Here is a 57,671-nt window from a genome sequence, read left to right on the forward strand (position 1 = left end):
TGAAGGTAACGACCTTTACCACGAAATGACTGACTCTGGCGTTATCAAGCAAACAGCGATGGTATTCGGACAGATGAACGAGCCGCCAGGAGCACGTATGCGTGTTGCCCTGACTGGTTTGACAATGGCTGAATATTTCCGTGATGAGCAAGGACAGGACGTTCTTTTCTTCATGGATAACATCTTCCGTTTCACGCAAGCAGGTTCTGAGGTTTCCGCGCTACTTGGCCGTATGCCATCTGCGGTAGGTTACCAGCCGACTCTTGCAACTGAAATGGGTAAATTGCAGGAACGTATCACATCTACTAACGTAGGTTCTGTAACTTCCATCCAGGCGATTTATGTACCAGCCGATGACTACACTGACCCGGCTCCGGCTACAACATTCGCTCACTTGGATGCAACAACTAACCTTGAGCGTAAGCTTTCTGAGATGGGTATCTACCCTGCGGTGGATCCACTTGCTTCAACTTCACGTGCTTTGACACCGGAAATCGTTGGAGAAGATCACTATTCAGTAGCTCGTCGTGTACAGCAAACATTGCAGCGTTACAGAGAACTTCAGGACATCATCGCGATCCTTGGTATGGATGAGCTTTCTGACGAAGATAAGCTAATCGTACACCGCGCTCGCCGCGTCCAGTTCTACCTATCACAAAACTTCCACGTAGCCGAGCAGTTCACAGGACAGCCAGGTTCTTACGTGCCAGTTAAAGAAACAGTTAAAGGGTTCACAGAAATCCTTGACGGCAAATATGACCACCTTCCAGAAGATGCATTCCGCCTAGTTGGCCGAATCGAAGAAGTTATCGAGAATGCAAAACGTATGGGTGTAGAGGTCTAATAACGGACCAGGAGGGTAAAAAATGAAGACGATTAAAGTCAGTGTTGTTACTCCCGATGGGCCGGTGTATGAATCAGATGTTGAAATGGTAAGCACAAAAGCGAGCACAGGCGAGCTTGGAATCTTGCCAGGCCACATTCCTATGGTTGCACCGCTACAAATTGGCGCTGTCCGTTTGAAAAATGGCAGCAATAACGAGTTCATTGCAGTCAGCGGCGGCTTCCTCGAGGTCCGTCCTGAGCAGGTAACCATCCTTGCTCAATCTGCTGAACAATCATCTGAAATCGATCTTGAACGTGCACTAAAAGCAAAAGAACGCGCTGAGCAGCGCCTGCGTGAAAGACAGCAGGAGAACATTGACTTCAAGCGTGCTGAACTTGCCCTGCAGCGTGCGATCAACCGTATTTCAGTTGCAGAACGCAGAATTTAATGATGACCAACACCCTCCGGGACGCCGGAGGGTGTTTTTATTATGAGGAGTAACGAATTAGCTATCCAATGGATTATTGCGAAGAATGGTGAAACTGATGGCCAATAGTTTTTTGAATAGAGAATGGCAATCCTACTATCCAATTAATTTGCATATATGGGAGCAGATGCCACTTCGCCAATAAAGTTGTGAACTTCGCCAATATAATTGAAATTTCGCCAATAAAATTAGTTTTTCGCCAATAAATCGAGATTATCGCCAATAAAATTGTGAAAACCGCCAATAAAACGAAATACCCACCAATTCACTCTCCGCTTTTCAGAAGAACTTCTCATCCAATCAACACTTTTGGGTAAAAGCAAAAGAATTCCTCATCCAATCCTACACTTTTTAAGCGAAATCAGAAGGATTCTTCATCCAATCCTACATTTCTTAAGTCAAAACAGAAGAATTCAGCTTTCGATCACTACTCTTTACAAGATTTTCGCATACTTTCCCCACTTTTCAGAAAAAGTTCCCACTCGATCCCAACTACCCAGGCAAAAACACGAAGATGAAGGCTAAAAAACAATACAAAATCACTCTTTCAAAACAGATTGCAAGAAATGTTGACAAACGTCACTGACAACTTAATCCAAATTGTATTTAATATAGAATGTAACCGATTGTCCGCTGCGTTTTACCGTTAAAAGCGCATGTTCCGGAGGCTGCACCCTCACGATAGGCAGGCGCTCGAAAAAGAATGAGAAAGCCTGAGCAAAAGAGTAAGAATATATTGACTTCAAAGCAACTAAGTATGAAAGGGGACCTCCTTTCCGCCAGTCCAAACAAACCTAAATCAGATACTATTTTTCTATTGAAAAAGGCATGGAAGAAGGTTGCCAGATTGTTCAAAGGCTTGTCGACACACTATTGTAACAATGGTATAATTGTTATCGGTTACAAGTTTAAAAAGTATGAAAATTTTACAACATTGGAGGGATGGGCATGGAACAGTTGAATCTATATCAAAATAACTATTTGATAGTCTTTGTGTTCCTATGTCTCGGGGTACTGCTTCCAATCGTAGCCTTGTTTGCGGCTAAGCTTCTGCGGCCGAAATACAAGCAGGACGAGCGGAAATATACCACCTACGAGAGCGGAATGGAACCGTTCAGCGATGCGCGGGTCCAGTTTAATGTCCGTTATTATGTGTTTGCCCTTATGTTCGTTATTTTTGATGTAGAAACAGCGTTTTTGTATCCATGGGCTGTCGCCTATGAAAAACTGGGAATCTTCGCATTGATCGAAATGCTGATTTTCGTCGTGATGCTTCTCATCGGACTCATCTACGCATGGAAAAAGAAGGTGCTAAAATGGATTTAAAATTGGATGATTTCTCACCTGAAGAAGTGGCAGAACTCCAAAGAAACGTATTCGTGACAACTCTTGAACAGGTTAAAGGCTGGGCCCGAAGCAACTCGATGTGGCCAATGACATTCGGTCTTGCGTGCTGCGCGATTGAAATGATGGCATCCAGCTCGGCTCACTATGACCTGGATCGTTTCGGGACATTCTACCGGAACTCACCTCGTCAGTCTGATGTCATGATTGTTTCAGGTACCGTAACGAAGAAAATGGCTCCGACTGTCCGCAGGCTGTACGATCAGCTGGCAGAACCAAAATGGGTAATCGCGATGGGTTCATGCGCGACAGCAGGCGGTCCATATGTAAAATCATACTCAGTTGTAAAAGGTGTCGATCAAATTGTGCCGGTCGATGTTTACATACCGGGTTGCCCGCCGAATCCAGCAGCATTGATTTACGGGATTAATAAATTGAAAGAGAAAATCCGTTATGAGGCGAAAACCGGGAAGAAGGTGATCTAACCGATGAGCGGGGAAAAGGATTTAGAGCAGATAAAGAGAGAAGCAGCCGAAAAGGCAAAGGAGCTTGCGAAGCAGCGCCAGGCCGCTAAACAAGCTGGGGAAGGAAACGACCCGAAAGAGGTTGCCGACCAAGTCGCAGAACCTGAAGTGAAGCAAACTGAGGCTAAAGCAGCATCACCTGCGGGTGACGACGCTGAGCTGGCGAAAAAGAAAGCCGCAGCAGCAGCGAAGGCAAAAGCAGCTGCACTGGCGAAAATGAAAGCGAACGCTCAGTCAGATGAAGCATCGGAAGCCAAAGAAGAAGAATCGGCTCCGGTAGAAGGCCAAGACGCTGAACTCGCTAAGAAAAAAGCAGCAGCCGCGGCAAAAGCGAAAGCAGCCGCTCTTGCAAAAATGAAAGCAACAGGCCAGGTGGAGGAAAACGTTGAAGCAGAATCTCCAGCAGGCGACGACGATGACCTGGCGAAAAAGAAAGCCGCAGCCGTAGCGAAAGCAAAGGCAGCAGCGGCAGCGAAAAGGAAAGCTCAGGAGGCAGGCGGAGGAGCAGACGCTTCAACGGACGATGATGATCTTGCGAAAAAGAAAGCCGCAGCTGTAGCCAAAGCTAAGGCGGCAGCAGCAGCGAAAGCAAAAGCCGCAGCCGGCGGAGGGTCCGCTGACGATGAAAAGGCGAAAGCGATTGCCGCAGCAAAGGCAAAAGCAGCCGCAGCAGCGAAGGCTAAATCAGCAGCTGGCGCGAAAGCAGGAGCAGAAGAAACTGTTGAAGAGAAGAAACCATCTCCAAACCAGCCTTACTTAGATAAATATGTAAAAGCAATTACCGACAATCTTGGTGATAACATTTTGGAAGATTCCTATATTAACCCTCTTTCAAAGGATGTCCCAACACTAGTCGCGAAGAAGGAATCATATTATCGACTGGCTGAATTCCTGAAGTACAATGAACTATTAGGCTTCGATTACCTTTCAGAGCTTCACGGCACTGATTTCCAGACACATATGGAAGTGTATGTTCACTTGTACTCATACAAAAACAGGCAGTCAGTTGCGTTAAAGGTCAAGCTTGACCGCGATAACCCTGTTACCGAGTCCGTACAGCCACTTTGGGCAGGAGCTGATTGGCCAGAGTGTGAAACGTATGACTTGCTTGGCATCAAATTCGAAGGCCATCCAAACCTCCATCGCATCATGCTAGGTGAAGACTGGGTCGGCCACCCATTAAGAAAAGACTATGAACCGTATGATGTGGAGGTGTAGCCCGTGATACGCACAGAAGAAATGCTCTTGAACGTGGGCCCGCAGCACCCTAGTACACACGGTGTATTCCGCCTCGTTCTAAAAATTGACGGTGAGATTATCGTTGAAGCAAAGCCGGTCATCGGTTATTTGCACCGCGGGACTGAAAAGCTTGCCGAAGACCTGCAATATACACAAATCATTCCGTATACAGACCGGATGGACTACGTATCAGCGATGACGAATAACTATGTAATCGTCCATGCAGTCGAAACAATGATGGGCATACAGGTGCCAGAACGCGCCGAGTATTTAAGGATACTGGCGATGGAACTGAACAGGGTTGCCAGCCATTTGCTGTGGTGGGGAACCTTCATCCTCGACTTCGGTGCGACAAGCCCATTGCTTTATGCATTCCGTGACCGGGAGATGATCCTGAACCTGTTGAATGAACTGTCTGGTGCTCGTCTAACGTTCAACTACATGCGTGTAGGCGGCGTAAAGTGGGATGCTCCGGAAGGCTGGATTGAAAAGGTGGCGGATTTTGTCCCTTACCTGAGAGGCCAGTTGAAGGGCTACCACCAGCTAGTATCTGGAAACGAAATCTTCCTTAACCGTACAAAGAATATTGGTACATATACAAAGGAGGATGCAATCAATTACTCACTGAGCGGCCCGAACCTGCGCTCTACTGGCGTGAAATGGGATTTGCGCAAGGATGAGCCGTATTCAATCTATGACCGCTTCGACTTTGACGTTGTTACTCGCGAAGAAGGAGATGCTCTTGCCCGTTACCATGTAAGGATGGGTGAAATCGAAGAGTCTCTTAAAATCATCGAACAGGCTGTGCAGCAATTCCCGAAAGACGGAGAAATCATAGCCAAGGTTCCAAAAATCATCAAGGCTCCAAAAGGGGAAGCGTTTGTCCGGATCGAAGGCTCCCGAGGTGAGATCGGATGCTACATATCCAGCGATGGCAAAAAAGAGCCATACCGTCTCAAGTTCAGAAGACCGAGCTTCTACAATCTGCAAATCCTTCCTAAACTGCTCGAAGGAGAAAGTATCTCAAATCTGATTGCAATTTTAGGAGCGGTTGATATCGTTCTTGGGGAGGTAGACGGATAATGGTTCAGGAGCTACTCGAATCAAGCGCAGGCATTATGAACTTCAGTATCTTCTTCGCCCTTGCTGTCGTCCTGCTGTTCGTAATCCTTGGATTCGTAACAATGGCGATTCTGGCAGAGCGGAAAGTGCTCGGTTTCATGCAGGGCCGTTACGGTCCATCCCATGTCGGCGGAAAATGGGGACTTTTGCAATCCGTAGCCGACGTCGTAAAGCTTCTTGTAAAAGAAGACTTAATACCAAAAGCAGCGGATAAGCCGCTGTTCATTATCGCACCGGTCATCGCGTTCGCGCCGTCCTTCATGGTCATGGCGACGATTCCATTGACAGACAAACTGCAGTTTGCTGACTTGAATGTCGGATTCCTGTATTACATCGCCATTTCAGGGCTGACAATCGTCGGCATGCTGATGGCAGGCTGGGCATCCAACAACAAATACTCATTGCTTGGCGGTATGCGTGCCGCGGCACAGATGATTTCCTATGAAATCCCGCTTGTCATGAGCGTGCTTGGAATCGTCCTGCTGACAGGCAGCCTTAATCTAAATGAGATTGTTGCAGCACAAGGTGACAATGGCTGGTTCATCCTATGGCAGCCAATCGCGTTCATCGTGTTCTTCATCGCTGCTACTGCCGAACTGAACAGGGTTCCATTTGACCTTGCAGAAGCGGAAAACGAGCTTGTTGCCGGTTTCCACACAGAGTACTCTGGCTTCCGCTGGGCAATGTTCATGCTTGCTGAGTATGTGTATATGTTCGCAATGTCTGCGTTGATCACTGTATTATTCCTTGGAGGCTGGCTGCCGCTGCCGTTCCTCGGCTTCATTCCAGGAGCTGTTTGGTTCGCGCTCAAGTTCAGCTTAGTGGTCTATATCCTCATTTGGTTCCGTGCTACGTTCCCGCGTATCCGCGCTGACCAATTGATGGAGTTCGCATGGAAAGTGCTTTTGCCGGTAGCGCTGGCAAACATCTTCCTAACTGCTTTGATTAAAGAATTTCTTCTAAAATAGGAACGGAAGCAGCATTGCTTCCTGCATTAAAGGGGTGAATTACGTGCTAGGATGGACTAAAGGATTAGCTTATACCCTTAAACAATTGACTCGCGAAAAGCTGACTTACGATTATCCAAACGAACCGATTCCGCTTCCTGACAGGTTCCGCGGGATCCAAAAGTTTTATCCTGAAAAATGCATCGTCTGCAACCAGTGTGCCAATATTTGCCCGACAGATTGCATTAACTTGACTGGTAAAAAGCATCCTGATCCAACGAAAAAAGGCAAAATCATTGATACGTATGATATCAACTTCGAACTATGCATCCTCTGTGACCTGTGCACAGAAGTTTGCCCGACTGAAGCGATCATCATGACGAACAACTTTGAGCTTGCTGAATACAGCCGGGATGATTTATTTAAGAACCTGGAATGGCTTGACGAAAATGATGAGAATATACGGAAGGTGAATAAAGCATGACGTTAACAGGCGAATTTTTTGCGTTTATGTCACTTGCTTTAGTGGCGGTAATCGGCGGCGTGCTTTTATTGAACCTCACCAAGGTCATCCACATGGTCGTAGCGCTCGTCTTTACATTCGTCAGTATTGCAGGTATTTATGTGTTGCTGTCCGCTGAATTCTTGGCGGTCATCCAAGTAATGATCTATTCCGGCGCCATCACGATTATGATGCTGTTCGGAATCATGCTTACCCGCCACCATGGAGACGAAGAGGAGCCAAAAGGCGGGATGCTGCGCAAGCTTGCACTGCTGCTTGGCGTACTTGGTTTTGGCGCAGCTGTATACTACGGAATTTACGATTTGAATTTCGAAGCAGTACCAAATACACTGCATGAAAATAATACAGAACAAATCGGGATATCGTTGTTCTCGCAATACATCATCCCGTTTGAACTGACATCCGTGATCCTGCTTGCTGCACTAGTCGGCGCAATCGTACTGGCGCGCAAGGATGACGAAAAGGAGGGTGATCAGGAATGAGTTCTGTTCCGGTTTCAGCCTATCTGGCTCTTGCACTTATTCTTTTTTGCATCGGTCTTTACGGTGCGCTGACAAAAAAGAACACGGTTATTGTGTTGATTTCTATTGAACTGATGCTAAATGCGGTCAATATCAATCTGGTAACCTTCAGTAAATACGGAGTGAATCCTTCGATCACTGGCCAGGTTTTCGCGCTGTTCTCCATTGCGGTGGCAGCAGCTGAAGTAGCGGTAGGACTGGCGATTTTGATTTCGCTTTACCGCAACCGCAGAACGGTCAATATTGATGAGATGAATCAATTGAAAAATTAGGATTGATGGATTTTTCATAGGCGGTAATTTGCCGCTAAAATCAGAAGATTTCTTGTAGCTGGACTGCCCCGTGAAAGACGGGCCTCAATCTGACGGGCGTATATATGATAGATAGCGCACGTTCAAAAAAGGGGATTGTGATATTAATGGAGAATGCTTGGCTCATTCCGCTGTTCCCGCTTGTATCCTTTCTATTCCTTCTGCTGTTCGGTAAAAAGCTTAAAGAAGCGAGCGCATTCGTTGGGATCCTTGCGACGCTTGCCTCTCTTGTATACTCCATCCTTGTGCTGATCGAGCGCTTTTCGGAGTCTACATTCAAAGCTGAAGCCGTATGGCTGACAATAGGGAATCTGGAACTAACTGCGGGCTTTGAAGTAAATCAATTAAACGCATTGATGCTGGTGATCGTGTCTCTTGTCAGCTTCCTTGTGCATACCTATTCAAAAGGCTATATGCATGGTGATGAGCGGTTCCCGGTTTTCTATGCTTATCTGGGACTATTTACTTTTGCAATGCTTGGTCTTGTAATCTCGCCGAATCTTTTACAGACATATATTTTCTGGGAATTAGTCGGTGTAGGTTCATTCCTGTTGATTGGATTCTATTTTTACAAAGAAAGCGCCAAAGCGGCTGCAAAGAAAGCCTTCATCATGACCCGTATCGGGGATGTCGGGCTGCTGATCGGGATGATCTTATTATTCTGGCAAACTGGCAGCTTCGAATATGATGAAATTTTCGCGGCTGTTGAAGAAGGCGCGATTTCCGGAACGATGATTACCCTGACTGCAATCCTGATCTTCATCGGCGCGGTTGGTAAATCAGGTCAGTTCCCGCTTCACACATGGCTTCCAGACGCGATGGAAGGTCCTACCCCAGTTTCTGCGTTAATCCACGCAGCGACAATGGTTGCGGCAGGTGTTTACTTGGTCGCATCGCTGTTCCCGCTATTCAATGCGAGTGAAACAGCCATGCTGACTGTAGCGATTATCGGTGCCTTCACAGCGATTTTTGCGGCAACAATTGGCCTTGTCCAGACTGACATCAAGCGTGTTCTTGCATTCTCGACTGTCAGCCAGCTTGGCTACATGATGCTTGCATTAGGATCTGCCGGTTATGTTGCCGGAGTGTTCCACTTGATGACCCACGCTTTCTTTAAAGCGTTGTTATTCCTTGCAGCAGGTAGCGTCATCCATGCTGTACATACTCAGGATATTGAAAAAATGGGCGGGCTTTGGAAGAAGCTTACTTTCACTGGACCGTTGTTCCTGATCGGAACGCTGGCTATCAGCGGTGTCCCATTGTTCTCAGGCTTTTTCAGTAAAGATGAAATTTTGATTGCTGCATGGGCTCATGGCAATTACACTTTGTTCTGGCTTGCAGTGATCGCGGCGTTCTTCACAGCATTCTACATGTTCCGCCTGTTCTTCATGGTATTCACGGGTGAAGCACGCAGCGAAATGAAGAACGTCCATGAATCGCCATCCGTCATGACCATGCCGATGGTTGTACTGGCTGTGCTGGCTGTTGTAGCTGGTTATGTCAATACACCATGGTTCGGCACATTCCTTGGTGACTGGCTCGTTGATGGCAACGAAGCGCTTGGCCATGGACATATCGAAGGTCCTGGCTGGATCATGATTGTCGCTACAGTTGTATCCTTGCTCGGCATCCTGCTTGCATGGATGATGTACAGTAAAAAGTCGATTTCTCGCGACTGGCTTTCTAGCAGGGCACCAATTGCCTATGGCGTCGTGAAAAATAAGTATTATATCGATGAAATTTACAATCAGAGCATCGTGTTTGGAGCGAAAGCGGTCAGCCTGTTCCTGCGCTTCATTGAGGTCTTCCTCGTTGAAGGATTGGTGAAACTGACAACTGCTGCCGTCCAGACACTTGGTAAAACGGGTGCGAAAATCCAGAACGGCCAGGTACAGACATACGGTACAATCGCGTTTGTCGGCCTTGCAGTCTTGATTGTCATCTATGCGTTAACAGGGGGGTATTTATAATGGATTTCAACTATTTTCTTACCTTGCTGGTATTCTCCCCTTTACTAGGAATCCTGCTGCTGGCATTCATGCCAAAGGCGAATGAATCAGGCATCAAAATGCTAGGTGTGCTGGCAACACTGCCGTCATTGATCCTTGCGCTGATCGCTTACTTTTCGTATCGCGGCGGCCATGACCTGGCCAATTTTTCTGAAAAATTCCGCTGGATTCAATTCGGCGGCCAGGGTGCCGAGCAGCAGGGCATGTTCACAGTGAACTACGAACTCGGCATCGATGGATTCGGTTTAATCATGGTGGTTCTCACAGCAGTGATCGCGACGCTTGCGGCGATCGCATCTTTCCATATTAAAAAAGAATGGAAAGGCTACTACATGCTGTTCTTGCTTCTTGAGATCGGTATGCTGGGAGTATTTACATCAGAAAACTTGATCCTGTTCTTCCTTTTCTTCGAGATTACATTGATCCCAATGTTCTTCCTGATTGGAAAATGGGGCTATTACGATAAAGAAAAGGCAGCATACAGCTTCTTGATTTATAACGGCCTTGGATCAGCAATCTTGCTGATCGTCATCATGGTTTTATTTTCAAGAACTGGCACTTCAAATATCGAAATGCTGTCAGTCATGATGAACACAGAAAACGCGCCATTGTTCGCACCAGTTTCTGAGTCATTGAAAATGGGATTATTGATCGCATTGCTTGTCGCTTTCGGTGTTAAGCTGCCGATCTTCCCGCTGCACAGCTGGATGCTTCGCGTTCACGTTGAAGCGCCGCCATCCATCGTCATGATCCACTCAGGGATCTTGCTTAAGATCGGTGCATTCGGTTTAATTCGCTTCGGGATGGGGATTTTCCCTGAACAATTCGCAGAATTAGCAGTATTGCTTGCGGTATTGGGTGTCATTAACCTGCTATACGGAGCGTTCCTTGCTTTTATCCAGACAGATTTCAAAATGGTCCTTGCTTACTCTTCTATTTCCCATATGGGAATCGTTTTAATCGGACTTGGCGCATTAAATGAAGCAGGAATTCAAGGTGCTATTTTTCAAGTCGTGTCACACGGTTTGATTTCAGCATTACTATTCTTCCTTGTCGGTGTGTTGTATGAACGCACTCACACGACAACGCTTGCCAACCTGGGCGGCATGGCAAAAGGAATGCCGCTTGCATCAGGCTTCTTGCTTGCAGGTGCGATGGCATCACTTGGATTGCCAGGCATGTCAGGATTCGTCAGTGAATTCATGGCATTCCTTGGACTATTCGAAGAAATGCCAGTTCTTGCAGCGGTTGGTACAATCGGCATCATCATGACAGCCGTTTACCTGCTGCGTGCAGTCCTAGGCATCACGTATGGCAATGCAGAACGAGAATTTGACGGAGTGACAGACATCCGTTCATTTGAATGGGCTCCAGTGTTAGTGCTGATTGGCTTGATTGTTCTGATCGGTGTATATCCAGCTGTTCTTAGTGAACCGCTTCAGGCAACATTAGAGACTATCATGATGGGAATAGGGGGGTGATGAAGGATGGATCTAGATACACTTCTATCATTTGAATGGGGGACGATGACTCCGGAATTCATCATCCTTGGTATTATTGCACTTTTATCAGTCGCTGATCTATTCATGCCTAAGCATGTCGACCGGAAAATCCTTGGCTGGGTCGGTTTTGCTGGTGTGGTACTAGCGTTAATTTCACTGGTTTCACTGATTGGTACCGAAACCACTTCGATTTTATACGATACATTCAGATTGGATTCTTTCGCGATAGCGTTCAAGCTCATCCTCCTTCTTGGAGCGGCGCTGGTCATGCTGTTGGCGATAGACTACAGGACGAATGAAGGACTTGAGGAATATAAGGGAGAATTCTTCTACCTGTTCCTCACTGCATTGCTTGGTACGATGTTCATGGCATCAAGCGGCGACTTGATCACATTGTTCGTCGGCCTTGAACTGCTGTCCATTCCGTCTTACGTCCTTGCAGGTATGCGCAAGCGCAACCTGAAATCGAATGAATCGGCTATGAAATACGTCCTGAACGGTGGGATTTCCACTGCGATTACATTGTTCGGTATGAGCTATGTTTACGGAATCGCCGGAACAACAAATTTAAAAGGAATCGCACAAGTCTTTGGAGGACTGAGTGACCCTCAGCACATTTACATCCTTGGACTGGCATTCTTCATGATTTTCGTCGGCCTATCATTCAAGCTGGCATCCGCTCCATTCCATATGTGGGCACCTGATGTATACGAAGGAGCACCAACTCCAGTGACTGCGTTCCTGAGCGTCGTCTCTAAAACAGCTGGATTTGTGATCATCCTCCGTATCTTATTATCCATTTTTGGATATATTCCTGTCGCACAAGAAGATGGACAGCCAATTCCGCTGCTGTTCGCAGTTCAGGATTACATTGCATTCCTGGCGGGAGCAACAATGATCATTGGTAACGTCGTCGCCTTAAGACAGCGCAACATCAAGCGCATGTTCGCATACTCAAGTATCGCGCATGCAGGTTACATCCTTGTCGCTTTGACAGCCATGTCATTCGTGACCTTCGATGCAATCTGGTTCTACATGCTCGCATACGTATTGATGAATCTTGGCGCATTCGCCATCATTCAGCTGATCACAATGAAAACTGGCTCAGAAGATATCAGCCACTTCGCCGGCCTCTACCGCCGATCGCCATTATTGGCAGTCGGAATGGGAATCTTCATCCTGTCACTCGCAGGAATCCCGGGTACAGCAGGCTTCATCGGCAAGCTGAACATCTTCATGGGAGCATTGATGGTCGACCAGGCACACTACGTACTGGTATCGATCATGATTGCGACAACAGTCGTATCCTATTTCTACTACTTCGGAGTCATGACGCAAATGTTCTTCCGTCCGGCAGCAAGCGACGAAAAAATTCAGCTGCCAGCAGGAACAACAGCCGTCATCCTGATCACAGTAATCGGAACGATCCTGTTCGGAGTCATGCCAAACCTGGCAATCGACTTCATGCATACGAACTTTAACCAGTTCGTTGACTTTATGAGATAGGCTTGTTACTTTTCTATTTTGGATGTAAGAACAAGTTCGAAAAGTAAAAATCATGTTTGGGTTTTGGGGAAAATCGATTCATGGAAACAAAGGGGTAAATTCAGCTGGCCTTGCTTTTAATAGCGGGCCAGTTTTTCTTTGGATTGAAATATAGTTTCGACCATATGCCCGAAAAGAAAAGGGGGAGGCAATTTCGGTAACAAGAGGGGCCGACATGTGCCCGAAAAGAAAAGGGGGAGGCAATTTCGGTAACAAGAGGGGCCGACATGTGCCCGAAAAGAAAAGGGGGAGGCAATTTCGGTAACAAGAAAGGCCAACATATGCCCGAAAAGGAAGAGGAGAGGGAGTTTCGGTAACAAGAAGGGTCAACATGTGCCCGAAAAGGAAGAGGAGAGGGAGTTTCGGTAACAAGAAGGGTCAACATGTGCCCGAAAAGGATGGGGAGAGGGAGTTTCGGTAAAAAAAGGGGCCGACATGTGCCCGAAAAGAAAAGGGGGAGGCAATTTCGGTAACAAGAAAGGCCAACATATGCCCGAAAAGGAAGAGGGGAGGGAGTTTCGGTAAAAAAAGGGGCCAACATGTGTCCGAAAAGGAAAAGGAGAGCGAATTTCGGTAACAAGAGGGGCCGACATGTACCCGAAAAGGAATAAGAGAACGGGTTTCGGTCACAAGAGAGAAGCACATGTGTCCTTAAAGAGACGGAAATAATAATCATTCTATGTCATGAAACTTTCCTGTTGCTGAAACGTCTAAAATAACAGATAACCATCAAGTTTATGTTAAAATAAACATGATAAGGGGGGACAGTTTATGCTAACAGGTTTTGGCGGCTTTGCGCTGACCAGCATCCTAACACATCTTGTTTTTATCGCTATTTCATGGTGGGCTCTTCAAGCACTCCAATTTGATAAGCTGCTACGGGCAAACCATGTTCTTCAAGCCCGAGTTTTATATATCCTTGCTTCCATCGCACTGGGATCCACAGTAAGTAATTTCTTCCTTGATTACCTCCAATGGTCACAGCAGCTTCCGATGATTTTTCAGTAAGGCTCTATTCGTAAACTTTATTGCTTTCTCAACAAAATTAACAACCGATACTTGGTTTTTACGAGTTCTAAGCCTTACCAATACAAAAGGCTCCTCGAAAAGAGCCCAGCAGGTGTTTAGGACTTTTTGGCTCACCTGCTGTAAAGTCTAAACAAATTGGTAAAAAATTAGGTCTTCATACATGTTTCCAAAACGCTAGGTTTTGAGTACAATTCTCTTTGTGCTTGTTTTTTGAAGCATTATGTTATTTTTTTCACATGCAATGAACACCCGGATAAGTTGGTACATAGAATGATGTCAAAAAGTGACGAGAATTCCCAAGTATGCGATTCGCTCTCCTGGTAAGAATGGTAATAAGGGGAGAGTGAGAGACATATGAAGAAGATTCCATTTATTTTATCAATTTTTGGCATTATTGGTTTTATTGTGCTTCAAGCTGGGAATAAGACGACTGTAGCTGACGCTGATCATGAAATAAAAACTCTGGCCTCAGTTTTGCAGGACGAAAATATTTTGATCACTGGTTGGTCTATATATGCAAGGGAAACATTGGAAGAAGAAAATGTCGAAGGTTTGGTAAAAGAATTAAAAGTCCAGCTTCCGGATTGGACATGGAATCACCAGAATGGAGAACTAACAGCTGTTTCGAATTCTTCTGAGATTCAGGAAAAAATTAAAATTGTTTCTACCGACACAAACGGGCCGATACATACGTATGTGATGTATGAGGTCAGAAGTCAGTACTGGAATAAAAATACAGAAACTTTTTTAAACAAAAAATTACCAGGCAGAATATTTGACATTTTTCGAGGAAACGCCACAACTTTCTCTTGTATTGAAGGCGAAATCAATGATAAGATAAAATCGGCTTTACCTGTTTATAAAGCTAAATTGCTCAAGGCTTTTCAAGCCGAGGAGGTCGAAGGGTTGGAAGAAGCATCATTTATTTCCACATCCGCCGTTTCGCCTTTGTTCGACAACTCTTTGAGCAATGACCATGAGATGAATATGCAGCTTGGATTACGGAAAACTGATCGATTGGGCGCAAAGACTACCCTCGTAGTTGGCACACCCATCATAACGATTGAATATTAATATAGAGAAATTGGACGCGGAGGGGAATACACTTGGAAAAAATCATCGTCCGCGGCGGACAAAGGCTAAGCGGTTCTGTAAAGGTTGAAGGAGCTAAGAATGCCGTCTTGCCTGTTATCGCTGCAACATTATTAGCAAGTGACGGAAAAAGCGTAATTCGTGATGTGCCAACTCTCTCCGATGTATATACCATCAACGAAGTATTACGTTCTTTAAACGCCGTAGTGGAGTTTGAAAATAACACAATTACAGTAGATGCATCCAGAGAGTTAAAAATAGAAGCACCTTTTGAGTATGTTCGTAAAATGCGTGCTTCTGTATTAGTAATGGGATCCCTGCTTGCCAGGAATGGCCGTGCCCGTGTAGCGCTGCCAGGCGGCTGCGCAATCGGTTCCCGTCCTATCGACCAGCACCTTAAAGGCTTTGAAGCAATGGGTGCGACTGTCAAGGTAGGAAACGGTTTTATCGAAGCCGAAGCAGTCAATGGTTTGCACGGAGCAAAAATATACCTTGATTTCCCTAGCGTAGGAGCTACGGAAAACATCATGATGGCGGCTGTCCTTGCAAAAGGCACAACCATCATCGAAAACGTCGCAAAAGAACCTGAAATCGTTGACCTTGCCAACTTCCTGAATAAAATGGGAGCGAAGGTAAGAGGAGCCGGCACTGGCACAATCAAGATCGAAGGTGTGGAAGTACTGTTTGGTGCTGATCACAACATCATTCCTGACCGAATCGAAGCAGGAACATTCATGGTTGCGTCTGCCATCACTGGCGGAAACGTCCTTGTAAAAGGCGCTGTTCCAGAACATCTTTCTTCATTGGTAGCGAAGATGGAAGAAATGGGCGTTACCATCATTGAAGAAGAAGAAGGCTTGCGTGTTATCGGGCCTGAAAAATTGAAAGCAGTCGACATCAAGACGATGCCGCACCCTGGTTTCCCGACAGATATGCAATCCCAGATGATGGCATTGCTATTGCGTGCTCAGGGCACAAGCATGATCACGGAAACTGTTTTCGAAAACCGCTTCATGCACGTGGAAGAATTCCGCCGTATGAACGCAAACATCAAAATCGATGGACGTTCTGTCATCATGAACGGGCCATCTAACCTTCAGGGAGCAGAAGTGGCAGCAACTGACCTGCGTGCCGCAGCATCACTGATCCTGACTGGTCTTGTAGCTGATGGTATTACTCGCGTAACAGAGCTTTACCACCTGGATCGCGGCTATGTGAACTTCCATCAAAAACTCGCAGCACTTGGTGCAGACATTGAACGCGTCAGCGAAGTAGAAGAACAGCCAGCAACAGATAAATTAGTCTCAGACATGAACGCATAAATAATACTACTCAATGAACCGGAGAATTGTGCTTTTACGTATAGTTCTGCGGTTTTTTGATTTTTGTAATTGGGGTTAATTTAAAAAAAATGTCCAATTTCGATCGACTTAGTATGAACATTTTAAAAGAAAATATACAAATGCCGAGCTTTTTCAAATTTTGTCATAAAAGCTTGTCCGCCTCCATATGAATGGAATGAGACGGTTAATAACCGTGAAATTTCATAATGGAGGCTTTTTCTATGTTAAAATTCAAACCAATCATCGTACTAGCTGCTATCCTTTTCGCTGTCACTCTCCTGATCCCATCCTTGCTCGTCCTCCCTTTTATGGAAGAAAAAGCGGGCGGAAAGCTTGGGGAAGAATTACAAAGCGAGGCTAAGGATGTTGCTGCGGTCCCTACAGCAGATTCGGCTGTCGAGGTAGCCGTTTACCGGACAGCGTTGTCCAAGACAGAGAAGCTTCCGCTTGATGAATACTTGATTGGCGTCGTTGCGGCTGAAATGCCCGCTGAGTTCGAGCTAGAGGCATTGAAGGCACAGGCATTGTCGGCAAGGACTTATTATGTAAAACAAATGCTGAGCCCAAATAAAGTAGGCGTACCCGAAGGCGCTCAGTTGAATGATACTGAAATACACCAGGTATTTAAAAATAAAGAAGAATTGAAAAAGCAATGGGGCGTTGACTATAAATGGAAGATGAAGAAAATCGCTGAGGCAGTAAAAGCAACCGACGGACAGGTGCTTACCTTTGATGGAGCGCCGATTGACGCCACTTTCTTTTCGACATCGAACGGTTTCACTGAGAACTCAGAGGAATACTGGTCAAATTCCCTGCCGTATTTGAGGAGTGTAGAAAGTCCATGGGATCTGCAATCTCCGAAATTCCGCAACCAAACTGTCATGACGGTATCTGAAGTAGAATCAAAGCTTGGCGTCAAGCTGCCGAACTCTCCGGAGATAGGTAAAGTCATCTCCAGGACCACTGGCAATCGGGTCGCTAAAATAGATATCGGAGGTAAGGTCCTGACGGGAAAAGAAGTGCGTGATAAACTCGGCCTCCGCTCAAGCGACTTCACCTGGGAGCTAAAAGGCTCTAACGTCGTCATCACCACCGAAGGCTTCGGCCACGGTGTCGGCATGAGCCAATACGGAGCCAACGGCATGGCCACCGAAGGGAAGAACTATCAAGAAATCGTCAAACACTACTACAAAGGCGTTGAGATCAGTGAAGCAGATAGCATGCTTACGAAGGTGACTGCTAAGAAATAAAATCATTATTGCCACTGCTGAGCTAATAAACCGAATAATGACATGGCCAGGGCAAACAGCGCCCTGGCTTTTTAGCGCGATCTGGATTTGGTTTGGTTTAATATAATTTTTTCGCGGAATTGAAGAACGTTTCGATGTCAGGAGGCATGTGGTAGATGCGGCCTTTTTTGGTGCCGGTGTGGGGGAGGTTCATGGAAAACAATAAGTCACTGGCAGTCTTGGGTGATATTCCGGTACAAAACTCCCTGCATGTTTGACTTTTCATGGTTTGTTGCATCAGAAGGAAAATCTCTTTTACTGTTTTGTAATGCGCAGTTTTGGACTTATGGCCGCACACGGGACAGCGCCACACCCATTTTTCCCGATACATGCCATAAGAAAAACAAGAGGGGCATTGAATACCTTTTTGAAGGTCGTCTAGTGTAAGGGAATATTGTTTCATAATATCAGGGTTGTAGGGAGTATGATTCTTTATTAGTAACTTCGATAATTTCCTTGCCTCTTTCTCGGTGAATACTGTGTTTGAGTTGTACCCATCGATTTGGAGTACTCTGCTTAACAAAATATCCCCTTTCACTATCAAATTGTTTAGGGACCGGTCACTCACCTTAATAATAGTAGAAGGGTTGCTGATAGCAACAAGATGGTATATGTGAGGGACATTAAATTTATGGCTCTGCAGCCATCTTTTCAAATGCCAGGCTTGCATCCGAACCTGGTTAATAGGATTATCATAAGATTTTTCTTGGCCATCTTTTGTTTGGATGATTTGCTCGGAGTCTTTGTCAAAGAAGAGAGTTCCTGCATAGTTTTTGGTTTCAATAAGGAGGATGTAGCGAAGAGTAAAAAGGAGAGTATCTATCTGAAAGTGCCAGTCATCATCTTGAAGGCGTAAATCCCGAAAGATGTGGTAACCTTTTTCAGGTAAAAAGCTTAAACGGTAATCAGTTTGCAGCTCACCCTTGTATCCTGCACGCCAAGCTTTGTAATCTTGTTCAATTAATGAAATTTTAGGATGGTTTGGTACGATTCTTTCCATTAAAGCTTCATATTTTAAAAGTCGAATTGGATATGTCCTTTCTTTTTCAATCAAATCTGTCACTCCTTAATAGTTTTGAATACAAAATTCTTCGTCTTAATGCAATATACCTACAGATTTACTCGTTTAATTATGAAATAATTATGTCCAAGGATGGATTAATGGGTTTATTTACGGTTAGAAGAAATATATTACCGGTTGTTGATGATTTATTTACGGTTGGAGGATTTTTAATTACGGTTGTCGAGTTTTTATTTACGGTTGAAATTTTAAGATAGATTGTTGTGGTAGAAATGGCTGGATAAGTTTATCTGAAAAACAAAAGCCAGCCCAATTGACTAGGCCAGCCCCTTAAAAACCGTAACTAATAACTATTTTAAAAATAAACCCAGCTAAAATACCCGAACTCTCTCCTCAATCCCACGCAAAACCCTCCTCAGCCGCGTGAACTTCCCGCTGAAGTAGGCATGGTGAATGAAGTGTGATGCCGCTAAAACCCCAATTACGTCTTTTATAAAATCAATCACGGTTGCCGATCGGTATGGGACGAAGCTTTGATGGACCTCGTCGAGCAGGCCGTACAGGATTGCTGCGCCCATGAAAGCAAAGCTCATCACTGGTGTGAAGCGCCCGGTCGTCAATGCAGCCACAACGAGCAGCACATACAGGATTCCGAATTCAACGAGATGGAGCGATTCTTTTATAAAGCGGTCGAGCCCCTGATTCGGCAGCTCGACCAAGGCGTCTGCAGGATTGCTGGACAAAATCCAGATAGCGGTCATATAGGCGAGCGGAAGAATTCGTAAAAACCATACTAATAACTTTTTCATCGTTAAACCTCACTTTATAGTAGTAACCTGATCAAGGGTGGTAAATGTAACGCTTAGCAATAACCCAAACGGGAATGGCAAATGTAACGCTCAGCAATAACCCAAACGGGAATGGTAAATGTAACGCTCAGCAGTAACCCAAACGGGAATGGTAATTATAACGCTCAGCAGTAACCAAAATATGAATGGCAAATGTAACGCTCAGCAATAACCCTAATGAAGTGCCAAGCATATAAAGCCTGTCCCCAAAAGGAGCGGACCCTCCTAAAAACTAACCAAAAAACTTTTTTGCATAAAACTCTCAACTTTGTCGAAAAATAAGCAGTAAAAAATTTTTCAACTCTATGTATATATTTTTTCGCTTCTGTTCAAACTGATTGCTGAGGTGATGAAAATGAGAGAGGAAGAAAAAAGATCTTCTCAAGACAAAAGCAAGAACAGCTTTTTCAAGAAGCGGTGGGTGTATCCAACAGTTTATATTGCTAGTGCCGCAATCATTCTAACTGGTGTCCTATGGTATCAAAACAGCGGAACCGAAAACATGGATCAGTCCGAGTACAAAGCGACTGACATGCCTGGCAAAAAGATGAATGATCAGCCAGCAGTTGAGGTTAACCGCTCGATGGAGAACTTTGTAATGCCAGTGGTGAATGAAGACGATGCTGTCATCCAAATGCAATTCTATGACAATGACGGCGACGCGGCTGAGCAAGAAGCAGCTCTAGTGTTCTATGATAATACGTACCATCCGAACACTGGATTGGACATTGCTTCAAAAGATGGCAAAGAATTTGATGTAATCGCGTCACTAAGCGGTACTGTCACTAATGTCATGGAAGATGCAGTACTTGGAAATGTCATCGAAATCGAGCATGACAAAGGTATTGTAACACAATATCAGTCAGTGAAAGACTACGAAGTTAAGGTTGGCGACCAGGTTGAGCAAGGACAAGTCATTGCGAAATCCGGAACAAGCCTGATCAATGAGAAGGCTGGCAACCATGTACACTTTGAAATCCGCAAGGACAATGTACCAGTCAATCCGCATGAGTACTTCAACAAGCCTCTAAGCGCGTTGCAGGATGCTAATGTGACGGAAGAGAAGGCTTCATCTGAAACTGATGCAGGAAAGTCTGAAGAAGCGGCAGAGGAAGATGCTGAAGGTACAACTCCAGCAGAAGACAAGCCTGCTGAAGGCGGATCTGATAAAAAAGACGAAGATAAGGACGCAGGAGAAGATAAAGACAAAGACTCTTCAACTGACTCTGACACTTCAAGCAACTCTTAATAAAATTAAAAATTTTGGAACCTGCCTAGCTATAAAGGCGGGTTTTTTTATTGGATTAATTGGATATTCTTCAAACTTATCTAAATGGAACTTTTATGGTAAAATCAGACAGGAGGAGGGATACATATGAAACGGGCACTATTTATACTTTTGTCGGTCTTGATCGCCGCACTCATTTCCGGCTGCAGCAAGGAACCGACTCCCGAAGAACGGTTTTCCCAATACGTAAAACTTTGGAATGATCAGAAGTTTGATGAGATGTATGGATTTTTATCAGCAAAAGCGAAGGGTTCCATCACTAAGGAGGAATTCGTCAGTCGATATAATAAAATTTATAAAGATTTGGAGATCAACCAGCTGAAGGTCAGCTACAAACAGCCTGAGGAAGAAAAGGAATATGAAGAGGATGCAGAACTTCCTTTTTCGGCTAAAATGGATAGCGCCGCTGGTCCGATAGAATTCGACCACAATGCCACTCTTGTAAAAGAAGAGCGTGAAGATAAAACTAATTGGTATGTTGACTGGAACACGACATATATCTTCCCGGAACTCGAAGCAGGAGATAAAATCAGCTTCAAAAATGTACAGGCAGAACGCGGCAGCATCCTTGACCGGGCTGGGAACGGACTCGCGATTAACGGGACAGCCGTTCAGGTCGGAGTTGTCCCCGGAAAATTGGGAGAGCCAAAAGGGCAGACAATCACCAAGCTTGCGGAACTGCTCGACATGAAAGAGGAACAAATCAACAAGGCGATGAATGCAGGCTGGGTAAAACCAGATCTGTTCGTGCCGCTGAAAAAAGTTTCGAAAACGGACAAAGCTCTCCATGAAAAATTGTTTGCGCTCGATGGAGTGACCAGCCAGATGGTAGGGGCACGGGAATATCCTTACGGGGAAGCACTATCCCACTTGCTGGGCTACATTGGGCCGGTAACAGCCGACGATCTTGAAAAACTGAAGGGCAAAGGCTACACAAGCACTGATATCATAGGGCGCCGTGGGCTGGAACAGGTTCTTGAAGAAAAGCTAAAAGGAACAAATGGTGTCAGGATTTCAATCGTAGAAGAGGATGGAACGGTCAAAAAGCTCGCTGAAAAACCTGTGGAGAACGGGCAGGATGTCCAGCTGACCATTGATGTTGTGGCTCAGCAGCAATTATACGACCAGCTAAAAGGAAAAGCAGGTACGGCATCGGCCATCAATCCGACTACAGGTGAAACGCTGGCCCTAGTCAGCGCACCAGGTTTTGACCCGAATGAAATGACGCTTGGAATCTCGCAAAACAAGCGCAAAATTCTAGAAGAGGATCAGTTAAAACCATTACTTAATAGATTCAAGCTGACCTACGTACCGGGATCGGTAATCAAACCAATCACGGCAGCGATCGGTCTGGAAAGTGATAAGCTGAAGCTTGGTACAGCATTTGAAATCAACGAAAAGCAATGGCAGAAGGATGCTTCATGGGGCAACTACAAAGTTACGAGATATTCTGATGTAAAAGGAAGTATCAACCTCGAGAAAGCGCTAGTGTACTCCGATAATATTTACTTCGCGCGGGCAGCGCTCGGAATGGGAGCGGAAACTTTTACTGCTGGCCTTAAGAAATTCGGCTTTGAAGACCAGCCGGAATATCTCTATCCAATCGAGCCGTCGCAAATCGGCAAGATTGACAGTGAAATCAGCCTTGCGGACTCTGCCTATGGCCAGGGACAGATTGAAATGAACATCCTGCATCTTGCAACCACCTATTCACCATTCGTAAATAAGGGCAATCTTATTAAACCGATTTTGAATATGGAGGATGAGCAGGGGCAAGTTTGGCAGGAAGGCCTGGTCAGCCCTGACAATGCAGCAGCTCTAAGCAACATACTGACAAAGGTCATCACCGATCCAAAAGGAACTGCGCACAATGGCCTGATCGCCAATTATCCGCTTGCCGGTAAAACAGGTACCGCGGAAATCAAAGAGAAGCAAGGCGAAAAAGGCAAGGAACTCGGATGGTTCGTCGCCTATAACCCGCAATCCGCCGACATGATCGTCGCGATGATGATCGAAGACTCGGGATCCAAGGATGTCGTAACCCGGGTGAAGGAATATTATGAGTTGAGATTACAGAGTGGAATGTAGGAAAGTCCGGCCGATACTGGCTGGGCTTTTTTACTTGAGTTTTTTATTTCGAATTTTCAGCATCTTTGATATAATATTTCGCAAGACGAAAAAATATTGGGGGAATCTATATGTCTTTGCATACATATCCTTATCCATCCCAGCGGATGGCGACGGTGGCGCGCAATGGAATGGTTGCTACGTCACAGCCGCTTGCTGCGCAGGCTGGACTTGATATTCTAAAAAAGGGCGGGAATGCGATTGATGCTGCGATTGCGACAGCGGCATGCCTGACGGTTGTTGAGCCGACTTCTAATGGGATTGGCGGCGACGCGTTCGCGCTTGTTTGGGTAAAAGACAAGCTGTATGGCTTGAATGCGAGCGGCCCTGCGCCACAATCGATTTCGATTGAAAAAGTGAAGGAGCTGGGCCATGAAAAAATGCCATCGCATGGCTGGATTCCGGTCACGGTTCCGGGTGCGCCTTCTGCCTGGGCAGAGCTATCGAAAAAATTCGGGCGGCTGCCGCTTACTGAGGTATTGCAGCCGGCGATTGACTATGCACGAAATGGGTATCCGCTCACTCCTATTCTCGCAAAATATTGGAAGGGTGCATTCAAGGTTTACAAGAACCGCTTCCAGGGAGAGGAATACGAAGAGTGGTTCCGCGTATTTGCTCCTGATGGCAAGGTTCCAGAAGTGGGCGAGATGTGGAAATCGGAGGATCATGCGAACACTCTCCAGGAAATCGCAGAAACAAATGGGGAGAGCTTTTATAGGGGAACCCTGGCTGAAAGAATCGCAGAAGCTTCCGAAAAAGCGGGTGGCTTCCTGATGAAATCCGACCTTGAAAACTATCATCCAGAATGGGTAGAGCCGATCTCTGTTTCATACCGTGGTCATGAGGTCTGGGAAATTCCGCCGAACGGCCAGGGAATCGTTGCCTTGATGGCATTAAATATTTTAAAAGGGTATGAGTTTAGCCATCGTGATGACGGGAACGGAGTCCACCTACAGCTTGAAGCGATGAAGCAGGCGTTCACTGACGGCAAGGAATATGTGTCCGACCCTGTGACAATGCAGGCGAAGGTTGCGGACCTGTTATCGGAGAAGTACGGCGAAGATGCTCGAGCTAAAATCAATGAAGAAGCAAGAATGCCTGAACCTGGTTCGCTTCCTAAAGGCGGGACGGTTTATCTGGCGACTGCTGATGGTGAAGGGAACATGGTTTCTTTTATCCAGAGTAACTACATGGGCTTTGGCTCAGGCGTTGTCGTGCCTGGAACAGGGATCGGCCTGCAGAATCGCGGTCATGATTTCTCGCTTGATCCAAATCATGCGAACGCACTTGCTCCAGGCAAGAAGACATACCATACGATCATCCCTGGTTTCATCACCAAAGACGGTCAGGCAGTCGGCCCGTTCGGCGTGATGGGCGGCTATATGCAGCCACAAGGGCATGTACAGGTGGCGATGAATATGATTGATTTCGGATTGAATCCGCAGGCTGCGCTTGATGCACCGCGCTGGCAGTGGATCGAAGGGAAGCAAATCGAGGTGGAACATACTTTCCCGAACCATATCATCAAGGAGCTTGCAGCACGCGGGCATCTGATGAAGGTAGCGTACGATGGCGGAGGCTTCGGCCGCGGCCAGGTGATTGTCCGCAATCCGGATACTGGCGTATTGACTGGCGGAACGGAAATGAGGACGGACGGCTCAATCGCCTGCTGGTAAGTTATATTAAAGTGAAGGAACACTCAAATGGGAGTGTTCCTTTTACTATTCTGTAAAATCATTACAAACAACCCAACTCTATGGAATGATATCATTTCAGTTCAAAAATTTTTTTCGACAAACTCCTTCACTTCATAACCCCTTATACTCCTACTGTTACTAACGAATTTTCCACGGTCAGAAAAATATCGACATAGAAAGCGATTACATTTTTTAGAAATAACGTATTGACCTGCTTGGACATTATATGGATAATTAAATTAAATTTTCTAAAGATTTAGTTAAATAAATATTTATTCACATATATGCAACACAATTTATTACACAGGAGGAATCAACGTGATTATTTTAATCGGCCTGCTGGTTATTACCGGCATAAGTCTTTTCTTGGGATTGAAGAAAAATAAGGTAATTTTCCTGGCAATCCCGTTCCTTAGCATATTTCTCTACTTCCTCATCCAGATCATCATGGTTCCCGCTCCATTTTTCGAAACGGTAAAATTCATCTTCAGCCTGAGTTAATCCAACCAGTAATGTCTGCAATAGGTATCAACCTTGCCCGGCGCAAGGTTCATATATTCAAATCCATAAAAAAGGAGTGGGGAAAGCTTTTACATTGTTAAGCTGTGTCCGTCTATTCATGAAGGATTATACAAAGGGGATTAGCAAAACCAAAGGGGTGTAAATGTGAAGAAAATTGATAAGTCAGTTGCTGACGCGTATTTCCGTGAAAGAACCCGTAACATGATCATTTATTTTGCCGTCTGGTTCCTTGTTTCGTTTGGGGCAGTGATGATCGCAGAGCCGCTAAGCGAGATTTCGATTGGAGGTTTCCCATTCCACTACTTCATGGGAGCGCAGGGGGCGATAGTCACGTTCATTATCCTGCTGTTTGTCAATGCAAAGCTTAGCGATAACATCGACAAGAAGTATGGAATCGATGAGGAGAAGAATGTCCGTTTGAGCGAAGGAAAGAGTCTCGACCATTAGTTTTGGGGGATGTAAAAAAGAAGCTTTTGAATAAGGGGGAGAACTTTGGATACACAATTCTTGGTCTCATTATCTATTATTTTAGCTACATTTGCTTTGTATATCGGGATAGCGATTTACAATACGGCTAAGCAAACGTCTGACTTCTACGTTGCAAGCCGCGGCGTACCGCCAATTTTCAACGGGATGGCGATTGGCGCTGACTGGATGAGTGCCGCTTCCTTCATCGGTCTGGCGGGTACGATTATGCTGCTGGGCTATGATGGCCTCGCTTATATCATGGGCTGGACGGGCGGCTATTTGCTCCTGACTTTCCTGCTTGCGCCACAGCTGCGGAAGTATGGGCGATACACGGTTCCTGAATTTATCGGCGACCGATACAACAGCCACACTGCGCGCGTCATTGCGGCGATCTCAACGATCATCATCAGCTTCACCTATTCGATCGGGCAGCTTTCCGGTTCCGGTGTGGTAATCGGGCGACTGTTCGAAATCGATGCGAAGCTTGGCACGATGATCGGTGTGGTTTTGATCGCAACATATGCTGCTTTCGGCGGTATGAAGGGAATCACCTGGACACAGGTTGCCCAGTATATCATATTGATCATTGCGTACTTGATTCCGGTTATTTTCATGTCATTGCAGCTTACGAACAGCGCGCTTCCGTGGCTTTCTTACGGTGAGCTGGTCGGAAAAATGGGTGAACTTGACCGTGAACTAGGCATTTCTGAATACTTCGCACCATTCACGAACGGCACAAAGTGGCAGTTCCTTGCCCTGATGTTTACATTGATGGCCGGTACGGCGGGGCTTCCGCACGTAATCGTCCGCTTCTATACAGTTTCAACGATGAAAGCTGCTCGCTGGTCAGGTGCATGGGCACTTCTTTTCATCGGCTTGCTTTACCTGTCTGCTCCTGCGTATGCGGCGTTCTCGCGCTTCATCCTAATGACAAAGGTTGCCGGCAGCAAAATCAGCGAGCTTCCTGCCTGGACGAAATCCTGGGTCGATACTGGAAAGCTTCAAGTTGCCGACGGAAATGGCGATGGAATCCTTCAGTGGAGTGAATTGATCATCTCCAACGATATCGTCGTTATGGCGACACCTGAAATCGCTAACCTTGGTGTTTTCGTCATCGGCCTTGTAGCGGCAGGCGCTATGGCTGCGGCCCTTTCTACAGCCGGGGGCTTGATGATTGCGATTTCTTCCGCTTTTGCACATGACATCTACTACCGTGTCATGAAGCCAAATGCTACGGAAAAAACCCGCCTGAATGTGGCGCGTATTTCAATTGTTGTTGCTACAGTATTTGCTGGTCTGGTTGCCCTGGATCCTCCAGGTGCCATCACGCAAATCGTTGCCTGGGCGTTTGCGCTCGCCAGTGGAACATTCTTCCCGGCACTGATCCTTGGTGTATGGTGGAAGCGTTCAAATTCTCAAGGTGTGATTGCAGGTATGCTCGTCGGTCTTGGAGTGACATTGGCATACATTTTCGCGGCAAAATATGGCGGCTTCACGATACTTGGCATCATTGACACCGGTGCTGGAGTATTCGGTGCATCGGCGGCGATTCTTGCAAACGTCATCGTTTCCCTTGCAACTCAGGCTCCATCGCAAAAAATTCAGGAAGAAGTCCTCGACCTTCGCTATCCTGAACAGATGTCATATAAGAACGGTGAAGTTTGGATGAATGATGATGGAACAAAAGCTTAATAAGGAAATCTGGAAGGCTGTGCAGTTCCATCCCCTGTTCCAGGGGGTGGATGAACGCACAGCCCTTTCCCTTGTCGAGGAATGTGAAGCTATCACTTATGGAAGAAAAGAAATGATGCTCCAAGCGGACACACCACGCCAGGGGCTTTTGCTGATTTTACAGGGAATCGCCGAGGTGTTCGTGAAAAATGCCGCTGGGCAGGAAGAAGTTCTTGAGTGTATTCAAAAAGGTGAGATTGTGGGTTTCTCTAGTCTTGCAGATTTTCTCGGCCTTGCGAAAAAAACACAGACGACAGTTGAAGTAAGAGCAGTAGAAGATGTACAGGCACTGCTCATTCCATTTACTGTGCTTGCAAAAAGATGGGACGATCAAAACGTCCATGATTATTTATTGACCCAGGTATCAATCAGGCTGAAGGATGTCTATGGATCGCTTGCCGAGCAGGTAAAGATGGCGAAGGGGATCGGTGAGGGTGAGACGATATTAGCGAGAGTCCAGGATTTGATGTCGGATAAAATAGCATCCGTTGCCCCGGACGAGAGTATTCAGGAAGCTGCCCAAAGAATGGTTGAGGGTAAAACCAGCTCGGTGCTGGTGATGGAGGGCGGCGATTTAAAAGGAATTATTACCGAAAGGGATATCGTTGGCCGGGTGGTGGCAAAGGGGTTATCGTTTGATAAGCCCTCCAGGCTGGTAATGACGGAGAATCCAGTAACGATTTCCAGGTTAGCCTATTATTATGACGCTTTTTCAGAAATTCTCTTGAAGGGGATTAAACATCTTCCTGTGGTGGACGACGGGAAGGTATCCGGAATTGTCACACTGACCGATTTGCTTCGGAAAAAGAATGACAGTGTAATGAGGACGATCAAGAAAATCGAGGGTGCAGATGAAGCGAGCCTGCCAGAGGTCAAAACAGCAATCTATGAAATTACCGATACACTGCTGCGAGACCGTGTTCCTGCTTTTGTTTTGCTTGATATTGTGACGAAACTATATGACAGGTTAATAGGAAGGGCGGTAGAGTTATCGATTGCGGCACTAGGGGCGCCTCCGGTTCCCTTTGCGTTCTATCTGATGGGTTCTGCAGGGCGCGGCGAGCAGTTCATGCTGACGGACCAGGATCATTTCCTTGTGTATGAGGAAACGAGAGAGCATGGCTACTTTGAAAAATTAGGTGCAGAGATCACTACAAGGCTCGAGGCAGCCGGCTATGCCCGCTGCAAGGGCTTGATGATGTCAAGTGAGGAGCATTGGCGTGGGACCGTGCTGCAGTGGCAGGAGCGCGTCAGGAAGTGGATGCTCCAATCCACGAATGAAAACCTTCTGCTGGCGCAAAACTTTTTTTCCTATCGATTCGCCGCTGGGAGCGAACAACTTAACGATGAATTCGAAACAAAAATCACCGAACTTCTCGAACGCTCAAAAATCTTCCTTTATAGGATGGTCCAGGCCGAAAGGGAGCAGGAAATCCCGACCCTGGATGAACCAATCCGTGCATTGTTCAAGCTCGGCCGGAAGAGCATCGACATGAAAAAAGAAATCTTATTCCCCTTCCATCACAGCCTGCAGATTCTCTCGCTTTATTATGGAGGAATCCCGGGAACACCACTTGAAAAAATCGCTAGATTAGAAGAGAAGGGTATCTTTACCGAAGGATTCACAGAGGACCTGAAAGAAGCCTTCAGCCACGTGCTAGACCTTTATATCAGGCAAAAATGGGGGAATTCCGGGGGATCCACCGTTCTATCTTTTGCAACAATGTCCACCAGGCAAAAAGACGAACTCATATTAAGCCTGCGAACACTCCGCGAACTCCAGGGAATGGTTTTTGCTAGATTCTCGGTATAATGTGTTCCGGGAAGATTCGGGGGATGGATGGCACCTTGCTACTAAAGATCACTAGCAAGTGAATTGAATAAATTGTGCGATGGCAGGCAATGCAGTAACTCACCCACTTGGCGGAAAACGTCACTGGTGTTGAGTTCGGCAAAATCTGAATGGTGACAGACACAGTGAAAGGAGGCTGGCATGTTTTTTCAACGGAAGAATATTTCCTGCCCGCTTATGTACGAAAAGATTCCTTTATCGACTTTAATCGATGATCTTACTTTTATTGTTTTCGACACGGAGACGACGGGATTCCAGGTGGCGACCACCGACCGGCTCATTGAAATTGGTGCGGTTCCGGTAAATAGGCTGAAGGTGATGGAAAATGACCGGTTTCAGACATATGTGAATCCTCAGCGACAAATTTCTCGGGAAATAATCGAGCTCACATCGATTACGAATGATAAAGTTTCGGGAGCGCCTGTGGCATCAGAGGCTATTCAAGACTTTTTTGACTACATTGAGTCACACGAGGCCGTATGCCTTGTCGGACACTATGTCGGCTTCGATCACCTCGTGCTGAAAAGCGAACTAAAGCGGGAGAAACTGGCGCTGAAAAAGCTGTTCACCATCGATACGCTGGACCTGATCGGCTTTATTGCCCCGTCCTACGATATGCGCGATCTTGAGCGATATGCAATGGCATTTGGCACGAGAATTTATGACCGACACAGTGCTATAGGGGACGCATTGACAACAGCGTATCTATTCACCGAACTACTGCAGCAGTTCAAGGATCGGGGGCACTCCACATGGGGCGAGCTGATCAAAGCGACTGACAGCCAGATGCGGTCGATGCAGTTTTAGTGGGGTATTAGAGAGGTTTCATACGAGGCGTATCGGCCAGCGATATGTGACTTGGCGATTGTGCTTAAAACCATGTTTCAAGCGATATTTAAGGACGAAAGAAAGACCCGAGGCAAAAAGCCGCGGGTTTTCCGTCGTTATTGAATATTAATCAAAGCATCATTCTTAAAAGAAACAAGAACTCGCTGTCCCGCCAGCTCCTCATACTTCCGAGCTGCCTTATAGGAAACCTTCAAAGGAACCGCTTCACCGTCTGTCTCAAACTCAACGGTAAAATTATCCGCTGCCCCGGTAACAGTAGCTTCCATGATTTCAATTTCCCCTGGAATAACCAGCTGCTGGCCGATCAGCACCATGTCTTCCTTCAAACCGTTAGTTTGCTTTAATTCTTTCAGATTTACATCAAAACGCTGGGAGATGTTGAACAGTGTGTCTCCAGCGTTAACTACATATATTCCTTCACTTGTATCGTAAATGTGAGTTGGTACCGACAGGGCCTGTCCAACATAAATGGAATCATTGACCAATTTATTTTCCTTTTTCAAATCTACAACGGTTACCCGGTATTTTTTCGCTAGGGAGTACAGGGTGTCTCCTTTTTTTACAATATAAATCCCCGCTTCAGTCTCCACGGGAACCTCAAGCTGCTGTCCAGCTTTAATAAAGTCTGAAGGCAGTGAGTTCACTTCCTGCAGCATTTCCACGGAGGTATCGAATTGCTTCGCCAGGCTGTATAAAGTATCTCCTTTTTTCACCGTATAAAAGGATCCGATCGCATCTGTATCCTTTTGGCCAATTCCAAACAGAAGCCCTGCTGCAACCGATCCGGCTACTGCTATGCCAATCAGTTCTTTATTTCGCTGCAATTGCATCTTGCGCTTTTGTTCTCTGATTCTCTGTTTTCTCGTTTGTCTGTAGGTAATCAAGTCGCTTCTCCCCCAATAAAAATAAACTCCTTTACAGAAATTCGATAAAAAACAGGTTTTTATGTACATAATAATGGGTATATAGGAAAGTTTTTCTCCTCTAAAATAGTTGTATTTTTCAAAAAACTTTACAATACCTTGTCCCTATTGCTTTTTTCGTGCATATATCCTCAACCAAGCTAATAAAATGTTACAAACCTGACAAAGAGAGTGTTTGAGGTGAGGAGTCGTTTGAACAATATGAGAATTCAGCCGGGGACATGATTAATCTTAGTAATATCCAGAAGGGTCAACCTTCTGCCGCAACGGAAAGTTTATTGCGGGATGCAGTATTGGCCGATAAAAGCGAGTCTCATTTCACACTTCTCACATCCAATTTAGGGAGGGCGAGTGGTGTGCACGATTACATCAAAGAGAGAACAATCAAGATTGGAAAGTATATCGTGGAGACGAGAAAAACAGTTCGCGTCATAGCGAAGGAGTTTGGCGTATCCAAAAGTACAGTCCATAAAGACCTGACAGAAAGATTGCCTGAGATCAACCCTGACCTTGCCAATGAAGTAAAAGAAATTCTTGATTATCATAAATCAATCCGTCACCTGAGGGGTGGGGAAGCCACAAAGATGAAATACCGCAAAGAGGAAAGGGAAGAAGAGCCGGTTAAGTGAAAAAAGTTTGAAACAAACAGATTGGAGGGACCGTAATTCAGCTGTGTGATCATTGCCAACATAAGAATGGAAAATGCCCAGCTTAGATCCAGAAAAGCCGGGCATCGCCACAGAAGGCGTGTATGATTCTGCTTTTATACATAGCGGAGGCTGCCGCCTTTTTATTATGGGGAAAAAGGGACAAGCCTTCATTCTTCGTTGTGAAAATGTTCCAGGCCAATGTAGTCAGCCTCCATTGCTGACTTGGAAATTGGAAGAACTGACCAAAGCAAAATTCAACAAATTATATCAAATTTTTCATCATGCAGTTACTTATTTCCTATCATTGTGATAAAATAAACAATTAGGGTAGAATATGGTTCGCAGATTGCGGCAGCGTCTGTGTAATCTCGGACATCGTGATCTATTTTTACATAGATGAGGCTTTTCGTCAGCAGAGATAACGAGGCTTAATCAGCCGCAGCCAGCCATTTGTCAAGGAGGAAAAAGCAAAATGTTTGCAAGGGATATCGGGATTGACCTTGGTACGGCCAATGTGTTGATCCATGTTAAAGGTCGAGGAATTGTTTTGAATGAACCGTCTGTTGTGGCGATCGATAAGAACACTAACAAGGTTTTGGCTGTTGGGGAAGAGGCTCGCAAAATGGTTGGGCGTACACCTGGCAATATCGTAGCGATCCGTCCGTTGAAAGATGGAGTTATTGCTGATTTCGACGTTACGGAATCTATGCTTAAACATTTTATCAATAAATTGAATGTAAAGGGCTTTCTGTCCAAGCCGCGCATCCTGATTTGCTGTCCAACAAACATCACGAGCGTTGAGCAGAAAGCAATCAGGGAAGCTGCTGAAAAGAGCGGCGGCAAGAAGGTTTACCTTGAAGAAGAGCCTAAGGTTGCGGCAATCGGCGCAGGCATGGATATTTTCCAGCCTAGCGGGAACATGGTTGTTGACATTGGCGGTGGAACGACTGATGTAGCGGTCCTATCAATGGGAGACATCGTTACATCTCAATCGATTAAAATGGCTGGCGACAAGTTTGATGCTGAAATTTTAAATTATATTAAACGTGAATATAAGCTGTTAATCGGTGAGAGAACAGCTGAAAATATCAAGATCCAAATCGGTACTGTTTTCCCGGGCAGCCGCAGCGAGGAAATGGAAATTCGCGGCCGTGATATGGTATCCGGTCTTCCACGCACAATTACAGTGCGTTCTGAAGAAATTGAAAAAGCTTTGAGAGAATCAGTTGCAGTCATCGTCCAGGCGGCAAAAACAGTGCTGGAAAAGACTCCGCCTGAATTGTCCGCTGACATCATTGACCGAGGCGTCATCCTGACTGGCGGAGGAGCATTGCTTCACGGAATCGATCAGCTGATGCAGGAAGAATTGAAAGTGCCAGTATTGATTGCCGATAACCCAATGGATTGTGTTGCAATCGGCACTGGTATTATGCTTGATAATATCGACCGTATCGCAGGTCGCCGCAGAATCGTCTAAAATAAAATCTGGAATTTCTTGGGTGTAAGTGCCGGGGGATTTCCAGATTTTTTTACTTTTTACCCTTTTTTTCTGGAATAAAACCCAAAATCCTACATTTTCCTGCAAATTTTTAATGTTTATTGCCGATATATTTCTTATAATAGAAAGTAGTGAAAAAATTTCCTGTTATAGATTTTTGACTTAGATAACTGTCTAGCTCCAGCGCCTAGCCCCTCGAGGTCGCTTCGGTCCGCCCAATGAAGTCAAAGAACGACTTCACTCGTCGGACCTCCAGCGCTTGTCGGGGCTGACCAAGGCGCTTGCGCTTTTCGTAAGAGGTGGAAACATGTTCAGAGGATTTTACACAGTAGCTTCCGGTATGCTTGCGCAGCAGCGCAGGACGGAAATGCTGACGAATAATATGTCCAATGCCAATACGCCAGGCTATAAGGCAGACCAGGCGGGAATGAGGGCGTTCCCGGATATGCTGCTCCAGCGATTTGACAAGCAGCAAATTCCGACGGAGAAAGGCCTGAATTTGCCGTTTGCCAAAGAAATTGGCACGATCAATACAGGTGTATACATGCAAGAAGCAATTCCGAAATTCATCCAGGGGGATTTGCGCGAAACTGCACGTAAGACGGATGTGGCATTGCTCGATATAAATATGCCCGAAAATGGTTCAGTATTTTTTACAGTGCGCAACATGGATGGTACAGTTCGTTATACAAGGAATGGAAACTTCACGATTGATGCGCAGGGATATTTGACGACCGGCAGCGGCCACTATGTGCTGGATTCAGCAGGCCGGCAGATCCAGCTCTCGAGCGACCGTTTTACCGTCAATGAGGGCGGTGTCCTGACAGGAGAAAATGGAGAAAGCGCAACTCTTGGTGTTGCCTATGCAAACAATCCGCTGCGGATGATAAAAGAAGGCGACGGACTTTTCCGTACAGAAGATGGCGGCGAGTTGCCGACTGCTTTTGGCACAGCTGGCGTTCAGTTCAGGACGCAACAGGGTTTCCTGGAGCAATCCAACGTCGATATCAGCAAGACGATGACCGACATGATGTCAGCTTATCGAGCTTTCGAAGCGAACCAAAAGATTCTTCAGGCTTATGATAAAAGCATGGAAAAGGCAGCGAACGAAATTGGACGGTTATAATCTGAATTTTGGACAAAAATATCCCGTGCCTGGCTCTGGCACGCATTGAGGTATAAAATATGAACAGAACAATGATTACCGCGACTAATACATTATCCCAGCTGCAAAAGCAGATGGACCTGATCAGCAACAATCTTGCGAATATTGATACGGCTGGATACAAACGCCGTGAAGCGTCTTTTACCGACCTGCTTGTGCAGGAATACCGGAATCAGCCGAATAATGCTTTGGAGCCGCAGAACCGAATGACTCCTTTTAACATTCGTCAGGGTACAGGTGCAAGGCTGGGTCAAATTCAGCTGACCCTTTCCCAGGGCAGCCTAAAATCAACTGGCCGTGCGCTTGATACTGCATTTACGGCAGAAGGCCAATTTTACCGGGTGATGGTCCAGAATGAAGATGGCAGCTCAGCGATGAGGCTGACTCGCAATGGTGCACTTTACCTGTCGCCGCTTACTGATAATGAATCAATGCTTGTCAATAGCGATGGACATGCTATCCTTGATGAGAACAACCAGCCAATCACAATAACCGGTAATGTGAAAAACTTTAATATTAATAAATCAGGTCTTTTAACAGCAGAAATGTACGATGGGACAAGCCAAGAAGTGAATCTTGGTGTAATATTGATTAATAAGCCTCAATTTTTAGAGCAAAAAGGGGCGAATCTGCTTGGGTTGCCAGACAACCTGGCTGAGCTTGGGGTAACCGAGGAAGAGGTAATGACTAACCTAATTGGCCCTTTGAGGAATCAAATCGCCATCCAGCAAGGTGAGCTCGAACAATCGAATGTAGATATGAGCAAAGAAATGACGGATTTAATCAATGTACAGCGGAGCTACCAGTTCCACTCGAAATCGATTACACTGGCCGACCAAATGCTCGGACTAGTGAACGGAATCCGTTAAGAGGGGAAGAACAATCAAAATGGCTTTGAACAAGAATAATCAAGAAGCAATAACGCGTGAAGAAGTGAAAAAGGAAAAGAAAAAAACACGCGAAAAAAAGAAAAGAATCCGGGTTCGCCTTATTCCGATCTGGCTTCGGATTATTATTGTGCTCGTTCTTTTAGCTGCGAGCATTGTGCTTGGCGCCATGTTCGGCTATGCAGTTATGGGCGGAGGCAAAGCAATGGATGTTTTTGAGAAGTCAACTTGGACTCATATTATAGATCTGGTAAATGGAGAATAATTTTTCGGAAGGAAGGGAGATTTCCCTTCCTTTTTATTTGGGTTTTTTAGTACAATGGTTAGTAAGTGTTAGTAGGAGGTACTAAAAAATGATGGACATCACCCAAATCAAAGAAATCATCCCGCACCGCTATCCATTTTTACTCGTTGATAAAATTCTGGAAATCGAAGAAGGAAAAAGGGCAGTCGGCATCAAGAATGTTACTGCGAACGAAGAATTCTTCAACGGGCATTTCCCTGATTACCCGGTCATGCCTGGTGTGCTGATCGTGGAAGCACTGGCTCAGGTCGGAGCAGTTGCCGTGTTGAAACTTGAAGAGAACCGCGGCAAAATCGGCTTTTTCGCCGGCATCGACAATTGCCGCTTTAAAAGACAGGTAAAACCAGGCGACCAGCTTAGGCTGGAAGTTGAGATGATCAAGCTGCGCGGACCGATTGGTAAAGGAAAAGCAGTCGCGACTGTAGACGGCGAGTTGGCTTGTGAAGCGGAGATTACGTTTGCGATTAAATAATGTAGAGGACCCAATTGATTTTGGGTTCTTTTTTTTATAAAACAATTTCATAAAGTGGATATTGCATTAATCGCATTTTTTAGGCAATATCCACTAGGTATCTTTACAGGGTAATTTTTTACAAAAAAAACAAAAAAATCATGCAAGTTTTTTTCATTGATGGGCAATATAACAGCAGACCCGTGCAACAGGTCTCAAAATACCTATTAATGAAAGGGGCTTTTACTCATGAAGAAAAAGCTATTAATGTTAATCGGTGGTTCCTTGCTATCGGCTATGTTCCTTGCAGGCTGTGCGAATGACCAGGATCCTCCTCCAGATGATGATGTGGATATCGAGAATCCAGTTGATGAAAATGGCGACATGAATGACAATGACATGCTCGATGATAACAACGGTGATGACGATATCAACACAGAAAATGATGGCGACATGATGGAAGATGACAACGAGCCTGGAGAAGATATTATTGAAGATCAGATCGACATGCAAGATGAAGACAATAAGGATGAATAATGAAAAAGGGCAGGAGAGTGATCCTGCCCATTTATTTTGCACATAAAAAAACTCCAGCCAGTCAGCAGGAGTTCTGTTACACTTTTTTCGGCTGCAAAATCTGCGGCCTTGTTATGATTTTTTCCTTGAATTCAGAAAGTAAATCCTCGCCTTTGTATCCTTTATCAAGCAGGTACTCCAGCAGTTTTTCCGGATAATCGCTCTTCGGTTTAGTGAGCTTACCTGTTAAAAGGATGCTGGCATGTGTCTTCAGCTTCTTAACGCAGCAAACTTTTGTCACGAAAGCTGCCGGGTCATTCTCTCGTTTGGTGATGACGACTTGGACGATGATTTCTTTGTCGTTGTCGCATGCATCCTGGAAATAGGGAATATATTTATGATTAGTAAAAACTTCGACGAGCCACGTTCCTTTATCATCCTCTTTATTGATAATCAGGCCGTCTTCCATATCGATATCCACTAAAGCATCATCATCAGCAAGCTGCATTGAAATCAACTTAAACGTCTTCATGTCAACCACCTCCCGTAATACTTGTCCAAATTATAACACAGGATGAATCGAAAACGAAAAAAAGCCAGTTTGTCGAAAGAAAAATTTCTGAATTGGTAAAAATCATTTTTGATAGTATGTGAATTGTGAAAAATTCAATTATCTGGAGTTAACTCGTTTATGTGATGCAGTTTTTACAGTCAAAACAAGGATTTTTGATATTTTACTGCAGCTCTAAAAAGGAATATCATCGGATTATCAAGGAGAAAGGAGATGAAAAGGTGATCAATCAAGTTACGTTGGTAGGCAGGCTGACGAGAGACCCGGAGCTCAGGTATACACCGGACGGCAAAGCGGTATCGAATATAACACTTGCGGTGAACCGGCATTATAAAAATGCCAGCGGGGAAATCGAGGCTGATTTTGTCCACTGCATCCTCTGGGGCAAAACGGCAGAAAACACGTCAAATTACTGTAAAAAAGGTTCTGTACTCGGTGTGACCGGAAGAATTCAGACGAGGAATTATGACAATCAGGAAGGTAAACGTGTCTATGTGACAGAAGTCGTGGCCGAGGGAGTAAGGTTTTTAAGTTCAAAGCCGGCGAGCCCAAGGGAAACACCGCACCAGCAAAATGTTCCCCCAGCGCCGCCGCAAAGAGAGGAGCTTCCATTTGCATAATGAAGCTGATTCAATTGAAAGGCTGCTAGTCAGCCTAATTAAAATGGTTGGAAAAAACAATGAGAAGGTCGACGAACTCACCAAGCGTGTCCGCCAGCTCGAAATCGCCTCCAAAGAACTGCAAATCAACCGCGTCTACTCCTTCATCGCCGAACCTCCAAGACCAAATTCCAGCAGAAAAGAATATGCGAGAAAATAACAATGCAGAAAAAAGCACACTGACGAATTTTCCTCGAAAAAACCTCACAAAGGACCTTTGAGAGAGAAATTCAATAACCCGATCTCCAATACACCCTCAATTTTTTAAGCCGGCTGTTTAGTCGGTTTTTTTCTATTAAGAATGGTTGTCGAGCTGCCAGCATTTAGGTAAACTAAAGAGGCTGAACTCCTGCCCGCTCTTTGGGAGGATTTTATCGGTTATTGGCGAATAGGTATATGATTATCTATAAATTAGGAGGCAGTCGTGGATAAGAAGAAGTTAACTTTGATTGGTATGGTTGTAATTGCAGGTTTGCTGGTGTTTGTCGGTATTATGCTGGCCGGTAATCTGGGAAATAATCAAGCGGCAAACGGCGAGGCAAAGCAAGATCAAACACAAGAGGCAAACGAAGGTCCTGGCCAAGAGGCGAAAGAAGATACAGAGCAAGAGAAAAGCGAAGGTCCAAATCAAGAGACGAAAAAACTGACAAAAGAAGAGAAGGCAGAAGCGAAGAAAGACCAGTCATATTTAGATTATGTTCCTACGATTACTGTAGATGGCCAGAAAATTGAGCTATATGAATTTGGTGATTGTATAAAAAAAGATGAAGAAGAGGATTCCTGTGTTAGAGTAACGGAGGAAGAGGCACTAAAAGGCAAAACAGCTTCAACCTTTGATCAAGGGGCTGAGCTTGAAATTAAAAATGTTCAATCATCTGGTGAAGTCGAAGATAAAAATTCCCCGACAGGCGGCGTAAGACGAATCGGCAGCTTCTCACTATCCAGAGATGGCGAAAGCCTTGGGCCTGGCGACATTGCTACCACGGTTAAAGAATTAGACGGAGAATACATAGAAACAATGAAACTCCCAAGCGAACCGGGATATTACACAGGGGTACTGGATAACAGCACACCAACAGGAAGCAAAAATTACGTCTTTCATTTCAATATTAAATAGACACACAAGCATGGGGTTATTCCTATGCTTTTTTTCAAATTTATGGAAGGGATTTAACCGGCGCCTGCGAATATGTCTTATAGATATTTTGACAGGGGGCATTGTATGAAAAGGGTATTTTTAATAGTTTGCATAGCAGCCGCAGCAGGATTTTCGGTATTTATAGGATACGAGCAAATGCTGGAGGCGAAGGAGCGGGAAAAAGATCTTGAGCATATAACCTACCTTCCCGTTGTCACTGTCGGTGACCAAAAGTTAAAGCTGTATGAATACGGCCAGTGTAAAGAGGAGAGCGGAGAAGAGGAAGAAACAGAATTTGGCCCGAGCTCATGTGAAAATGTAACGGAGGAGGAAGCGCTTGAAGGAAAGACGGCAGCTGTATTTGAGATAGGTTCAGAGCTTACTATAAAAAAAATCATGCCGTCCGGAGAGCTGGAGTTTAAAGAGGGACCTGCAAGGGGAGTGCGAAGGACGGTATCTGGTGGATACACAAAAGATGGCAAAAGTTTGGGACCTGCAGATATAAAGTTGATATATAAGGATTTGGAGAATGAATACCTGGAGACTGTAATACTGCCCAAAGAGCCTGGTTATTTTGTGGGAAGAATCGATTTAGGCACACCTTCAGGGCACAAAAATTATGTTTTTCATTTTAATTATAATTAGAGGTACAGGGACTGGCATTTTTGAAAAAACCATAAAATGGATTATATTACATTTTATAAAAATATAATATAATCTTGGAAGCTAGTAATTTTTTTTTGCGAGAGGAAAGTGTGTGTGAAAAAGTTCATTGCTGTGATGGGTTTTCTTTTCGTATTGTTTTTTGGCATGCAGCAGGCGGCTGCGGAGACGGTACCAGGTAATATCACTGAGGATACAACCTGGACAAAGGAGGGTTCTCCCTACAAGGTTGGTATCATCACGGTTTATCCGGGAGTCACATTAACGGTGGAGCCTGGTGTTGAAATTATCAATAATGGCAGCCCTTCATGGATTGATGTAAAGGGTAAAATCATTGCCCGGGGAACGGCAGAGGAAAAAATCACCATCAATAATGTCCTCCTCAAAGGCTTTGATTTTGCGGGAAGTTCCATCAACATTGAACATGCGAACATTGGCCGTACAAATGGAGGCTTCCTCATAACCTCAATGTATCGGGAGGTCGTCCTGAAGAACAATGAGTTTTCCGGCGGGGATATCAATATTGGTTCGCCATTTACGAACATTTTGATAGAAAATAATCTTTTCCGGGATAATGCCTGGCTCGCCCTGAATAATGGGACGGCGAATATCCTGGTACAGAGGAACACATTTTTTAATAAAGAAGACTATTATCCGTCAATCAGGATGTCCTGCAGTGATCCGAACTGTAAAACTCCTAATATCACAATCAATGAGAATAACTTTTTTGGATTCCCGACCTTTTTTGTAGAAGTGGAGAAGGGTGCAGGCCTTATATACAATGGGGCGAACAACTACTGGAGCACAACTGACACTTCCTTAATGAAGCGGCGAATCCTTGACGGTGCGAGGGAGGATAGACTTTATTCAACGGCTGTCCTTAACTACTCGCCAATTGCTTATAAACCAATCAATAATGGCCTTCTGTATGGGAATCTTGAAGCGCCGACTGTCAATAAAGTTGGTGAGTCAGATACAGCGGTTTCTGGGCTTACCGATGCTGACTCCACGGTAAAAGTATCGATAGACGGTGTCGTGATCGGGGAAGGAATATCAACGGCAGATGGTGCTTATGCAGTGGCAATTCCAAAACAGCCAGGCGGAGCAGGCCTGACTGTATATGCGGTAGACAGCTATGGAAGAATCAGTCCAGAAGCAACAGTAACAGTTGACGATACAACTGGGCCAGCTGCACCGCAGGTAAACAAGGTGAACGACCAGGCAACGAAGGTTGAAGGCAGTACAGAGCCTGGCGCAAGGATAATCGTCAAAATTAACGGCGTTGAACAAAGCGGAACCGCAGACCAAAATGGCAATTTTTCTTTGGAAATAACACCGCAAAAAGCAGGAACTGTGATTGAAGTTCAGGCGGTTGATGCTGCGGGCAACATAAGTGAGATCACAAGGGTAACAGTCGTGGATGAGCATCCGCCTGCAACACCGGTGATCACTTCAGGTGAAGTGACGGACCAGTCGACATCCCTCCAGGGAACGGCAGAACCGCGCTCCAGGGTAATATTGCTGCAGGGTGATCAAGTGATTCTCTCTGCCTATGCAGATAGCAATGGTTATTTTTCAATCACATTTAACCAGCCATTTAAAGGCGATTCTATCATTAATATTGTCGCTGAAGATCTCGCCGGGAATGTCAGTGAGCAGGTCATCATGACGGTTAAAGACGTTACTGCTCCTTATGTCAATATCGATTGGGCTAAATACGTAACCGAGAAATCAACCGAAGTTTATGGCTATGCGGAGGCAGGAGCTTTTGTCGAGGTTTTAAAAAATGGAACGGTGATTGGCTCTGGCACGGCAAATGAGGGTGGGACTTTTGTGATCCCGATTCCAGTCCAGCCTGCAGGTGTTCAGCTGGTAATTAAAGCTGCTGATAAAGCTGGTAATACAGGCAGCGTCACGGTTACTGTCATTGACCTTCCTGATCCGCTGCCGTTAACAGTCGAGCCAATCAACACTCTTAGCACAATTTTAAAAGGCAAAACCGCACCGAATGTGTATGTGAACATCGAGATTGATGGTGTTCGCCACGTAGTGAAGGCAGATGGAAACGGATATTTTGAATTAAAAATCGGGCCGCTAAAAGAAGGGACGACGGTTTCATTCCTTGCCAACAATGATGAGGGCGACTACAGCGAGGAAGTTATCGTGTCAGTAACCTGGAAAGCTCCCGACGGCTGGTATAAAGCTGCCGATGGCTACTGGTATTACTACGTTCCAGGAACCGGCATATTAAAAACAGGCTGGCTGCTGTGGGGCGGGAAATGGTATTACCTCGAAGCAGACGGCAAAATGAAAATCGGCTGGAAGCAGCTAGGCAAGACATGGTATTACTTGAACCAAGACGGCTCCATGCGTGTAGGCTGGCTGACATATGGCGGCAAGGTGTACTACTTCCCGGCCAGCGGGGCAATGCAAACAGGTCTCGCCACGGTTGGCGGGAAATGGTACTTATTTAGTGCGGACGGCGCAAGAAAAACCGGATGGCAAAAAGTAAGCACGAAATGGTATTACTTCAAAACCGATGGTGCAGGACAAACTGGCTGGGCCAAATTAGGAGGCAAATGGTACTACTTCAACAGCAGCGCCATCATGCAGACAGGCTGGATCAAACTCAGCGGCAAATGGTATTACCTCAACGCCAGCGGAGTCATGGTTACCGGCTGGAATACGATTGGCGGCAAACGCTACTACTTCAATTCTAGTGGAGTGTGGCTGTACTAAGAGAGAAAGCATGGGGACGTACCCTATGCTTCCTTCGTTTCGCTAAACGAAAGGAGCAAAGGGTACGTCCCTTTGCTCCTCTAATAATAATCAGGATACTTAACTGAAAGGTATTCTTTCCACTCATTCTCCATTTCAGTGATGGTTTTTCCATAAACTTTCTTGAAGTCCAAGCTGATGTCTGAGCTGTCGTAAATTTCAAAATAGAGCGAGGAACCATACTGGTCAATTAGATAGCTGGTAAAACTCCCAATCTTCATCCAAGTTGCATCGGCCACCTCGACATCTTCCTCTGTATAGGAAGTGGAATCCCACCCATAATAAATATGATCCACAAAGGTGGAATCGTTGAACAACCCCTCAATGCTTGCAACCTCTACATCTATATAGTCAGAATACATTTCATGAATGTATTCCGGGCCATCAATGAAATAGGCAGCAAGTCCAGTAGCCGTGAAGCGGCCTCTGTAAGCGGACTGTTCAAATAGGTTTGAGGTTATATTGTAATAAAAAAAATGTTCCTCGGCTTCAAGCTCAGGATCAAAATAGAGGGCAGAAGACATATACTCGTATCCATCTTTTGCGGTAACGTTAAATGTCAGTACATCGACAACAGGCATATCACCATTGGCAAATTCCAGGATTTCGACAATTTCCCGTTCCAGCTCCATTTGAAGTCCTTTTAGCTTCTCCATTTCAAGATCGTCACTGTTCAACAAGCGGACATGGACTCCTCTTACATCAAATTCAAGGCTAGTAGGTACGTCTGCTTTTTCTTTCGAATCGGAAGATATGGGCACTATGTCCGGTTTAAGATAAAAAAAATAAAAGAAAGCTGCTGTTAGTACAAGAAGTGGCAATATTATTCTTCTCAATTGTAGTATTCCCCCGAAACTTAATTGGTCAAATTTGGATTAATCCAATATAACTATAACATGGGAAAAAGTAACAAAACCAAAAGAATATTCGACAATTTCTTTGATCGATAAGCATGGGGACGTACCCTGCGCTTCCTTCGTTTCGCTAAACGAAAGGAGCAAAGGGTACGTCCCTTTGCTCCTTCTATGACAAAAACACTAACTCATGCAATTCATCAGTTGATAGCTCGGTGATCCAGCTGTCGCTCTGGATGATCTGGTCGTTCAACGATTGTTTCTTTTCGAGCATCGCATCGATTTTTTCTTCTAGTGTTCCGGTGCTGATCAGTTTGTGGACGTGCACGAAGCGGCTTTGCCCGATGCGGTATGCCCGGTCGGTTGCCTGGTTCTCGACGGCTGGGTTCCACCAGCGGTCGTAGTGGACAACGTGGTTCGCTGCTGTCAGATTGAGCCCCGTACCGCCGGCCTTCAGTGATAGCAGGAAGACAGGGAACTCGCGGTTCTGGAACTTCGTGATCAGTTCATCTCGCTTTGTCTTCGGCAGGCTGCCGTTCAGGAACGGGACATCGATGCCGAATTTCTTTTTCAGAGCGGCCTGGATCATCTCGCCCATTCCGATGTACTGGGTGAAAATGATGCAGCTTTCTTCCTGCTCGAGGACAGCGCTCACAAGCTCGATCATCTTCTCCATCTTCGCGGACCGGTCGATCAACTGCTTCGGATTTTCCTCTTTCAAATACAAAGCAGGGTGGTTGCATAGCTGCTTCAGCCGGCTCAACATTTGTAAAATTAACCCTTTGCGCTCGAAGCTCGATAAGGTTTCGATTTGCGCGAAAGTATCCTTGACGAGTTGCTCGTATAACGAAGCTTGTTCGGCCGACAGTGGACAATATTCCTTCTGCTCCACCTTATCCGGGAGGTTCAGTGCAACATCTTCATCCTTCTTCGTCCGTCTCAGCAGGAATGGCTTGATCAATGACTGCAGCTGAGTAATTTTTTCCTTCGTATCTTCTTTTTCAATTGGTAAAATGAACTGCTTCTGGAACTGGCCGGCGCTGCCGAGGTAGCCGCGATTCGTGAAATCGAAAATCGACCACAGCTCAGACAGCCGGTTTTCCATCGGCGTTCCGGTCAGGGCGATATGGTGCTTGCCATTAAGTTTCCTTACCGCACGGGACTGCTTCGTATCGGCATTTTTGATATTCTGCGCCTCGTCAATCGCGATGCTGCTCCATTCCACGGACTCCAAATCATCGAAATCCAGGTGCGTCAGACCATAGGATGTCAGCACAATATCAGAGCTCAAGGCTTCTTCTGTAAAACTAGAGCCCTTCATTCGGTTCGGCCCATAATGGAGATGGACTCGCAAATCCGGAGCAAAGCGCTCAATTTCCTTTTGCCAGTTGCCAAGCACGGAAGTCGGGCAGATGATCAACGCCGGGTGGTCATCGTTTTCCTGTTCTTTTACCGACAGTATATAAGAGATCAGCTGAATCGTTTTTCCAAGACCCATATCATCCGCAAGCAGTGCACCAAAGCCATACTTCCGCAGAAACAGCAGCCAGTTCATGCCGAGCTTCTGGTACGGACGCAGCTCACCATGCAAGCCGGAAGGGACCGGCAAATCCGGGATTTCCTTCGTTTCAGAAAGCTGCTTCATCATCTGCTTCCAGTGGCGGTTCAGCTCGATCTGGATTTTCGCGAACGCGCGCGGATCGTCAAGTCCTTCTCCATCTTCTTCCTCATCGGAAAGCTCCTGCTGCAGCAAGTCGCGGATATGCAAGCCTTCCTTATCAGCCTTTTTCATCAAATCCTGAATCTGGCGGATGAATCCATGATCAAGCTTGATCCAGCGGCCCTTCAAATACACAAGCCGTCGCTTTTCATTCACAAGGCGCTGGAAGTCATCCTCGCTCAAATCAACACCATTCATGGAAAAACGCCAGTCATAATCAAGCATCGCATTCAGGCCGACAAACGAGCGGCGATAGCCAGTCTGTCCCTTCAGGCGTGCCTTCACCTTCAGGTTCGCATTCCTGATCGCTTCCCACCACGATGGAAGGAGGATCTCGATGCCGAGCGCAATCAGCGTTTCGCTCGCCTCGGTTAAAAACATCCAGGCTTCATCCTCGGTCAGGGTAGACTTCAGGCGGCCATCTTCCTCAATCCAAGGAAAAATCGCAGCCAAACGCTTTTCTTCATCCACAATCTTATCGCTAAAAAAGTCCCAGCCAGCAGGGTAGCTTTCATAGTCACGGGCTTCAATCAGCATAGGTTCATCCTGGCCGCGCAAAAATAAACCAAGCTTCCAGTCACCGAGATCGTCCATTGGCTCCTCAAGACGCATCCCAATCGAAAACGGCGCAGGATTTTCCTTCAGGCCAATCCACTCAAGCCAGCGATCCTCATCAAAATAAGCTGCCAGCTGCGAAGCAGAAAGCTGCTTTTTCCGCAGCACATCAAGCTTATCGCCTAGCAGGTACTTCATCGTCTCATTTTCATGGAAATAAGACTCCAGCGAATGATGGAACAGGTCGGCCACAAACTCACGCACAGCCAGCTTCTCATCATTCACCTTAAGAGTTTCCTCCCAAAATGGCTCATGGAACTCATCAAGCACACTCACCGGAAGTTTCCAGCGGAAATCCTCGCCATCAAGCTGAGTAAAATCAGGATGCCACTCCTTTGCAAGGATCGCATCATAAATCGCATGCGCTGTTGACAGGCAGATATCGCCAAGGTCATCCCATTCCCACTCAACAAGCCGGTTAAAGCTTTCCTCGCCAAATAGCGTCACAAGCTGCCAGGCACTCAAAGTCACTCCCTCGGCAACGCCCCACTTGTCAGCATCCAGCATCGTTCCATAATAACTCTCCTTATGGCGGAAAAAGAGCAGCTTCTTCCATTCAGAGGCTTTCAGCTCAAAACCATCAAAATTCTCCGCACTCAAAAAATACCGCCCGCCCACAACCGGCATCACATCTATATGAATCTGCTTAATCTCAAGCATCTAAGCACCTCCTTGGGAGCATGGGGACGTACCCTACGCTTCCTTAGTTTTGCTAAACGAAAGGAGCAAAGGGTACGTCCCCTTGCTTCACAACTCAATTAGCTTGCTTCTGGTTAGTTCTTCGTGGAATGCGCGGAGTCGTTTTGTCCGCACTAGGAGTTTCCCGAAAAACTCTTCCCATTCTGGCACGCGTTTTAGTTTTTTATAGACTGTACGCAGTTTTTTCAGCAGGCGTGCGGCTTGCTTGTAGCTGCTGCGGTTTTTCATTTCAATTAAATCGCCGATCATCTGGTGGTACAGCGGAATCAAGACTTCAGGAGCTTCTTTCTGTAGAATCTTAATCCGCTCGCTTGAGATCGAATTATATTCAAAGCCGAAGTAAGACTGCAATTCGCCCCATTGTTCGTACTGGCTTTTTTCAAACAAGGAATCTTCATATTCGTAAAAGCTGTATGGCATTGCTTGTGCCAGTGCCCGGTCATACAGCTCGCCTCGGCCGATTTCCCGGGTATAAGCGCCAACAAGCTTCAACGCATATCGGGTGAATTTTTTACATGTGTAATAATCGCCCAAGTGCTTCAGGTAATTCCGCAGCTGCTGGACAAGATATTCGATAAATGGTCCCATCCGGTTCCACTCGCGCTGCACGCGGAAGCCGTCAAGCCAATAAAACATATATGGAAGGGAACTGACTGGGAGAGAGTTAAATCGCTTCATCGCGTCTCCGTCCTGCTTCGCTAAAACAAGCTGATGAATCAGAGCAATTTCCTCAATCAGATCCCGCTTGCCATCGCCAAATGCTTCGAGTCGTGCCCGCTCGGCATCACGCCAGCCGCCATTTTTAAAAAGTTTTTCCCACAGCAGCCGATACAAGTCAATCCTGTCATAGCCAACAGAAGCATCGGGCACCGTCAATCCAATCGTTTCGTCCTTTAGGCGTTCCAAAAACGCATCAAATGAAAACGGCATCGTTCCATATGCAAGGCGTTCGATGTATTCCTCGGCATCATTGAACAGATCCTCGAACAGCGGCCGGTAATACCGGTCCATCGTCGCCTCATCATCGTGTCCGAGTTCGCGAGCCAGTTCGGTGAGCAAATTAAAGGAATGAACCGATGCTGCGATCATATAAAGGTTTTTCCAAACGACCTCCAGCGGAGCAGAAACCTCGACGCGGCGAATATAGGAACGGAACAATCCGGGGACAACATAAGCCCGCGGTTCGCCCTGGCCCTTGACAATTTCCTCGAAGCTCTCCCTAAAGGAAGCGGCCCAGCTATCATAATCATGCCCAGTCCTAGTATCCTTTTTCACCAGATCCTTCGCGCGCTGAAGTCCCCATTTTTCAGCATTCAGCTGCTCCTTCGCAGGCTTGCGCCAGGCTTCGACCCAGTCGGAAACACTCGCAACATCACCATAAGCCTGGAAAAACGCGGCCAAACGATGGCGGCAAAACGACCCAGCAGGGCAGGTGCAGCTGCTCTCCTCAGGGTCCGAAACATTTATGTACACACGAACCGGCGTCACGTCCTGGACCGTCGCCCAAATCGACCTCACCATATACTTCAGGTGATGGACCGTCCCCTGGCGATAGAGCATAAGCCCCTTCTGGACAAGGCGCGCGTCTTCATCGACTTCCGGCTTAAGCATCGTATTCAGTTTTGCGGCAGCTTCTTTAAAAATCGGTGCCTGGTTATCAGGTATGACAGCCACAGCAATTCCCCCGTTCCCACAGCATCATTCTTTCACTTTTTGCAAAATCATGTCATATTTCGACAAGCCTGTTGAACAGGCAATGCTAAAATCGTGTCATAAGTAACTTTTATTAAAACCGGAAAAAACATATTCTTCTATTATACCCAAAAATGAGCCATTAGAGGAGGGGGATGTGTGTTTTAAAAAAATGTGAAACAAAAAGACGGAAATCATCGTCGAACGAATGACAGAAACTTAGATATTATTTTAATAATATAAATTTTTCATTTAAAATAGAGATGACAAAGACTTAACCTGGGGGACACACGATGAATAACCGAATAGAAGTGCTGCGTGGCTTGTTCAATTACAATTATTATACATATAAATTAAGGGATTCCGAGCATGTACCAGGCGTGTGGAAAAACACAGCCCTGCTCATCCTGCTAAGCGGCCTGATTTTCGGAATCAGCGCCTATTTCGGGATCGGCTCGGAATATCTATCAAAAAAACTGACATCCATCTCCCGGGAAGAATATGAAATGCAAAAGCTGCTGTTCATGGCTGGCCAGACCGTGCTCGGGCTGGTTTTTGGCGCAGTCATGATATTCCTGCCGTCATTGTTCTTCTGGACACTGTCAGATGTGGAGCTAAAGAAATTCCTTGCAGTCCAGTTATTTGTCCTGCCGATTTTCCTCCTGGAAAAATTAATCGAGATCCCGTTCGCGCTTTCACTGGGCCTGACACAGGTGTCGTCGCCGTTCGCGCTCGGGACAATCGGGCAGTACATAACGGATAATAACTTCATCATTTACTTCCTGTCATCCATATCAATTTTTAAAGGATGGGCTATTTTCATAGAATACAAGTATTTGAAAATGTTGACTGGCAAAAATCCGAAAATCGTCATGCTGCTAGTCATTGGGTTGTACCTGATTTTCTGGCTATTCTCGGCACTGATTTCATTCGTCCAATTTGAGAAGATTTTATAAGGGAGGTGCACCAGATGAAAAAGAAAACCGCAATCCTGGCATCTGCAGGAATCATTTTCGTATCAGCTAACCTATTTTTGGCATTGAAGGATGACAGCAAAGCGGTGCGCTCCTCCTACATCAACAAATGGACTGCCGTCGGGAAGGACAACCTGACGGAAACGCTCCATGCAGCAGGTGTCGTCATACCCGAGGACGAGCATCAGGTTTACTATAATGATGACGATGGGGAGTTCAAGGGTTTCCTTGTAAAAGAAGGCGATAAAGTCGACAATGGTACTCCGCTGTATGAATACTCCTCCAACAACATTGACGAAGATTTAGCAAAGCTGGAAGCCGAAAAAAGCCAGCTGGTCACCGAATCGAATTTGATTGATGACCAAATCAAGCAGCTGACCTACCTGCAAAGTGTTTCAGCCTCGACGTCCAGCACCAGTACTCCTGTATTTGGGGATGGGTCCAGCAGCAGGAATGATTCGAACGACCTGATGAACGTCTCGATTGAAAAAGAAATCTATGACAAGCAGCGCGAAAAAGGCCGTGTCGAAGCGGAGATTGAGAAATATGAAGATTTGATTGATTCGTATGAAGGCAGCGATGAGCTTGGCAAGAACAGTGAAGTCTCTGGTACAGTAAAGCAGGTCAATTACGAACTGAAAAATCCAATCGTCACCATCATTTCCGACAAGCCGAAGGTAGAAGGCACTTTCAGCGAACGGGACTTGAAGAAGGTTGAGGAAGGCATGAAAGTGTACGTACAATCCGACTTGTTAAAGGGGAAGGTTGCCGGCACATTGACCAAGATCGCCGACTATCCGGAAACAGACCCGTCCGTGAAAAAAGAAAGCTATTACCCTTTTGAAATTACGCTAAATGAAGAGACCGAGGAAAAGATCATCAAAGGATCTCACGTGGAGGTCAGTGTCATCACAGACCAGGTGAAGAACGCTGCCACAATACCGGAAAAAGCCATTGAAAAGGGCAAGAAGAACAGTTATATTTACGTCCTGAATGAAACAGGCGAAGTCGAGAAGCGCAAGATCAGCAAAGGCCTGCAGCTTGGCGGCAAAACCGAACTTAAAAAAGGCGCCAAACCGGGAGAGCTGGTCGTCCAAAAACCAGAAAACGTCCAGGAAGAAAATAACCCATTCTTCAGCAAGCTGAACATTGACTCACTGAAGAAAAAGACATTCAGGGATGAAAGCAAACGCACAATATTCAAGCATATAATGGTGGGATTCTTTAAATGACAGATGCCTGTTACTGCCCGGAAATTTGTTGAAATTATAAAAAGGTAAAAAGGAACGTTATACACGTTCCTTTTTGTTTATTAGTGGCTTATCGTTACCGATTGATTGGTTCTAAAAAATAGGAATGTTTGGTCATCGCCCAAGAGAAACCACGAAAAAGAGCGAGAAATACTTAAGCGGGAAGGAAGTCAGTGATGAATGATTACGATTTTCTTATATCAAAATGGAACCACATTCTAAATAAAGTTGAAAACAATAATGGAAAGGTCTATCCCATCGAAATTGGAGAAAAGGCAAATCCTCAGGAAATCAGAGTAAAAGAAAAAGAAATAGGCTATCAACTGCCTCCCTCTTATAAGGCAGTGCTTCAGGATTTGGGAAAATCGCTTTCGTTTTACTATTCTTTTTCTGATGATACGATGATTCCGGATGAATTCAGGGAGATTTTTTCCGGAGAGATCCAGTGGGATATCGACCTTCTTCAGAGCCTGGATTCTCTGGCGGATGATTTAATTGAGGATGGAGTCGATTATGGAAAGAATCTTCGGGGGAAGCTCGAATTTTCCCATTCAGGCAATGGGGATATCTACGCGTTTGATATGTCTGCCGAAGGTGAAGAAAAGCCCGTCATATACTGGGACCATGAAGAGGACACGATCACCTGTATCGCTGACTCTTTTACCGATTACTTGAATAAGATTACAGAGCTGAATTGTGTCGGAAGCGAGAAGTGGCAGTTCGAGCATTTTTTAAATGAAAGAGGTTTGGAGACTGAGAGTTCCAGCGCCATCAGGTGGAAGCAATGGTTTGATTCATTCGCGGAGACTAAGTTAAGTGATATTAAAACCGATATGGATCAGCTTATTGCTTTTATTATGTATCGCAAGAGACTAGATGAAGAAACAATACAAGCGTTGCAGGTCTTTGATAAAAAAGTATTATTTGATTCTCTTACAGAAAAACTTGATCAGTATAATACATATCTTGAAAAAAGAGTCGTTTGCAAAATGATTGGTAAAGGTTTAGGGAGTTATGCTGAAAAATGGGTCAAAGGCTTATGGGAAGAGCAGCAGGGTCGATTGGATACTAGATTAAGAGCATATTTGACCGCGCGATGCATGCCTGAAGGCGAAGGGCTTGAACTCGTTTTTCAACAGCTTGGTCAAGAAAATGATAGAAAGATATCCGGGTATGACGCACTTTCCCATTTAGGTTCCTTTCATTCAAGAAGGGTCATCCATTGGATGGAGGAGCGTGTGAGATTCCCAGTAACAGAGGGGTGGGACAGCTTGTTCAGTAAGTCTAATCCTGCCTGGGATGACATAAAAAGATGGACAGAGTTGGAAGAAAAACATGAAGTAGCCATCGTACATGCACTAGAGGTTTTTGTTAGAGAAGGCAGAGCCATATCCATACAAGGATTGCCGCCAAGAAAAGAATTCAAAAACTTTCTGCTTAATTTAAAAAGCAAGCAAAAACTGCGAAGACGAACCGAAGCTTTAGAATATGTAAAACAAAATATTTAACACAGTGCCTGTCACCGCCTTTTACAAGTGCAGTAAGCAAGTTCAGTTAGAAAGCATTGAGAAATATAGAATTGCAGAGGAACGTTACCCTAACGTTCCTTTTTTGTACCCTCGAAAGGTATCTGTCATCACCTGAAGTTTGCCGAGAGGCTTAATGTTCGGCAGGAAGAAGGAGAATGAGGATAAATGAAGAATAAATAATCAGTTTGAACACAACTTTAAATAAAGGAAGGTAACAGGGATGTTGGGTGCACTTGGATTTGCGGCATTTTTATTTTTTTCAGTTTTACTTTATCAATTAGTGAAGAACAGGGAGAAGATTAAAAAAGTCAGCTATAAAAACAGGTCGATTGTAGTTATAGTCTTCGTTTGTCTATTGTTATTCTCCGCATCGGCAGTTTACTATGCAGGAAACTGGGTGGCTGGTTTTATTGGGAATGAATCAATGAAACTTCCATTCCACATCATATGGACACTTATAATTGTTGTAATAACTTCGAGGATATGGGAGTTGCTGTTAACAAGAGTCAAGCGAGATTCGGGAATCGCATAGGTGCCTGTAATAATCGGCGGGTCTATCTTGCTGTTTTGCAACATATCCCAGTTGTTAATGTCCTCAAGCATAAAAAAGCAGAGGGGAACGGTCCCCCTGCTTCAGTTCAGCTGTGTAGTGACAATGTTATTGATCAGCCATTTACCATTCTGCAGTACGAATTCGGCTGTATAGTATAGATTGTTTTCCTGTGACTGGGTCAGTTTGTAATCGGTGTCGCTTGTTCTTGTCAGGTCGGAACGGAAGTCATAGGAATATCTGGATGGTGCTTCATCAGAAACAAGGTATAGCCCATCGGGTTTTTCGGCAACCAAGTCCTCCAAGTGTTTCTTCAGGAAATCTCCCGTAGCAATGTCAGCAAAATTCTTGTTGATCTCTTCCAGGCTTTTATAGGTTTTGAACTTCCGGTCAGGTGCATCAGCTGCATCCTTGAAGATTTCCTCGAGCCTGTTATGGTAGTCTCCCAGCAAGTCAGTTGCACCAGCACTGCTTAACCATGGTGTTGAGTTATCATTTTCCGTGGTGATTGTATTGATTTTCCATACTCCGGAAAAATTCTTAAACGTTGCAAAGAATATTTCCCTGCCGTTCATGTCGCCTTCCTGGACCTGGACCAGCTTGTATTCACTATCGGAGACTTTCGTGAACTCATAAGGTTTATCACTCCAGAAGTTGCGGACATCCTCCATGCCGTCCATGTATAAACCGCCGTTTTCTTCATATACACGAATCTCTACGTAATCTTCAACTGCCTGACGCGTCATGAAACTATCGAACAATTGGTAAAGCTGTTCTTTTGAGTTGTATGAGACAAACTTATTTCCCGGCTCACCGGTGGCATCTTCAGAAACTTCCTTCCTGAGGGTATTGTATTTCACTAAAAGTTCAACAGCTTGCTGTTCTTCGAAGGAGATAACAACTTCTTCTTCACGGATCAACTCATCCAGCAAAGGTTCATGTCCCTTTGCTTTTAAAATCGCTTCGGCAATTTTGTAAAACTCGCTTTCTGGCATACTTCCTTTACGCTCGACGATTTGATACATCCCTTCATCCTGCCAGGTAAGGAAAATGTGTTCTTCCGAAACTTTATTAATATGGCCATTCAAACCTTGAGCCAGTTCAATCGGGGTATCTGGGACTGGAAAATCGGGTTTGTTCTCTCGCATGATATAGGCAAAATAGTCTCCCTCATTCTGTCCATAAATATATAAATGCTCATAAAGATCCTCATTCGTATGCGTATGCTTGAAGACATATCCGTCTGGAACATACGGCGGAACGATCAGCTCCGGTTTTTCTTCTTCTGGCGCTTCAGCGACAGGTGCCTCCTCCTTGGCCGGAGGTGTTTCCCCCAGGTTCTTCGAATAATTAGAATCAACCAGCCAATAAATCCCCAAGCTGAAAACAACCAGCAAAGCCAGGCTCAATCCTGCCGGCACCACTCCGCGAAACCAGCTCCCCCGATGCTTTTCCTTCTCCTCAAACCGCCTGATGACATTCCGTTTCATTCTCGCATTGTATTCTAATCCGGTTAGTTCATCCTTCAGACCTGATTTCAGTTTCTTCAGCTGTTCTTCCAAGGTCAACACCCCTTTCCTGTAAAATTTCCTTCAGCAATTGCTTCGCCCTTGTGAGCCTGGATTTCACCGTATTGATGTTCAAGCCGCATACTTCGGCGATTTCTTTTTGGGGCATTTCCTGATAATAAAATAAATAAATGATTTCCCGGTATTTAACCGGCAGCTTGAACATCGCCTCGACCAGCTCTTTGTTTTCGGCATTCTGGATCAGCTGCTTTTCCGGACCAGCCTGCTGGCCCCCGAGCATGGATGAGATATAGCCACTGACGAAGACCTTCCGGTGATGCCAGCTTTTTAAATAATCCTTGCAATGGTTGGAGGCGACACGATATAGCCAAGTTTGAATTTGTGCCTCTCCCTGAAAAGTATCGAATTTCTGGTAGCACTTCAGGAAAATTTCCTGTGCCAGGTCCTCGGCAGTCTGCCTGTTCCGGACATAGGAATACGCGAGGTGAAGTACGTCCGTGCCATACTGCTCCATCAGCTCAACGATCACTTTTTCTCTCTGCATTGCTTCACCCCCAGCACTTTCTTTTCTATTTAGACGACACGCTTAGGTAAAAGGTTGATAAGATTTCCCAATATTTTACTTGGGTTAGCTAAGTAAAGTTTACTAGATTCGTATTGTATAATTAACCCGAATTTTGTAAAATAAACAATGCATACCACTTTCTGGAACTGGAGCCAATCCAGGCTTTGGAAAAATAGAGAGATACATAATTTAGGAGGGGAAAAATTGAGCAAAAAACTATCGGTCTTATTCATTGGTTTTGTGATGCTTCTGTCTGTACTTGCGCCAAAGGCATCGTACGCTGAATCTTTGTTTGAAGTGACAGTGACGATTGCAGGTCAAGAGTATGTAGTAGCAAATGAAACAAATTCTTTTGAAGTGAATGTCGACGATTTGATCGCCGATCTTGGGGTGCAGGAAACGGATAAAGTAGAAAAAATCTCCGTTGCCACTCCGGAGGGTGTCGATTCGATCACATTCGAATTTTTGGCTTTGAATGCATTCTTCCCGGATGCGATAATTGAAGTAGTGAACAACAAGGCGGAGTACGTTGTATCCGAATGGCTTGGCGACCTTGACCAGGGCAGCGACGGCGTATCCATCCAGAATCTTCGCCAGCTGATGCATGTGGTGAACAATGAGGCATGGGTAACAGCAACTGTTGATTATGCAGATGGCGGGTATGAAATCCTTGATATCCTATTTACTTCTGGCAGCGGCGTGGAAATTCCTGCTGTTAATGCAGTGGAGCTGACAGGAATTTCATTGATGACAAATATAGGAGAAGTTGCGCTTGTGAAGGATGGCAGCAACCAGTTCTACCTTGACCTTGCCGGCAATAACGGCACTGTCGAGGTGAACGCGATCAAGTTCAAGTCATCTACGGCAAAAACGGTATCACTATTCTCCAACGATTCTTATTTATATAAAGAAGAAACAGATTTACAGTTTGTTAATGGCGAGGCAGTGATAGATGTTGAGAAACTGATCACTTCTGAACTTGCTGACATTCTTGGTGATGGTGAAACTTATCTGACAAACTATCAAGAACTTAAATACATGGTAGCAAGCCTGTTCCAAAATACATTCAACGGATATGTGGCAGCTGCTGACGGCTCGCAGTCTCCATTCCAGGTCGTAGTCAACATAGACGGCTTTGTTGAAGAAGGCGGAAAGGTATATTTCTACGATATCGATGGACAGCGTGTAACTGGCTGGGTTGAATTCGATGGCGACTGGTATTATTTCAATCCTAAAGGCGGCGCAATGCTTGAAAACAGCTGGTTATTATACGGCGGCCAATGGTACTTCCTTGGCGCTGACGGTGTAATGGCAACTGGCTGGCAGGAATTTGGAGATCGGACTTACTATTTCACTGAAACAGGTGAGATGGTTAAGGGATTCATTAAAATCGACAGCAAATGGTATTTCTTCCACCCTGTTAAAGGCAGCGTGAACGAAGGTGTCCTGCAAAAAGGCTGGGTAAAACACAACGGCGTGACGCGCTTCATGGACCTGAACACAGGAGCTGCGATCACGAACTGGAAGCGAATCGGCGGCAAGTGGTATTTCTTCAATAATGAAGGCGAAATGCAAACTGGCTGGGAATTCACTGGCGGCAAGTGGTACTTCATGGATGGCAACGGCGTCATGAAGACGGGCTGGCTGCAGCAAGGTGCAAGGAAGTACTTCCTTGACACAGTGAACGGTGATATGGTGACTGCCTGGAAATACATCGGCGGCAAGTGGTACTACTTTGATAAAAAAGAAGGCAGCATGGAGACTGGCTGGGTATACGATGCCAAGAAGTGGTACTTCATGGATGGCAATGGTGTCATGAAAAAAGGCTGGGTATACACTGGCGGCAAATGGTACTTCCTTGACAACAGCGGCGCGATGAAGACTGGCTGGATCCTTACTGGCGGCAAGTGGTACTACCTATACAAGGACGGAGCAATGGCGAAGAGCACTGTCATCGACGGATATCGTCTTGGCAGCGACGGAGCATGGATCCGATAAAGTAACAATGGCTGAACCGACCTGATTGGACGGTTCAGCTTTCGTTTTATAGAATAAGAAAGTGTAAATTGCACTTCGACAATTGTCTAGCTCCAGCGCCTAGCCAGTTTTCATCCTCGACAGTGCTTCCTCGAGTATCTTGCGATAAGCGTCAGCTTTGAGCAGCTCGAGACGTTTCGGTCCGCCCAATGAAGTCAAAAACCGACTTCACCGGTCGGCCCTCCAACGCTTGTCGGGGCTGACCAAGGCGCTTACGCTTTTCATGCAATAGAGAAATTTTTCCTTTTAGTAGACAGCCAGATGGACATACTCCTGATAGAGGTGATGGATAAATGAAGAAGTGGAAGATCATCCTTGCGGCATTTTCGCTGCTGTTGATCGCCGGCGCAGGTTATGTTTATTACCTGCTCGAGGTAAAGACGTATGAAGTGAAGGACGAAAAAGTAGAAGAGGTTGTAAGCGAGGATTATGATATTGCTCTTCCTGAGGAAGAAAGCAGTGACGGAGCTGCACCTGCACAAGAAACCGCTGATGAAACAGGAGAAGAAAAGGATACAACAGCAGCCAGCGAAGAATCTGATGGTCAAAACAGGGATTCAAGTAATACAACAACGGAAACTACCAGTACAGGCAGCAACAATAAGGAAAGTACAACTAAGGTAGACAAAAGCAGCCTGACTGTATCAACAGATAAAAAAGCCGCAAAAACAGCTTCTAGTGAAAAAACAGATACGAAGCAGAAACCGAAAGCTCCGGCTAAGCCTGCTGCAAAAGAAATCGCGGCAAAATACGAGCCAAGCTTCGTCCAGCTGGAAGCACAGGCAAACAGCAAAATTGATGCGCTGGTCAGCCATGCGTACAGCGAATACAAAACGAAACAACAGGACGGCGAAAATGTCGATTACTTCTATTTTTACTCAAAATACAGCACGGCAGGGAAAATCCTTGAGCGGAAGACAGACAGCACATTCAACTATGTGTATAACGCGCTCGTCAATGAACTGATAAACAATGGCTATGATTCAACCGAAGCGCAGAAGTTTAAAACAGCGTACGAAGCAGCGAAAAAAGAAAGACGTTCAGCAATCCTGAATAAGGCGAAAGCGAATATGTAATAAATAGACCTCCTTCGATGGGGGTTTTTTATGTTTTCCCTCGAAGATTGTCCAGAACAGGCCCTTATTTTGCCTTTCTCATTTGGGCGACGTTTTCATTAACTCCTTCTCCACCTGAGGCATAAAGTATAGGGAAGGAAAACTTCAGCAAGCAGGTTATCTCAATTGGTTTATGGGTAAAGATATATTCCAGTCTCTTATATTCCTATAGATAGTATGAATATATTTCTTACTGGAAAATCATTTACAAATCTATTAAATTGAAATAAAATCAGTTTATGGAAATTCAGGAGGTAACAGGAAATGGAAGCTGAGACCCATA

53 protein-coding genes (2 of these 53 running past the window's edge) are annotated in these 57,671 nt (G+C 45.4%); 43 read left to right on the forward strand and 10 right to left on the reverse strand.

What is annotated here, in order from left to right; genetic code table 11:
• From atpD to spoIID, 17 genes are all read left to right on the forward strand, one after another.
• Nucleotides 1-844 carry the 3' portion of a F0F1 ATP synthase subunit beta gene (gene atpD / locus DYI25_RS14200; protein WP_213369993.1) on the forward strand. The gene continues 569 nt to the left of window position 1, outside the view, so only the last 844 of its 1,413 coding nucleotides appear in the window; the start codon falls outside the window, past its left edge; its stop codon occupies nt 842-844.
• A 22-nt stretch (nt 845-866) separates the two neighbouring features.
• Nucleotides 867-1,274: a F0F1 ATP synthase subunit epsilon gene (locus DYI25_RS14205; RefSeq protein WP_213369995.1), complete on the forward strand. Its 408-nt coding sequence runs from the start codon at nt 867-869 to the stop codon at nt 1,272-1,274.
• 987 nt (nt 1,275-2,261) lie between these two features.
• The gene (locus DYI25_RS14210; RefSeq protein WP_023613586.1) at nt 2,262-2,639 is read left to right on the forward strand and encodes an NADH-quinone oxidoreductase subunit A; all 378 of its coding nucleotides are present in this window, start codon (nt 2,262-2,264) and stop codon (nt 2,637-2,639) included.
• The gene (locus DYI25_RS14215; RefSeq protein WP_023613587.1) at nt 2,630-3,142 is read left to right on the forward strand and encodes a NuoB/complex I 20 kDa subunit family protein; all 513 of its coding nucleotides are present in this window, start codon (nt 2,630-2,632) and stop codon (nt 3,140-3,142) included. The genes DYI25_RS14210 and DYI25_RS14215 overlap by 10 nt, the downstream gene beginning before the upstream one ends.
• A gap of 3 nt (nt 3,143-3,145) precedes the next feature.
• Nucleotides 3,146-4,399, forward strand: coding sequence for an NADH-quinone oxidoreductase subunit C (locus DYI25_RS14220; protein WP_213369997.1), 1,254 nt, complete (start codon nt 3,146-3,148; stop codon nt 4,397-4,399).
• Nucleotides 4,400-4,402: 3 nt separating this feature from the next.
• Nucleotides 4,403-5,503 (forward strand): NADH-quinone oxidoreductase subunit D, encoded by a 1,101-nt coding sequence (locus tag DYI25_RS14225; RefSeq protein WP_213369999.1) that lies wholly within the window; start codon nt 4,403-4,405, stop codon nt 5,501-5,503.
• Complete coding sequence (nuoH, locus tag DYI25_RS14230) at nt 5,503-6,510, forward strand: NADH-quinone oxidoreductase subunit NuoH (protein WP_213370002.1); 1,008 nt, start codon at nt 5,503-5,505, stop codon at nt 6,508-6,510. Before DYI25_RS14225 ends, nuoH begins: the two co-directional genes overlap by 1 nt.
• Before the next feature lie 43 nt (nt 6,511-6,553).
• Nucleotides 6,554-6,973, forward strand: coding sequence for an NADH-quinone oxidoreductase subunit NuoI (gene nuoI / locus DYI25_RS14235; protein WP_023613591.1), 420 nt, complete (start codon nt 6,554-6,556; stop codon nt 6,971-6,973).
• Nucleotides 6,970-7,494: an NADH-quinone oxidoreductase subunit J gene (locus DYI25_RS14240; RefSeq protein WP_213370004.1), complete on the forward strand. Its 525-nt coding sequence runs from the start codon at nt 6,970-6,972 to the stop codon at nt 7,492-7,494. Before nuoI ends, DYI25_RS14240 begins: the two co-directional genes overlap by 4 nt.
• Nucleotides 7,491-7,805 (forward strand): NADH-quinone oxidoreductase subunit NuoK, encoded by a 315-nt coding sequence (gene nuoK, locus DYI25_RS14245; RefSeq protein ID WP_023613593.1) that lies wholly within the window; start codon nt 7,491-7,493, stop codon nt 7,803-7,805. Before DYI25_RS14240 ends, nuoK begins: the two co-directional genes overlap by 4 nt.
• A gap of 146 nt (nt 7,806-7,951) precedes the next feature.
• A complete protein-coding gene (gene nuoL, locus DYI25_RS14250; protein WP_213370006.1) occupies nt 7,952-9,814 on the forward strand; it encodes an NADH-quinone oxidoreductase subunit L in 1,863 nt (620 codons plus the stop codon).
• Complete coding sequence (locus DYI25_RS14255; RefSeq protein WP_213370008.1) at nt 9,814-11,334, forward strand: NADH-quinone oxidoreductase subunit M; 1,521 nt, start codon at nt 9,814-9,816, stop codon at nt 11,332-11,334. The genes nuoL and DYI25_RS14255 overlap by 1 nt, the downstream gene beginning before the upstream one ends.
• A gap of 6 nt (nt 11,335-11,340) precedes the next feature.
• A complete protein-coding gene (gene nuoN, locus DYI25_RS14260; protein ID WP_213370010.1) occupies nt 11,341-12,861 on the forward strand; it encodes an NADH-quinone oxidoreductase subunit NuoN in 1,521 nt (506 codons plus the stop codon).
• 810 nt (nt 12,862-13,671) lie between these two features.
• Nucleotides 13,672-13,908: a DUF1146 family protein gene (locus DYI25_RS14265; RefSeq protein ID WP_213370012.1), complete on the forward strand. Its 237-nt coding sequence runs from the start codon at nt 13,672-13,674 to the stop codon at nt 13,906-13,908.
• Between the two features lie 375 nt (nt 13,909-14,283).
• Nucleotides 14,284-15,003, forward strand: coding sequence for a YwmB family TATA-box binding protein (locus DYI25_RS14270; RefSeq protein ID WP_213370014.1), 720 nt, complete (start codon nt 14,284-14,286; stop codon nt 15,001-15,003).
• Between the two features lie 32 nt (nt 15,004-15,035).
• Nucleotides 15,036-16,343, forward strand: coding sequence for a UDP-N-acetylglucosamine 1-carboxyvinyltransferase (gene murA, locus DYI25_RS14275; RefSeq protein ID WP_213370016.1), 1,308 nt, complete (start codon nt 15,036-15,038; stop codon nt 16,341-16,343).
• Nucleotides 16,344-16,585: 242 nt separating this feature from the next.
• A complete protein-coding gene (gene spoIID / locus DYI25_RS14280) occupies nt 16,586-17,614 on the forward strand; it encodes a stage II sporulation protein D (protein WP_213370018.1) in 1,029 nt (342 codons plus the stop codon).
• Between the two features lie 97 nt (nt 17,615-17,711).
• Here the strand turns inward: spoIID and DYI25_RS14285 are convergent, their stop codons facing one another.
• On the reverse strand, nt 17,712-18,707 hold the full coding sequence (locus DYI25_RS14285) for a nuclease-related domain-containing protein (RefSeq protein WP_213370038.1): 996 nt from the start codon (nt 18,705-18,707) through the stop codon (nt 17,712-17,714).
• 338 nt (nt 18,708-19,045) lie between these two features.
• Nucleotides 19,046-19,483, reverse strand: a complete 438-nt coding sequence (locus DYI25_RS14290) for a VanZ family protein (protein ID WP_213370040.1) — start codon at nt 19,481-19,483, stop codon at nt 19,046-19,048.
• Between the two features lie 394 nt (nt 19,484-19,877).
• Between DYI25_RS14290 and DYI25_RS14295 the strand changes: the two genes are divergently transcribed.
• The 3 genes from DYI25_RS14295 (at nt 19,878) to ggt (ending at nt 24,613) form a co-directional block, all read left to right on the forward strand.
• Nucleotides 19,878-20,771: a M23 family metallopeptidase gene (locus DYI25_RS14295; protein ID WP_213370041.1), complete on the forward strand. Its 894-nt coding sequence runs from the start codon at nt 19,878-19,880 to the stop codon at nt 20,769-20,771.
• A 126-nt stretch (nt 20,772-20,897) separates the two neighbouring features.
• A complete protein-coding gene (locus tag DYI25_RS14300) occupies nt 20,898-22,898 on the forward strand; it encodes a penicillin-binding transpeptidase domain-containing protein (protein ID WP_213370043.1) in 2,001 nt (666 codons plus the stop codon).
• Nucleotides 22,899-23,008: 110 nt separating this feature from the next.
• Complete coding sequence (gene ggt / locus DYI25_RS14305; protein ID WP_213370045.1) at nt 23,009-24,613, forward strand: gamma-glutamyltransferase; 1,605 nt, start codon at nt 23,009-23,011, stop codon at nt 24,611-24,613.
• Between the two features lie 348 nt (nt 24,614-24,961).
• Here the strand turns inward: ggt and DYI25_RS14310 are convergent, their stop codons facing one another.
• Nucleotides 24,962-25,156, reverse strand: coding sequence for a hypothetical protein (locus DYI25_RS14310; protein ID WP_213370047.1), 195 nt, complete (start codon nt 25,154-25,156; stop codon nt 24,962-24,964).
• Between the two features lie 144 nt (nt 25,157-25,300).
• Here DYI25_RS14310 and DYI25_RS14315 point away from each other — a divergent pair, with 144 nt between their 5' ends.
• From DYI25_RS14315 to DYI25_RS14330, 4 genes are all read left to right on the forward strand, one after another.
• Nucleotides 25,301-25,603: a DUF4212 domain-containing protein gene (locus DYI25_RS14315; protein WP_213370049.1), complete on the forward strand. Its 303-nt coding sequence runs from the start codon at nt 25,301-25,303 to the stop codon at nt 25,601-25,603.
• A gap of 45 nt (nt 25,604-25,648) precedes the next feature.
• Entirely contained in the window at nt 25,649-27,316 is a 1,668-nt protein-coding gene (locus DYI25_RS14320) for a sodium:solute symporter family protein (RefSeq protein ID WP_213370051.1), read from the forward strand.
• Nucleotides 27,294-29,168 carry a DUF294 nucleotidyltransferase-like domain-containing protein gene (locus DYI25_RS14325; protein WP_342032524.1) on the forward strand — a complete coding sequence of 625 codons (1,875 nt, stop codon included), beginning with the start codon at nt 27,294-27,296 and terminating at the stop codon, nt 29,166-29,168. The genes DYI25_RS14320 and DYI25_RS14325 overlap by 23 nt, the downstream gene beginning before the upstream one ends.
• A 180-nt stretch (nt 29,169-29,348) precedes the next feature.
• Nucleotides 29,349-30,014: a 3'-5' exonuclease gene (locus DYI25_RS14330; RefSeq protein ID WP_213370053.1), complete on the forward strand. Its 666-nt coding sequence runs from the start codon at nt 29,349-29,351 to the stop codon at nt 30,012-30,014.
• A 137-nt stretch (nt 30,015-30,151) separates the two neighbouring features.
• On the opposite strand, the gene DYI25_RS14335 is transcribed toward DYI25_RS14330, so the two are convergent.
• Nucleotides 30,152-30,940 (reverse strand): LysM peptidoglycan-binding domain-containing protein, encoded by a 789-nt coding sequence (locus tag DYI25_RS14335; protein WP_213370055.1) that lies wholly within the window; start codon nt 30,938-30,940, stop codon nt 30,152-30,154.
• Nucleotides 30,941-31,335: 395 nt separating this feature from the next.
• Between DYI25_RS14335 and spoIIID the strand changes: the two genes are divergently transcribed.
• The 7 genes from spoIIID to DYI25_RS14370 all read left to right on the forward strand — a co-directional run bounded on the left by spoIIID (nt 31,336) and on the right by DYI25_RS14370 (nt 36,471).
• Nucleotides 31,336-31,608, forward strand: coding sequence for a sporulation transcriptional regulator SpoIIID (gene spoIIID / locus DYI25_RS14340; RefSeq protein WP_031307660.1), 273 nt, complete (start codon nt 31,336-31,338; stop codon nt 31,606-31,608).
• Between the two features lie 493 nt (nt 31,609-32,101).
• Entirely contained in the window at nt 32,102-33,106 is a 1,005-nt protein-coding gene (locus DYI25_RS14345) for a rod shape-determining protein (protein ID WP_213370058.1), read from the forward strand.
• Between the two features lie 328 nt (nt 33,107-33,434).
• Complete coding sequence (locus tag DYI25_RS14350) at nt 33,435-34,253, forward strand: flagellar hook-basal body protein (protein WP_213370060.1); 819 nt, start codon at nt 33,435-33,437, stop codon at nt 34,251-34,253.
• A 59-nt stretch (nt 34,254-34,312) separates the two neighbouring features.
• The gene (locus DYI25_RS14355; protein WP_213370062.1) at nt 34,313-35,161 is read left to right on the forward strand and encodes a flagellar hook-basal body protein; all 849 of its coding nucleotides are present in this window, start codon (nt 34,313-34,315) and stop codon (nt 35,159-35,161) included.
• A 19-nt stretch (nt 35,162-35,180) separates the two neighbouring features.
• Nucleotides 35,181-35,444 carry a DNA-directed RNA polymerase subunit beta gene (locus tag DYI25_RS14360; RefSeq protein ID WP_213370063.1) on the forward strand — a complete coding sequence of 88 codons (264 nt, stop codon included), beginning with the start codon at nt 35,181-35,183 and terminating at the stop codon, nt 35,442-35,444.
• A gap of 88 nt (nt 35,445-35,532) precedes the next feature.
• Complete coding sequence (gene fabZ / locus DYI25_RS14365; protein ID WP_213370064.1) at nt 35,533-35,955, forward strand: 3-hydroxyacyl-ACP dehydratase FabZ; 423 nt, start codon at nt 35,533-35,535, stop codon at nt 35,953-35,955.
• A gap of 228 nt (nt 35,956-36,183) precedes the next feature.
• Nucleotides 36,184-36,471 (forward strand): hypothetical protein, encoded by a 288-nt coding sequence (locus tag DYI25_RS14370; RefSeq protein WP_213370066.1) that lies wholly within the window; start codon nt 36,184-36,186, stop codon nt 36,469-36,471.
• Nucleotides 36,472-36,547: 76 nt separating this feature from the next.
• Here DYI25_RS14370 and DYI25_RS14375 read toward each other — a convergent pair whose 3' ends face one another.
• Nucleotides 36,548-36,982, reverse strand: a complete 435-nt coding sequence (locus tag DYI25_RS14375; protein WP_213370068.1) for a YwpF-like family protein — start codon at nt 36,980-36,982, stop codon at nt 36,548-36,550.
• A 260-nt stretch (nt 36,983-37,242) separates the two neighbouring features.
• Between DYI25_RS14375 and ssb the strand changes: the two genes are divergently transcribed.
• The 5 genes from ssb (at nt 37,243) to DYI25_RS14400 (ending at nt 42,220) form a co-directional block, all read left to right on the forward strand.
• Nucleotides 37,243-37,641: a single-stranded DNA-binding protein gene (ssb, locus tag DYI25_RS14380; protein WP_213370070.1), complete on the forward strand. Its 399-nt coding sequence runs from the start codon at nt 37,243-37,245 to the stop codon at nt 37,639-37,641.
• The gene (locus DYI25_RS14385) at nt 37,634-37,840 is read left to right on the forward strand and encodes a hypothetical protein (RefSeq protein WP_213371304.1); all 207 of its coding nucleotides are present in this window, start codon (nt 37,634-37,636) and stop codon (nt 37,838-37,840) included. The genes ssb and DYI25_RS14385 overlap by 8 nt, the downstream gene beginning before the upstream one ends.
• Nucleotides 37,841-38,104: 264 nt before the next feature.
• The gene (locus tag DYI25_RS14390; protein ID WP_213370072.1) at nt 38,105-38,797 is read left to right on the forward strand and encodes a hypothetical protein; all 693 of its coding nucleotides are present in this window, start codon (nt 38,105-38,107) and stop codon (nt 38,795-38,797) included.
• A 105-nt stretch (nt 38,798-38,902) separates the two neighbouring features.
• Nucleotides 38,903-39,463, forward strand: a complete 561-nt coding sequence (locus DYI25_RS14395) for a hypothetical protein (RefSeq protein ID WP_213370074.1) — start codon at nt 38,903-38,905, stop codon at nt 39,461-39,463.
• Between the two features lie 114 nt (nt 39,464-39,577).
• Nucleotides 39,578-42,220 carry an Ig-like domain-containing protein gene (locus tag DYI25_RS14400; RefSeq protein WP_213370076.1) on the forward strand — a complete coding sequence of 881 codons (2,643 nt, stop codon included), beginning with the start codon at nt 39,578-39,580 and terminating at the stop codon, nt 42,218-42,220.
• An 80-nt stretch (nt 42,221-42,300) separates the two neighbouring features.
• On the opposite strand, the gene DYI25_RS14405 is transcribed toward DYI25_RS14400, so the two are convergent.
• The 3 genes from DYI25_RS14405 to DYI25_RS14415 all read right to left on the reverse strand — a co-directional run bounded on the left by DYI25_RS14405 (nt 42,301) and on the right by DYI25_RS14415 (nt 47,821).
• Nucleotides 42,301-43,095: a hypothetical protein gene (locus tag DYI25_RS14405; protein WP_213370079.1), complete on the reverse strand. Its 795-nt coding sequence runs from the start codon at nt 43,093-43,095 to the stop codon at nt 42,301-42,303.
• A gap of 187 nt (nt 43,096-43,282) precedes the next feature.
• Nucleotides 43,283-46,108, reverse strand: coding sequence for a DEAD/DEAH box helicase (locus DYI25_RS14410; RefSeq protein ID WP_213370081.1), 2,826 nt, complete (start codon nt 46,106-46,108; stop codon nt 43,283-43,285).
• A gap of 87 nt (nt 46,109-46,195) precedes the next feature.
• On the reverse strand, nt 46,196-47,821 hold the full coding sequence (locus DYI25_RS14415; protein WP_213370083.1) for an SWIM zinc finger family protein: 1,626 nt from the start codon (nt 47,819-47,821) through the stop codon (nt 46,196-46,198).
• 311 nt (nt 47,822-48,132) lie between these two features.
• On the opposite strand from DYI25_RS14415, the gene DYI25_RS14420 reads away from it, so the two are divergent.
• From DYI25_RS14420 to DYI25_RS14435, 4 genes are all read left to right on the forward strand, one after another.
• Nucleotides 48,133-48,795: a hypothetical protein gene (locus tag DYI25_RS14420; protein WP_213370085.1), complete on the forward strand. Its 663-nt coding sequence runs from the start codon at nt 48,133-48,135 to the stop codon at nt 48,793-48,795.
• A gap of 14 nt (nt 48,796-48,809) precedes the next feature.
• Nucleotides 48,810-50,045 (forward strand): efflux RND transporter periplasmic adaptor subunit, encoded by a 1,236-nt coding sequence (locus DYI25_RS14425; protein WP_213370087.1) that lies wholly within the window; start codon nt 48,810-48,812, stop codon nt 50,043-50,045.
• Nucleotides 50,046-50,239: 194 nt separating this feature from the next.
• On the forward strand, nt 50,240-51,571 hold the full coding sequence (locus DYI25_RS14430) for an SMI1/KNR4 family protein (protein ID WP_213370089.1): 1,332 nt from the start codon (nt 50,240-50,242) through the stop codon (nt 51,569-51,571).
• A 241-nt stretch (nt 51,572-51,812) separates the two neighbouring features.
• Nucleotides 51,813-52,124, forward strand: coding sequence for a hypothetical protein (locus DYI25_RS14435; protein ID WP_213370091.1), 312 nt, complete (start codon nt 51,813-51,815; stop codon nt 52,122-52,124).
• 101 nt (nt 52,125-52,225) lie between these two features.
• On the opposite strand, the gene DYI25_RS14440 is transcribed toward DYI25_RS14435, so the two are convergent.
• Nucleotides 52,226-53,704 (reverse strand): DUF4367 domain-containing protein, encoded by a 1,479-nt coding sequence (locus tag DYI25_RS14440; protein ID WP_213370093.1) that lies wholly within the window; start codon nt 53,702-53,704, stop codon nt 52,226-52,228.
• Nucleotides 53,661-54,215, reverse strand: coding sequence for a sigma-70 family RNA polymerase sigma factor (locus DYI25_RS14445; protein ID WP_213370095.1), 555 nt, complete (start codon nt 54,213-54,215; stop codon nt 53,661-53,663). Before DYI25_RS14445 ends, DYI25_RS14440 begins: the two co-directional genes overlap by 44 nt.
• A 225-nt stretch (nt 54,216-54,440) precedes the next feature.
• On the opposite strand from DYI25_RS14445, the gene DYI25_RS14450 reads away from it, so the two are divergent.
• The 3 genes from DYI25_RS14450 to DYI25_RS14460 all read left to right on the forward strand — a co-directional run.
• Entirely contained in the window at nt 54,441-56,234 is a 1,794-nt protein-coding gene (locus tag DYI25_RS14450) for an N-acetylmuramoyl-L-alanine amidase family protein (protein ID WP_213370097.1), read from the forward strand.
• A gap of 332 nt (nt 56,235-56,566) precedes the next feature.
• Entirely contained in the window at nt 56,567-57,349 is a 783-nt protein-coding gene (locus tag DYI25_RS14455; RefSeq protein WP_213370099.1) for a hypothetical protein, read from the forward strand.
• Nucleotides 57,350-57,652: 303 nt separating this feature from the next.
• Nucleotides 57,653-57,671 carry the start of a hypothetical protein gene (locus DYI25_RS14460; protein ID WP_213370101.1) on the forward strand. The gene runs 140 nt beyond the window's last position, so 19 of the gene's 159 nt are visible here — the first part of the coding sequence; the start codon lies at nt 57,653-57,655; its stop codon lies beyond the right edge, outside the window.

It is taken from the genome of Mesobacillus boroniphilus (assembly GCF_018424685.1).
Taxonomy (GTDB): domain Bacteria; phylum Bacillota; class Bacilli; order Bacillales; family Cytobacillaceae; genus Mesobacillus; species Mesobacillus boroniphilus_A.

Excerpts from the sequence above, each read along its gene's own strand:
- DYI25_RS14295 (WP_213370041.1), top strand. The coding sequence starts at position 19,878 with ATGAGAGAGGAAGAAAAAAGATCTTCTCAAGACAAAAGCAAGAACAGC.
- nuoN (WP_213370010.1), top strand. The coding sequence starts at position 11,341 with ATGGATCTAGATACACTTCTATCATTTGAATGGGGGACGATGACTCCG.
- DYI25_RS14355 (WP_213370062.1), top strand. The coding sequence starts at position 34,313 with ATGAACAGAACAATGATTACCGCGACTAATACATTATCCCAGCTGCAA.
- DYI25_RS14210 (WP_023613586.1), top strand. The coding sequence starts at position 2,262 with ATGGAACAGTTGAATCTATATCAAAATAACTATTTGATAGTCTTTGTG.
- DYI25_RS14420 (WP_213370085.1), top strand. The coding sequence starts at position 48,133 with ATGAATAACCGAATAGAAGTGCTGCGTGGCTTGTTCAATTACAATTAT.
- DYI25_RS14220 (WP_213369997.1), top strand. The coding sequence starts at position 3,146 with ATGAGCGGGGAAAAGGATTTAGAGCAGATAAAGAGAGAAGCAGCCGAA.
- DYI25_RS14265 (WP_213370012.1), top strand. The coding sequence starts at position 13,672 with ATGCTAACAGGTTTTGGCGGCTTTGCGCTGACCAGCATCCTAACACAT.
- DYI25_RS14430 (WP_213370089.1), top strand. The coding sequence starts at position 50,240 with ATGAATGATTACGATTTTCTTATATCAAAATGGAACCACATTCTAAAT.
- DYI25_RS14255 (WP_213370008.1), top strand. The coding sequence starts at position 9,814 with ATGGATTTCAACTATTTTCTTACCTTGCTGGTATTCTCCCCTTTACTA.
- DYI25_RS14240 (WP_213370004.1), top strand. The coding sequence starts at position 6,970 with ATGACGTTAACAGGCGAATTTTTTGCGTTTATGTCACTTGCTTTAGTG.
- nuoH (WP_213370002.1), top strand. The coding sequence starts at position 5,503 with ATGGTTCAGGAGCTACTCGAATCAAGCGCAGGCATTATGAACTTCAGT.
- DYI25_RS14300 (WP_213370043.1), top strand. The coding sequence starts at position 20,898 with ATGAAACGGGCACTATTTATACTTTTGTCGGTCTTGATCGCCGCACTC.
- DYI25_RS14370 (WP_213370066.1), top strand. The coding sequence starts at position 36,184 with ATGAAGAAAAAGCTATTAATGTTAATCGGTGGTTCCTTGCTATCGGCT.
- DYI25_RS14325 (WP_342032524.1), top strand. The coding sequence starts at position 27,294 with ATGATGATGGAACAAAAGCTTAATAAGGAAATCTGGAAGGCTGTGCAG.
- DYI25_RS14425 (WP_213370087.1), top strand. The coding sequence starts at position 48,810 with ATGAAAAAGAAAACCGCAATCCTGGCATCTGCAGGAATCATTTTCGTA.
- nuoL (WP_213370006.1), top strand. The coding sequence starts at position 7,952 with ATGGAGAATGCTTGGCTCATTCCGCTGTTCCCGCTTGTATCCTTTCTA.
- fabZ (WP_213370064.1), top strand. The coding sequence starts at position 35,533 with ATGATGGACATCACCCAAATCAAAGAAATCATCCCGCACCGCTATCCA.
- DYI25_RS14345 (WP_213370058.1), top strand. The coding sequence starts at position 32,102 with ATGTTTGCAAGGGATATCGGGATTGACCTTGGTACGGCCAATGTGTTG.
- DYI25_RS14395 (WP_213370074.1), top strand. The coding sequence starts at position 38,903 with ATGAAAAGGGTATTTTTAATAGTTTGCATAGCAGCCGCAGCAGGATTT.
- ggt (WP_213370045.1), top strand. The coding sequence starts at position 23,009 with ATGTCTTTGCATACATATCCTTATCCATCCCAGCGGATGGCGACGGTG.
- DYI25_RS14375 (WP_213370068.1), bottom strand. The coding sequence starts at position 36,982 with ATGAAGACGTTTAAGTTGATTTCAATGCAGCTTGCTGATGATGATGCT.
- DYI25_RS14445 (WP_213370095.1), bottom strand. The coding sequence starts at position 54,215 with ATGCAGAGAGAAAAAGTGATCGTTGAGCTGATGGAGCAGTATGGCACG.
- DYI25_RS14290 (WP_213370040.1), bottom strand. The coding sequence starts at position 19,483 with ATGAAAAAGTTATTAGTATGGTTTTTACGAATTCTTCCGCTCGCCTAT.
- nuoK (WP_023613593.1), top strand. The coding sequence starts at position 7,491 with ATGAGTTCTGTTCCGGTTTCAGCCTATCTGGCTCTTGCACTTATTCTT.
- DYI25_RS14350 (WP_213370060.1), top strand. The coding sequence starts at position 33,435 with ATGTTCAGAGGATTTTACACAGTAGCTTCCGGTATGCTTGCGCAGCAG.
- DYI25_RS14360 (WP_213370063.1), top strand. The coding sequence starts at position 35,181 with ATGGCTTTGAACAAGAATAATCAAGAAGCAATAACGCGTGAAGAAGTG.
- DYI25_RS14455 (WP_213370099.1), top strand. The coding sequence starts at position 56,567 with ATGAAGAAGTGGAAGATCATCCTTGCGGCATTTTCGCTGCTGTTGATC.
- DYI25_RS14330 (WP_213370053.1), top strand. The coding sequence starts at position 29,349 with ATGTTTTTTCAACGGAAGAATATTTCCTGCCCGCTTATGTACGAAAAG.
- DYI25_RS14215 (WP_023613587.1), top strand. The coding sequence starts at position 2,630 with ATGGATTTAAAATTGGATGATTTCTCACCTGAAGAAGTGGCAGAACTC.
- spoIID (WP_213370018.1), top strand. The coding sequence starts at position 16,586 with ATGTTAAAATTCAAACCAATCATCGTACTAGCTGCTATCCTTTTCGCT.
- DYI25_RS14435 (WP_213370091.1), top strand. The coding sequence starts at position 51,813 with ATGTTGGGTGCACTTGGATTTGCGGCATTTTTATTTTTTTCAGTTTTA.
- DYI25_RS14270 (WP_213370014.1), top strand. The coding sequence starts at position 14,284 with ATGAAGAAGATTCCATTTATTTTATCAATTTTTGGCATTATTGGTTTT.
- DYI25_RS14205 (WP_213369995.1), top strand. The coding sequence starts at position 867 with ATGAAGACGATTAAAGTCAGTGTTGTTACTCCCGATGGGCCGGTGTAT.
- DYI25_RS14410 (WP_213370081.1), bottom strand. The coding sequence starts at position 46,108 with ATGCTTGAGATTAAGCAGATTCATATAGATGTGATGCCGGTTGTGGGC.